Source organism: Streptomyces sp. NPDC048420, from assembly GCF_040651535.1.
GTDB lineage: Bacteria > Actinomycetota > Actinomycetes > Streptomycetales > Streptomycetaceae > Streptomyces.
The window spans coordinates 114,973-172,643 of the sequence record NZ_JBEZKG010000006.1 but is presented as its reverse complement, the minus strand read 5'-3'; the positions used below and the strand labels follow the sequence as shown (position 1 = coordinate 172,643).

Below are 57,671 nucleotides of genomic sequence, written 5' to 3'. Positions count from 1 at the left end.
TTCGGGTGGGCCTCACTCGGCCCTCGACCGGTGACGGGCGACCGTTTCGACTCCCCGCCGGTGCCCGGCAGGACACGGCCAGGCACCGGCACCGAACCCACCATCGTGAAAGGACATCGGCCATGGACTTCAAGGGACCTCTCCCGATCGAGGCACCCACCGACTATTCCGAACTGATCAAGTCGACCGCGGCGGAACGCGGACACGCCCAGCTGGCCTACGCCCTCCGCTGGGTCGGCGAGGACGGCACCAAGATCGACGGCGTGGGCAACGTCATCGCGCCGGGGTGGGCCGACGCGCCTGACGGCTGGGCGGCGTTCAACGCCTCCTCCGCCCCCGAGCTGGCCGGAGACATCTGCGCCGACCTCCTCCTTTACGTGCTGGAGGCCGCCGGAGACGAGGGGCTGCGGCGCACGCTGCGCCAGCTCCTCGACCCGCTGACCGAGGCGCTTGAGGTCACTGAGGACGAGGGCCAGCGGCAGACGCTGCAACGCCTCCTCGACTCTCTGGCCGACGCCATCGGCTGACGGCCCATCCGCAGCCCCCTCCGGTGCGCGGCAGGGCAAGCCGCGCACCGGAGTTGAACCCACGATTCGAGAGAGCACCCCATGCAGACACACGCCATGCGCACCGCCGCCCGCGAGCGGCTCACGGCCGCCCGGCATCAGCTGACGATGACCCAGGCCGTGGTGGCCCTCCACCGCAAAGTCGCGGCAGGGCACCAACGGCAGATCAGCAGGACGGACAGCCGTATCTTCCAGTTCCGCTCCGAACAGCCGCTCCTGCCGGACGGTTACAGCTCCGAGTGCATCGAAGCCGCCGACAAGAAGCGGATCCTCCGTCAGCACTTCCTCCGGGAGGAGACGGCCCTCACGGCCGCCTACGAGGTCGTCGCCGCCGCGCACCGGCTGGCCCTCGGCGCGGCGCACCGCGAAGTGCACCCCCTGCCCGAGCGCGGCACCACACTCGCTCCGGCCAATCCGGTCGCGCACGCCGTCAACTACACGGCGACGTACTCCACTTCGCACGACGGTGCTCCGATCGAGCACCCGGCTGCGCTGTCGGCCGACCGCGTCGAGTTCGTGCTGAGCATGTGGCAGAAGGTTCCGCAGGCACGAATTCTCGTCGATCCGTCCAGCACGTACACCGTCGCCATGCCGGGCAGCTACATCGAACTGCGCCCCGTCGACGAGCCCGCACCCACCGAGGGTGACGTGCTGCACGCCGCCCTCGGCGCCTACGGCCTGCCGTCATACCCCATGTGGGAGTGCGGCATCACCTACCGCGTGATCCCGCTCGACATCGCTGCCGCCGGGGAGGCCGTCCACACCGGCCCCCGCCTGTTTGTCACCTCGGACGAACACGCCGACCGGCCGATCGACGCCCACGACGAGCCGTGGACCATCACCCTGCACAACGCCAACGGCGACCTGATCAACACCCTCTACAGCGGTTCCCGCCTGCCGGGGGGCGTCGCCGAGGAGTCCGCCCACTGTGCGAAGTTCGCCGCGTCGTGGATCCGTGCCACCGCGCACGCTCACCTCCCCAGAAGCTGACCCGCCCGTTGGCTCCGGGGCGCGGTCGCCCGCGCCCCGGGTCGCAGCCCATCACCTCCTTCAGCCGGCGCACTGCCGTCCGGCCGCACTCGAAAGGCAACCGAGCATGGACACCAGGTCCCGTATCAGGACCCGCGTCAACCGCGGCGAAGCCGCCGTATTGGAGTACCTCGACACCGCATGTGTCGGCGACGCCTTCCACCAGGACCCCGCCGCCCGTGGTCTGCGCGCCGTCCTGGCCTACGGTCAGGACCAGTGGAACGCCGGGTGGGACGTGCTGCGCACCAGCCCCGTCTTCCGCAGCGAGGCGGAGACCGTCATCACCACCCTGTTCGGCGACGTCCTGCACTACTGGGCCCGCCGCAACCCCAACGCCTTCGACCTTCTACAGCGCCGCATCTGGGAACTGCGGGGCGAATTCGAGAAGTTCGACTTCGACAGGTACATCAACGAAGAGGAACTCGCGGCCTTGTCGGTCTCCGGCGTGAGCGAGGTGATCGCCCGTCTGCTGGCCGATCTGCTGCTGTGCGCCGAGCGGTTGAACCTCAGCTCTGACGACGTCTTCACGAACGGCGTGCGGTTCTTCGTGGCCGACTGGAACCAGCTGAAGTTCGAACAGCTCCCGCGCGAAGAGCAGCAGGCGCACGTCACCCTGGCCACCCTGGCCGAGCAGAAGCTCATCCTCAGCTTCCGTCCGCACGGCCACGAAGGCGACGGCATGTGGCACGTGCAGGAGAACCAGCTCGACCGCACGATGCTGCCCACCGGGGACGTCGCTGCCTATGCCGAGCGACGCCACGAGCTCCTCCGGCCCCGCCCGGAGAACCCCGGAAGCGCCCGGAGCGGCACCTCCCCGCTCTGATCGAGACCTTCTGGTCCGCCGTCCGGCAGGGCAAGCCGAGCAGCGGACTTTCGGAACCCACGGCGTTCCTGGCGGGCGGGCCGAACTCTCCCGCCCGCCAGGAACGCCCCTCCAGGGGAGTCTTTCCATGACCAATATCGCGAGCACACCAGCTCACCAGAGTGACGACTTCGAGCGAGCGGCACGCCAGGCCCTGCGTCTCGTCAGCCCGGCCCGGCTGCGGCTGATCAGCACCAGGCCGCGGCCCGCTGCCAAGTCCGTCCCCTGTGAGGACATCGATCTGGAGGTCCTCGCCGTCAGCGTCGGCATCCTCAGCCCCGTCCGCCAGGCCGCCCGGCTCCGATAGGCCTCGCACTCCGGTCACATCGGATCACTCGGCCCCCGCTCCCTGCCGCCGGTACACCGCCGGACCGCACGGCCCCCTTAACGCAGAAAGGCACAACTCCCATGACCACGTCTGCCAGCATCCCCGTCTCCGCGGTGTTGCTGCACGCCCTCGCCGTCGCAGAGATCCCGGCTTTCCTCGATCTTGGCGAGGACTTCATCGTCGCCCACCCGCCGCACCTTTCCCAGAACCAGGCCCTGGACCACGAGCACGTCATCCTCAACACCGACTGGGGGGTCGACATCACCAGCCCCGTCGACCAGTACCCCGGCGGCTTGTACGCCACCGCTTACGAGGGCTACGACGGCTCGGATTACTGCGACATCGCCCCGGTCTACGAGGCGCCACCCGGGGCGGATCTCCTGGCTGATGCCGCCGCCTGCGCGAAGGCGGTCGCCGAGTGGTTCGCCTCGCGCCAGTCCACGGCCGACCCCGAAGAAGGGGGTGGGGCCGACGACACGGACGAAGTCCGTACCAGCACCACCGAAGTGTGCTGACTTGGGCAAAGCCGCCGGCCCCTGGAACCCACAATCGGAGATCTCCATGGAGACCCGGTTGCAGTACCCGACAGTGTAGAGCCTGGCATGAGACAGGATGGGTCACGATGACCACGACCAGAGAACAGTTCGACCAGCGGCTCGCCGAGCTCCAACGCAACGCTCGGGAACTGACCCGCAGGGACTTCGCCTACCTCGCCGGCGTCGCCGAGAAGACGGTGCGGAACTGGCTGGACGCCGACTCGGACTTCGCGTCCACCGCCCGCACCGGCGCGCGACGGGCCCAGTTCTTCCCCTTGGAAGAGGGTGCCCAGTGGGTTCGCAAGCAGCTCTTCGGCCCCAACGAGAAGGCGCCGGAAGTACACAGGGGACCCCGGCTCTCCGCCGAGCCCCAGCGCATGCCCTACACGCCCGGCGAGCGGTGGCGCTGGGTGGACATGGCGCGGCTGCGCGGCGTGACGCCGACCGCCGTACGAGTCCTCGCCGCCGACTATCAGGACCATCCCGAGCGGCCGTTTCCGCCGCGCGACGAGTTCGACCACAGGTGTGACGCCAGCGAGGTCTCCGCCTGGTTCTTCTGGTACGACACCACGCGGCCGGGATACAGCGGCCCCCGGCCCGCCGAGATCACGGCCGCCTCCGGCACGAAGGACACTCGCCACAAGGAAGTGACCCGACGCCTGCTCTCGGCGCTCGACAACGGCGAGGACCTCACCACACGGGTGCTGGCCGAGGAACTCGACGTGAGCGCCGACGTCGCGGCCCGCTACCTCAGGCAGGCGGCCGAGATTGTTCTCCCCGAACGCGGTCTGGTCTCCCGCAGCCAGATCGCCGAGCGCCTGCCCACGACATCCCCCGCGCTCACGCCCGGGCAACGCCGAGAGCGTGTGAAGACCCTCCTCAAGCGGCAGAGCGCCCCCGCTCCCGTCGTCACGGTGGGGGATTCGCCGTACTACGACGAGACGGCCGTCGCCGAGCTGCTCACGCCCCCCGAGTGACCCCCGCCAACCTCGGCGTCCCCGAGCGGACAGGCCGAGGTCGGCACTCTCGCCTTCGCATCCCGGCGATCGAGTGTGGGGCCCTCGGCGGGAGGGGTGCAATGACGGGCTCCGCCGCGTCCTTGCACCCCTCCCGTTCGGGCCCCGTTTTCCTTTTGCCGGGACGGGGAGGGGGCATCCTCCGGCACCGGACCGGGGGCAGCTCGGCGCCGTGGCCGTGTGCAGTACCACGCGCCCTTGCGTCTCTCCAGCGCACTGCGGTCAGGGCGAAATCTGCAGGGATTGACCCCTGTTGGGCTGCGGTTTCACGTTGACCACCTCACTCACAAAAGGTAGATTTACCTATGTCGAAAGGGGGCAGGGCAAGTCCCCGGAACCCACGATCTACCGAGGAGACCACCTTGGACGAGAACACCGAGCAGACCGAGTTCTGGATGGTGTGCGAGACCGGCGACATCGAGACGTTCGGCAACTACGAGGACGCTTACGAAGCGATGACGTCCGCCGTCAAGCGTGACATCGAGCAGCACGGCGAGGAGACGGCCCGCGACTCGGGTGTGATCCACCCGTACGGCTACACGATCAACGTCATGCGCGAGGGCCGGGACGTCACGGAGGACTGGGAGCGGAACGAGCCCTACAAGCCGCTGAGCATGGACTAAGGACCCCGCGCAGCGCGCCGGGACCCATCGAATCGCCGAGTGTCACGACTCAATCCGCGCACGAGCTCGCGTGAGCTTCCCGCTCCGCGAGCCGGCCGGAGCGGCGCCCCGCCCTGCCGCATTCACGCGAAGAAGAGCGTCCTCCATGCCCGTCACCGGCGCACAGCTACACCAGAAATGCCCGAAGTGCGGCAGTACCCACATCACGCCCACCGTCCGCGCCTGGGCGTACTGCGAGACCTGCCGCCACGGCTCCACCTGGGACGAGTTCAAGGTCTGCCGCTGCTGGGGCTACGACTGCCCCGCCCTGCTGGCCCCGCCTCTCCCCGGGGCGTCCCCGACACGCCCCGCACATCCGGGCCGGAGTGCAACCGGCCCCACCCGAAGGGACTCGATCATGCAGCTCACCTATGCCCCGCTCACTCCTGCGGCCCGTGCCGCGCACGGCGGATACTCCGTCTTCCCCCTACGGCTGGCCCCACTGCTCGTCATGCGGCTCACCGAGATACGTGAGTACGCGGCAGCCCGCCGCCACAACGACGTCTGGGCCGACACCGCCAAGCAGGTGGACGACGCCATCGCTTCCGTCTGCTTCGCCCATCTCGCCCCTCTCGGCAGTCGCCGGAAGTACCGGAACATCGCCAGCCGTATCGTCCTGGACGCCATCGCGGCGTACGAGGATGCCTACGCCCTCTCCTCCTTGCCGTACGACGCCATGGGCCGCTACAGCCCCGAACCCGGCACCGAGTACCCGTTCAGCATCTCCGACATCGGCCGCGCCACCGTCCGGCTCCTCGGCAACTACTGGTACGCCGAGTCCACCCCGTGGGGCGTTGGTGCGTCCCTTGAGGAGACCGGCGACGAACGTATGGGCTACACCGTCGCCGTCGACAGCGAGGGCGACCTGTACGTCGAGGCCCAAGGTGGAGGCCGCACCGTGCTGGGCGACCTGTGTGCCGTCGACGGCCTTGACGAGATCGCCGCCCGCGTCGCCGACGCGGTCCGCGACTTCCGCAAGGGCGACTGACCGCCCCACGCGACCGCGCCCCGGTAACGAAACCGGTCGGGGCGCGGTCGCCGCCCGGAGAGCACCCAGCCCACCGGCCCGAAGCGAAGGACACCCCCCATGCCCCTGCTGTACTCCCGCGCCCAGATCCGCGACGCCCTCACCAACGGCCTGACCATGGCCGCCGACGAAGCACGCCTCTCCAGCTCCGCCGCCCGATTCACGTGGGCCCGGACGGCTGCCATGACTCTCCTGGAAAAGCCCGGCGCTGCGTGGGCCGAGGTGAAGAGCGAGCACGACAAGACCGCTCCAAACGAGCCGCCCACCGACGACAACACCCCACGGTTCACCCGCGACCAGGTATCCCAGGCCGTGAACAACGGCGTCGATCTCGCTGCTGAGCACAACGGTCGCGCGTACCCCGATGACTTGGACAACTTCGTCATAAACGCGGCGCTCTCTCTGCTCGACGACCCGGACGCCGACTTCGACCAGGTCGTGGCGGAGTGCTACGGCGAGCGCCCGAGCGTCGTCCGCTCCTGGCTGTAACCCCCACCCCGGGCGGGGGCGCCCATCTCAGCGCGCTCCCGCCCGCCCTGAGACCAACCGGGCCAGACCCGAACCGAAAGGCCAACACGCCATGCTGAAGCTGAAGTTCGCGCTCGCCGAGGTCATCGCCGTCGCCACGCACTCGATGCTCGCCCCGCCCCGCACGCTGCGCCCCACCTACGAGCAGAGCAAGAGCGGAGAGCCCATCGTCCCCGCCCTGTGGTGGGTCAGGGACCGCAGCGGCACCTACCTGACCGGCAACTCGACCCACAAGAACGCCCCGCGCGACGCGCACGCCGACGGGTACGGGCCGGACGGCGACGACGCCTCCGGCATTCTCGGCGGCGACGACCACGTGATCGACGCGATCCCGCTGCACAACCCGGCCACCAGCGAGTGCCTGCACTCCGACCTTCTCCGGGCGCAGAGCGACGGGCACAACACGCTGACGATCACCCTCGACGGGGACGCGTACGAGCTGCGCACCCTGCGCGCCACGGTGCCCGTCGCCCCGTACGGGCTCAGTGCGTACACGCGCGGCATCGTCGACCTCGCGCTCTCCAGGGAACTGGGCCTGACCTGGGCGACCGGTAAGACGAAGCACATGCTGCACGTGGCCGCGCGCGGTCCTCACGGCGTGAAGGGGCTCCTCGTCATCGGGGCCCGCTCGGGGAAGGTGCTGCGCGCCGTCCTCCAGTACCCGTCGGACCACGGCGTCGTCGAGAAGGCGGCTGAGGGCACCAACGACGTCCGCGCCCTCTTCACCAATCTGTCGCCGTCGCCGTGCCCGCCCGACTGCACTGCGCCCGGCGTCGACGCCTGCTTCAACCAGGCTCTTCAGAAGTAGCCCGCCCAGGCAGGAGGCGACGCAAGCCGTCTCCTGCCGCTCCACTCCCCGGCGAGATCAACGCCGGAAGACCCGCCATGCGCCACCGCTGAACCAGACAGTCGGCCGGGGGGCACGACCGCCGCGCCCCCGGCCCCTACCGAATGGAGCAACCTCCATGCGACAGCACAATCCCCGGTTCCACCCGCTCTCGGACATGCCTCTGTTCGAGTCGCAGCGCACGCTGCGCGGCCACCCCTTCTATCCGAACGCGGGCCTGCTGCGCGCCCTCGCGCCCCGCGAACCCCGCCGCACGCCCGAGGAAGCGCCGTGCGTCGTTTACCACTCCCCGTGGGGTCACATAGTCGTGACCGAGATCGACCCCGAGAGCCTGAACGGCTATGGCTGGACTTGCCGGTCGAGCTTCCCCGACGGCGCCGAATGGGGCGACCTTGGATACATGGGCGACTTCGAAAAGAAGCGCGGCAGGCCATGGGAGTTCTGGGAGCGCGACCTGCACTCCGAGGACGCGAATGCCGCCGCCGCTGTCACTCGCATCCTCCAGCGCTACGCCCCGCCCGCACCCCGCGACGAGCAGTAGGAGCACGCGCCCGCCGTCTCGGCCGCTCTTCCCGTGGCCCGTGTTCCGCGCACCCCCCGAGGGGCCATGCGCCAGCGCTGAATCAGTCAGCCGGCCCGGGGCTACGCGCCCCGGGCCGCCGTCCCCCTCTCCTGACACACCCGCGACCCATGAGGAAGGACCTCTCCATCGTGACCGCCACACCCGCCGACGTACCGAGCACCGAACCGCGCCCGACCTACCGCGCCGACGGCACCCCCTTGAGCATCCAGCTCTTCACCGTGGAGGGAACCAGCCACGGCCCGTACGTCGGTCTCCCGCTGCGCGACCTCTGGACGCCGTACTCCGCCCACCTGTTCACCCGTGAGACGGCCGAGCTGATCGTGTCGGACATGCACGACGACGAGTGCGGCATCACCGCGCAGTTCGCCGACGACGGCACGCTGACCTTCACCGTGGACGCCGACGCCATCGAGCCGGGCGGCACCGTCGTCGTCCGACCAGACGAATACGGCCGGTACGAGATCGGCGGGCTGTGGCCGTGGGACGAGTGGGGCGACCACGTCGAGCACACGGCGGGGCAAGCCGTTCTTGCCCGGGGCGCTGCTGAATACCGGCAGGCCGACGACGCTGCCTCGGTACCGATCACCTTGCGCTCGTGGTACGCCGACGGTCGTCAGGAGGCGCTCACGCTGACCCGCCCTCAGCGGGTTGTGTTCTTCGACATCGACCCCGCGCGTACGCCGCTTCGCATGCGCCCCCGTCCCACCGGCACGTACGTCCGCCGCATGCCGACCGGTGCATTCGAGTGCGCGGTCCGGCCCGTCATGGCCGGGGAGGTGCAAGCCGGTGACCTCATCGTCGGCAGCTTCAGTCCGCCGATGCCGCAGCAGGAGGCCCGCGCACGGTGGAGCCAGTGGAGCGTCGCTCCGTACGCCGCCGAACCGGCGGGTCCGTGGGACCCGGCGTGCACGTGCGACAGGTGCCGCCTCACTGGTGAACTCTTCGGCCCGGCCCCGGCAACCGGCCGCCTGATCATGGCCCGCCACGACGGAAAGTGCGAGGTGTGGGACTCGGACGACATCGCACTCATCGTCCCTGCTGCCCTGCGCTCCATCGTGCTGGTGCACGTGGCGATGACCGCACGCCCCCAAGCCGCGTTGCCGGGCTCCATCTGTCAATGGGAGGCACGAGACGCCCAGGACAACGCCCTGCTCATGTTCTACCAAAACGGCATTGGGCGGGTCGGTGCCCTGAAGGACAACGACCGCTGGGGGCAGAACGAGGACGACTGGGTCGGCGTCGCATCGTTCGACACCGGGCGCCGTGGCGACAACGACATAACCCTGGAAGAGTTCTGCCGCGGCGCCGGAATCCTGCTCTCACCATCCGCTGTCCCCATGGAGCTGAGGTAACGGTCACCGCCCGTCTCCTGGGGGCAGCTCCTTGCCCCGCACGTCCCGCAGCGAGATCAGCGCCCAGACGGCCAATCGAAAGCTCAAGCCGCGGCCCCCGTACCGACGTCCCCTTCGTCGGTACGGGGGCCGCGGCTTTGTGTGTCCGCCGCTTGTTGGGTCATCCCTATTGGTGTGGCGGCGTCACCCAGGACTGCGCGCTTCGAGTAACTGGCCCGGGGGGCGGCGCAGCCGGGTATTGGGGCACCTGCGGCGCGGGGTGGGCAGCCGGTACCGGCTGCTGCGGATAGGGAGCGGCCTGGCTCCGGGCAGGCGGCTGGGGTACCCAGCGGAGCTTGGTCCCCCCGTACACCGTGACACTCCAGGAAGGTTGGTCACTGAAGAGGCGCCACACGGGCCGACCGTCGACGGTCGACTTCTCATAGCGCCCGAGCCGGAACCCGACCGTCACCCCGTGCTCGTCCTCCACCTCCATCTTGAGGCCGATCCACTCGGGGGCGAGGTCTTCGATCGGCCGTTCGGCCATCGCATCGGGTGTCATCCGTTCCCCTCTCATGCCGCAGCCGTGTTCCCGTCGGACGGCATCGAACCGGCCTCGGTGGGCGCCACGCCGGCGGGCCTGATCGGATCGGTAACAGGCTGGCCCGATCCCGTCTCCGGTGAAGTCGACGTCGCCCCGGCGCGGCCGTGCTCCGGCCTCCCGGGCCTGTGTGTCGTGCTGGGCCCGGCGGCGGCGAGCTTGCGGACCGTCTCCACGGACTCTCCGAGCCGATCGGCGACGGAACGGACGCCGTCGAGTTCGAGCATCTGGCCGACGCTCTCGGCTTGTTGACCCCACAGGCCCCGCTTCGCCTCCTCGGCCTCCCCGCGGAGGCGGACGGCGTACGCGGCGATCTTCTCCTCGGTCGTTGTGGTGACGTCCTCGATCTCCTGCGCCGCCACTTCGTAGGCGGTGGCCAGGTCCTCCAACTGCTGCTCGCGCGCCCAGTGATCAGCCCGGCGCGCCCGTACTTTCTCGCGAGCCTCGACCTCGCGCGTCGACCTCCGCTGCTTCCGTTGGACCATCGAACTCGCCTCCCCTCAGCGATGATTTACGGCTCATTGTGGCCGATGAATCCACCTCTGAGACATGTGGAATCCGGGGCCATTCCCGAATGACCCACCCAGAGGCATTCAGAGGCATTCAGAACTACTTGATCTTTCCTGTGGATAACTGAACTGCGCGGTTTTCCCCAGTTCCGCTCAGGAGAGCGGAACTGGGGAAAACCGTGGGCGCTTCGCGGTCCGCGAAGAAGGAAGGTGCAGGTCGGATCGTTGGCTCGACTCGTTCCTCGCTCGCCAACTCCCCTTCCCTGCACCCCCCTTCTTCGCGGTCAAAGCTCTTGCATTCACAATGACACAAGGTAATCTGAGTTCATGATGACCATCCACAAGCTCTCAGCTGGGGATGGCTATCGCTATTACACGAGCGAGACCGTGACCGGCGACGTGCGCCGTTCTCCCGACCGTGACCTGGGCGATTACTACACGGCGGAAGGAAATCCACCCGGGGTGTGGGTCGGTGGCGGAATCGCGGAACTCGGCGTCTCCGGGACGGTGTCCGAGGAGCAGATGGAGGCCCTGTACGGCGAGGGGCTGCACCCGAACGCGGACGAGATCATCAAGGCGGCAGTGACCGAAGGGCTGTCACCCGCCGAGGCCACCCGCCGGGCGCGACTGGGGCGCCGCTTCTACCGGTACGACCAGAGCGCCGGCCCCCTCGCGGCGAAAATCCAGGACGAGATCGAGGCCTTCGAGAGCCGCAAGGGACGGGAGGCGACGGCCGACGAGCGCAGGAAGTTGCGCGCCAAGGTCGGCGCCGTCGCCTACCGGACGGACTTCGGCCGATCACCCAAGGATGCTGAGGAACTCGCGCGCTACATCAGCGCCCACACCGGTTCACAGCAACAGGCCGTGGCCGCCTACGACTTGGTCCTGCGGGCGCCGGAGGACTTCGGCAAGGGCCTGTTCGGCACCGGCGACGAGGACGTGTGCCGGATCGTGATGGAGTGCGACGAAGAGGCGGTCCTTCAGACCATCACCTGGATCGAGGAACACGCGCTCGCCACCCGGACCGGCGTCAACGGCGTCGCCCAGGAAGAGGTCAAGGGCGGTCTGATCGCCACCCTCTTCCGACACCACGACAACCGGCTCGGCGAACCCCTGCTCCACCATCACCTGGTCGTGGCGAACAAGGTCCGCGGGGTCGACGGCAAGTGGCGCTCGATCGACGGAAAGCTGCTGTACGCCATGGGAGTTGCCGCCTCCGAGTACTACAACCAGCTCGTGATCGAGAAGGTCTGCGCCCGGCTCGGTCTGGAAGCCGAGGAGCGTGAGGTCACCCCGGGCAAGCGCCCGGTCATGGGCATCAAGGGCTTTGACGCCGGAGTGCTCAAGCCCCATGCGAAGCGCACGAAGGACATCGGCAAGCGGCTGGAGAAGCTACTCCGCATCTACCGCCAGACGCACGGCAAGGAACCGGGAACGGCAGCCCGGATGGCCCTCATTCAGCAGGCGACGCTGGAGACCAGGCCGGTCAAGAAGAAGGGACGCTCCCTGGCCCAACTACGGTCGGGATGGCGCAAGGCATCGATCGCCGCGGTCGGGCAGAAGCGTGTCGATGCGCTGCTGAGGACGGCACAGGCCAGCGCCTCCATACCCCGTGACGGCTCCGTCGATCTCACCGAGAGCGACGTCGCACAGGCCGCGGAAGAGATCCTGGCGGTCGTGTCCGACCAGCGGGCCGTGTGGGGTGAGCGGCACGTGCTGGCCGAGGCACGACGCCACGTCGTACGCCTCACCCGGGGCCGCAGCACCGCAGCCGGCGGCCTCGCCGAGCGGATCACCGAGCGCGTGCTGTCGCAGGGTTCGCTGAGTATCAGCCCGCCCGAACTGCACCGGCCCTTCGCCCCGCTGCTGCGGTCGGACGGCAGCAGCATCTACCGGCGCCGCGAGTCGGTCCTGTACACCTCCCGCGACATCCTGGCCGCCGAGGACCGGGTCCTCAACGCAGCGCGCACCATAGTGAATCCCGCCCTCCACGGCGACCGGTTCGCCGAGGTCGCCAACCGGTTCACGGGGCGCCGGCTGGACGCTGGCCAACTTCGCCTCGCCAAGGACTTCGCCTGCGCCGACCGGCTCGTCGTCGGCGGCATCGGCCCCGCCGGCGCGGGCAAGACCACCGCACTCGAACTCGTCCGCGACGCGGTGGCCGCCGGCGGCGGACGGCTCATACCCCTCGCCCCCTCCGCACGAGCGGCGAAAGTCATGGAGGGCGATCTCGGCACCACGGCGTACACGCTCCAAGGCTGGCTCGCCCAGCGCGACCGCCTGACCGAGGGCAGCATCGTCCACCGTGTCCTCCGGCGGGGCAGCAAGAAGCGCCGCAAAGCCACTGCGCAGGAGTATGCACTGCGGCCGGGCGACGTGATCGTCGTGGACGAGGCGGGCATGGCAGGCACGAAGAACCTCGCCCGCGTCGTAGCCGAGGCCGAGTGCGCCGGCGCCCTGGTCCGGCTCATCGGTGACCCCGCGCAGCTCGGTGCCGTCGAGTCGGGAGGCGTGCTGCGCCTCCTCGCCCGCGAGGTCGGCGTGGTGGAGCTGGAGGAGATCCACCGCTTCCAGACCGACGGCGAGGCGGACGCCACCATGGCCTTGCGCGACGGTGATCCTGCGGATGCTTGGAGCTGGTACCTGGACCAGGGCCGGGTCGTGGGCGGCGCCCGTGAGGAGATGCTGGACGCCGTCTTCGCCGGCTGGCAGCACGACATCGAGTCCGGTGTGCAGGCCCTGATGATGACCGACGACGGCGAGATGGTCCGCGAACTCAACCTCCGCGCCCAGGCCTTCCAGCTGGCCTCCGGCCGACTCGACCCGAGCCGGACGGCCCGGCTGCGCGACGAGCTCCAGGCCGCGGTCGGCGACATCATCGTCACGCGCAGGAACCAGCGCAAACTCTCGCTGCTGGGCGGCCACGACTGGGTGAAGAACGGCGATCAGTGGATCGTCGAGCAGATCGACCGACGCGGCCATGTCCGCGCCCGCCACACCGGCCACGGCGGCCGGGTCGTCCTACCGCCGCACTACCTGCGCCGACACGCGGAACTGGGCTACGCCTACACCACGCACCGCGCCCAGGGCATCACCGTTCAGGCCGCCCACGGCCTGATCACCGCCCGCACCTCGCGGGAAGCCGCGTACGTCGAGGCGAGCCGCGGCCGTCAGTCCAACCACCTCTACGTCGTCACCGATGACGCCCAGAGCATGCGCGACGTGCTGGACACCGTGGCCCACAGCAGCCAGGCATCGGTCTCGGCCCGGGAGATGATCGAGGCCGAGCAGGAACGCGCCTACGGCATCGGCCAGCTCATCGCCGAGTACACCGACGTCTACGCCCGTGCCACCAGTCAGCGACTGCAGAACCTCCTGCGCCGCGTGCTCGGGCTGGCGGGGGAGATGTTCATCAGCGCGGACGCCTGGGAGGTCGCCGAGCGGTCGCTGCGCGCCGCCGAGGCCGAAGGCTGGGACCTCGTCCAGCTCGTCCAAACCGCCTTCGACGAGCGGGGCTTCGCGGATGCCGACGACCCGGCCGCGGTGCTGGCCTGGCGCATCGACTACCGCGTCGAGGCCGGACGGAAGGCGGCCGAACGTGCCGCTCGACGGGAAGCGGAGCCCGGCGGCAGCCGTCCGCTGAAGACGCTCAGCGCCAAGCAGTTGCAGCGGCTTCTGGACCTCGCCGAGCAACACCGCCGTGCCGCCCTGGACGACCTCCTCCGCGCGGACGCCGCCGTCGACAGCCAGCCCCGACCCGTCATCGTGGACGGTCTTCCCCATCCCGCCTGGCCCGACCGGGCACACGGACACCTCACCCGCGCCCAACTCGCCGCGGCTATCGCCCAGACCCGCGCCTGGATCCGCCGCGCGGAAGAAGAAGGCGACCACGACACCGAGCGCACTGCCGCCGCGCAGCACGCCCTCCTGCGGCGCGAACAACGCCTGCGCAGGTCCATGCCCGCACACGAACGCATGCGCGAGGACTGGCAGCGCGAACCCCGGCCCGGCGCCAGCCACACGGCCACGCAGCCCGTCGAAGCCACCCGCGCCGAGCGCAGCACAAACCTCCACCGCCAGGACACGGCCCGGGATCGACTCAAGCGTGCCCAGCTCATCGCCGCCAAGATCCGAACCGAACAGAGGCTGCGCGACGAGCTCCCGCACCACCCGGCACCGACCCCGAACCACGGCGGCCACCTGCCCGACTGGATCGCTCCGTCGGCCGCCGTACGGGACATGGACACCCCAGAAGGCTGGCGTCAGCACCTGGTCGAGCGCCGCTTCGTGCTCTCCGAGCGGCTGGAGCAGATGGGACTGGCCCTGGCGCAGTCCCCGCCTTTGTGGGCGCGGGCCCTCGGCCCGGTCCCCCTTGCGGGAACGGAACTACGCGAGCAGTGGGAGCGTACGGCGGCGGTGGCCGAGGTATGGCGCATCCGCCACGCTCTGGCCGACGACGTCCCCGGCATCGGTGAACCGCCGTCCGAGCCCCGTGACGCCCATGCCTGGGAGATCTTCCAGCAGCGGATCGCCGAGGTCGGCCGCCGTGCGCGTGCGTCCGCCGCTGCTCGGCACCGGCCGGACGAACCGGTCGGCGGGATGCGGATCGCAGCCCGTACGGCCGAGAACTTGCACTACCGGCTACTCGACGCCCACGTGTCCGAGCCGGGCGACCGAGAGGCGATTTCGGCCGCCCCCGCGGCCTTCGCCCAGCTCGCCCTGCGCCAGGTACTGGAAGGGCAAGAGCCTGTTGAGGAGTGGATCGAGCAGATCCCTGCGCCGGCGTCGGAGGACAGCACTCAGCAGGAGCAGTGGGAACAACTCGTCGCAGCCGTCGCCGCCTATCGAATGCTCCACCAGATCGACTCCGACGAGCCTTTGGGAGAGACTCCTGATGAGGCTGAGTTGCGGGAGCGGTGGGCCGAATTGCACGAGGCCATGACGCTCTTCCAGCGGGCCCGCATCCAGCAGCGCCTGGGAGAAGTCCGAGCCCATCGCGAAGTCGAACGAGCCAGGCGCGGCCTGGCCCCCGTCGCATCGACCGTGTCTTCGGACGATGCCGCACGCGGACGCCGGGCCGACAGCAACCAGGACGAACAGAACCATCACCGACGCCACGGCCCCAACCCGGGACCGCGCCGAGGCCCGGGAACGTGAACGAGGAGGAGACAAGATGGCCGAGCAGCACGAGAACGCCACCAGCGAAGGGCTCACCGACGAACAGCGTGAACTTCTCACGCAGTTCGCCGCCCGGCGAGCCGCACGACTGGTCGTGGCCTCGGGGCAAGCACCGGAACTGTCCGAACTGGAGGCCCGCCTCAGGGAGATGGATGAGGCCCTTGCAGCGCACCCGGACCGCGACAATCCACTGGTCCAGGAGAACCACGAACTCAAGCGGTACACGGTCATCCTCGAAGACGCCGTCCGGGCGTTCATGGCCGGAGAGCTGGTAGCCCAGCCGGGTGGATCAGCACGCAATGCCTAGACGTGGTCTGCGGCGGCCGGTCCCCGGCCGTCTTCGCAGTATTCAGTCCGCGTGTCACACGGGCGGGGCTGCCTTCCAGTCTCGCGGAATCGCGACCTGAACGCGATGCCAGAAGGGTTCAGTTCGGTGCATGTGCGAAGGGAGGCTGAGGCCAAGAGGGAATACCTGGTCGCCGTCCGTGCCCCGAGCCACGACAATGGTCGGTCATGAACTACCGCAGCCCGTTCGGCTCCATCGACTCCGACGATCACAACGGACCGGACGCCCTGTGCCTGTCCCGGACCCACTGCACAGACGCCGCGGAGGACACGATCAACGAGTTCCACCAGGCCGCGGTCGCCGCAATCGAGCGTCGTGCCCCCCAGCCCGCGTTCTTCCTCGCGCGCCAGCTCGCCGAGCTGAGTCTCAAAGCCCTGCATGGGCCTACCTTCCCGATCACCCACAGCCTCACCGCGCTGCTGGACAGCCTCGAACGTCGCGGTGACCTACTCGTCGCCGACGGAGCCGAGGAGCACACGATCGTGGCGTTCATCCGCGACCTGGACTTCTACGATGCGAACGGCGATCAGGGACGCTATCCGACCACCCGCAGCGGCACCCCGTCGCTCGCCACGGTGTGCTGCGCGGACCCGGCCCTTCTGCGCGAGCACGTTGACCAGCTCCACTCCTACGTCCAACGTCGCCTCGCTGCCCGGCGCACCGGGGCCCCTGAAGTGTCACAGCTCAGCACTGTGACCTGACACGATTCGGCCCCGGGCCGCCTTCCACGAACCCCGACCGAAGGACCACAGCACATGGCGTTCAAGCGCTCGTCCGGCACGAGCTCGGCTCCCGCCGACCCTGAGCAGCTCTACCGGCAGCTGGCTCTCGGCAACAACGGTCCCGAGGCTTTGTGGTTGCACCAGGGCGACGTTCTTCGGTCGTGGCACGGCGATCATCTCAACGATCCGGACGTCGCCATCGAGTTGCCGACCGGAGCCGGCAAGACACTGGTCGGGGGGCTCATCGGGGAGTACCAGCGTCGTTCAGCCGGTGAACGAGTCGCCTACCTGTGTCCGACCCGGCAGCTCGCGAAACAGACCGCCGAAAAGCTCACCAACTACGGCATCCCCAACGTTCTACTGACCGGCAAGGTCAAGACCTGGAACGCTGCCGAGCGCAGCCGCTACACCTCGGCGAACGCCATCGCCGTCAGCGTCTACAGCCACGTCTTCAACGCCAACCCCGCACTCGACGACGCACAACTGCTGTTGCTCGATGATGCACATGCCGCCGAGGGCTACGTCGCCGGACCCTGGAGCCTGGAGATCAGCCGGGACGAACAGAGTGCGTACCAGGACGTCCTCTCCGCACTGGCCGACGCCCTCGACCCGCTGGTGGTCGCACGACTTCGCACGGACACACTCGACAGCCAGTACCGCAACAGCGTGTACCTCGCCTCGCCGCTCGGGGTGGCCGCTCAAGCAGGACAGCTTGAGGAAGTTCTGGCTGCCGCCGCGACCGCGAAGAAGATCAGCGACGAGGCAGTGTACGCACTGCGGTTCCTCCAAGGGCACATCGATCAGTGCATGGTCTACCTGTCCTACCGGCGACTGCTGATCAGGCCTTTGATCCCGCCCACGCTGTTCCACGCTCCCTTCAACGACCCGCGACGCCGGGTCTACATGAGCGCCACACTCGGCGCCGGCGGTGAACTGGAGCGCATCTTCGGACGGCGTGCGATAAAGCGCATCCCGATCCCCAAGGGCTGGGAGAAGCAGGGCACCGGCCGCCGTCTGTTCTGTTTCCCCCAACTGACCAGCGACCTCTCCGCCGAGCCGGCGAAGGTGGGCCCGTGGGTTGCTGATGTCGTTGCCCGGCACGGACGGGCCGTCGTCCTGACCCCGGACACCCGCACCGCCCGCACGTTCACCAACACCCGGATCCCCGACGGCTACAAGGTCCTCAAAGCCGAGCACGTTGAGGACAACCTGAAGGTGTTCACCCAGGAGACCGCGGCGGCTCTGGTGCTGAACAATCGCTACGACGGCATCGACCTGCCGGACAACGACTGCCGCCTGGTCGTCCTCGCCGGGCTGCCCGCCCGGGGCGATCTACAAGAGCGCTTCCTGCACGGCTCCCTGGGTGCGGTCGAGGTGCTACAGGAACGCATCCGGGCCCGCATCATGCAGGGTGCAGGCCGCGCCACCCGGAACTCGCGCGACTTCGCCGCCGTGCTGCTGCTCGACGACGACCTCGTCTCCTACGTGACCCGCCGTGACGTCCAGGAGGCCATGCACCCGGAGATCCATGCCGAACTCGACTTCGGATACACCAACAGCATCGGCGCCACCTCCGCCGAGATGCTCGACAACCTGCGGGTCTTCATCGAGCACGCTCAGGAGTGGCGGGAGGTCGACCAGGACATCGTCGACGCCCGTGAGCGGTACGAGCGAATCGACGCCCCAGGTTCGGCCGAGCTCCAGAGTTCGGTACGCGACGAGGTGGCCGTCTGGGACGCGATCTGGCAGGGCGATTGGCAACGGGCCCTCGGCCTCATCCGCAAGGTCCTCGACGCCCTGCGCGGCGGACGGGCACCACAGCGCTACGCGGCCCTGTGGAACTATCTCGGGTCCTGTATCGCACAGCGGCTCGCCGATCAGACCGGCGATGCCCCCCTCCACTCCGCGGCCACCAAGCTCTACGAGGACGCCCGCAACGCCGGTCGCGGAACGACCTGGCTGTCCCACCTGGCCGCCCCGGTCGAATCCACCACCGCGCCGGCCTCGCCCGTGGTCGATCCGCTCGACGAGCAGGCGATGAACGGCGTCCTCGCCAACGCCACTCGCCTGGCCAGGCCAGCAGTCTTCGACCCCGAGATCCAGCGCGCTCGCACGGCTCTGGCCAACAAGCCCCGCAGGCCTTACGAAGCTGCCTTGGTACTTCTCGGGCAACTCGCCGGCGCCGTGCCGAGCGAAGGCGACGGCAACAACGACTCCGCGCCGGACGCCACCTGGGTCTTCGGCAACACCGCCTGGGTGGCGTGGGAAGCCAAGAGCGAGGCCGAACCTGACGGCGAACTCGGCGCCGTATACGTACGGCAGGCCGGGAGTCACCTGCGCTTCGCCGCCGACAAGCGCGGCGAAGCGGTACCGGGCGACTCTCCCGCCTTCCTCGTGACGCCCCAGGATCGGATCCATCCCAGCGCACACGCCGTCGCCGAGAGCCATGTGTACCTCGTGCGCCCGCCCGAGGTCCTGGAGGTCTTCGACCGCCTGGTCCGCGCCTGGCGCACCGCGCGAACGCGCGACCTCACATCCTTGTCCGCCCGGGATCTCGTGGGCATCTTCCAAACCGAAGGCGCGCTGCCCTCACAGTGGCTCCCGCACCTGCGCAGCCAGCCCATCCAGAAGCAGGAGGACGTTGTGTAATGCACCTCAGGCGAGACGCAATGTCCAGCACCACCGAGCTGCACAGCTGGCAGAGTGAGAGTGCGCTCCGCCCAGGATCCTGCCACTGATTGTCAGCGTTTGACTCGTCCGCGGATAGCCAAGACCGCGAGACCAAGTAGCACCGGCTCTGTAAGGCGTGAAGCCATTTCGATGTAGGTGCCGGTCGTGGTTAGGTCTTGACCCGAGGTGCGAAAAATCACCGAGTTGATCACTACCTGGAGAGAACCTTCGAATCGGTCGGTCGATAAACGCTCGGGCCACGGATCGGTTGGGTTAATTGGGTCGGACGTGTCCGTGGTCATTGTGATGCTGCGGCCGGTGAGATCCCCGACGCTAGTCGGCTTCGGTTCGTCCTGCGGCAGTCCCCACAGCATCATCGTGAATACTGTGGCAACCATCGTCACCAGCAGCCAGCCCAGAGCGCGCGAAGCCCGCAAACCATAGCCGGATACCGCCCAATAGATGGCGAGCAGAGCCCGCTCGGGCCAAGGGATGTCGTCGGCGTGGCGACGCATCTCCATCTCGCCGTAATAGAAGTCAGCGGCACCCGGCTCATGCTTGCTGTCTTCGAGACTCTTGCGGAGTTGTCGGTACACAGGCGCCAGCTCTGCTGGTTCCAGCACACTTTCTCCTGCTGACGCGGGCATCCAGCCGCTTGAGTCCATGCCTTGAGTGGCGCGCCAGTGATGTTCTTCAGCGAGGATCCGGCGTTGTGTCCAGCGAACTGGCCTCACGCCGTGCCAGCGCAGCCCAGAGGGGGTGGTGGCCAGGGTGTATCGACCCTCCAGACGCACCTGGTCGAGGCGGAGGGTCCCAGCGAACCGGCAATCGGAGAGGTCGACGCCGGTGAGTACCAAGTGCGCAGCGTCAACTCCTCTCAGCGACACAACCCGTACACGGGGATCCGTCAGGCCAGGTTCGGCAATGTTCTCGGAGCCCCAGACAAATGGTCGCGAGTGAGCGGCAACGCTGACCGGGTACTCCCAGACAGCGTCAGTCAGATCCACGGAGGCATATCGCAGCCGGAGTGCAGCGGTGGAGTCCCACTGCGTACGTCTGCAGAGCACAGTCGTTGCTGCAGCCTCGATCGTCACAGCGGTCCTGAACACCGCCTCCGATAGGTGTAACGTCCCTGCGCACGTGATCGGCCCCATCCTCGCATTGCGCTCGAATTCTGCCGTCGCGAACACGGCGTCTCCGGTGAACCGAACTTTGATGAACCGGGCGGAACCACTGAAGACGGATCCGGTGAATTCAGCGCGTTGCTCAAAATGAACATCTGGGAACCAGGCTCCGCCGCTAAAGGTCGCTCCGACGAAATTAGATTTCCCCTTGAACTGCGCCTCGGCGAAACGAGCCAAACCCTCAATCTTCACGCTATAGAAATCCGCATTTCCGCCGAACAGTGCTCGGCGGAACCATGCTTCGCCATGAATCTCTGAGCGCCTGAAAAGTGCGCTGCCGCTGATTTTTGCATCGGCAAACCGAGCGTCTCGCCTAAACTTCGCCTCGCGAAAATTTGCACCCCCAAGGAAGTGCACCCAATCGAACCGTGCAGGGCCGTCGAACTCTGCTCTATCGAATCCAGCTTTACCCACGAATACCGCTTGTTCGAAACGTGCACGCCCGAAGCGCGGCGCGCCCGTAGCGGGTTCCCTCAGGGCGGCGAGAAGTTCGTCGAGCAGGCCTTCGGTAAAGGGAGTCCCTCGATGGTCGATGTCCGCGCCAGGACCCAAGCCGGCAAGGTAGGCAGTCCGGTCGGTGCCAGGCAAGTGGGCCAAACAGGCTGGATGAGAGGGAACTTGGATGCCGGGACAGCCACTAGCGCCGGTTGCGGAGTTGGCGTCGTGACCGCATTGAGGCCAATCCGGCTGGGGGGACATCGAGGGTTGGGTTCTTGCGGACGTCATGTCCTCGTAGACGTTCTGTCATGGCTAGTAGTTTCCGTTCGAAGGATGGTCATCTGACCGTCACAACGTCGCCGGGTCAACGTTGCGATGTTGGCTCGGCAGTCGGGGATGTTCGCGGGCGGTTTGGGCTCAGCCTTCGACTGCACGTGCTTCAGAGAACAACATGCGGGTGGACGCGGACTCCAGTGAGGCGAGACGGGCTCCGCTGGAGGTTGCGAAGGAGCTCTCGACCTGCTGAGGCGCGGAAGATGGGGCATGCTGGTCGTCGTTCATGTATCCGAGGTCTGGTCAAGAGGGAGGTGGGAGCGATGACGCTGAACATCACCCTCGCGGCCCGGTGGCTTATGGCCCAGAGCTCCGACTTCCGTCTCACGACGCCGGCCGGAGTCGCCGTCAGCGAAAGCGCCCAGAAGCAGGTAGTTCTCCAGTACCGCAGTTGGTCAGGGTTGCTCTGCTACACAGGGGTGGCGAAGTGGAAATCGCACGACACGGCTGCATGGCTGGGGACGGCGCTCACTCACGAACCTGGTGAACGCAGCCCAAGTGACGTCATCGGAAGGATCCTTGACGAGGGCAGTTCCTGGCTGAGACGTGTCCCAATGACGCACCGGTTTCACACGTTCACGATGATCACGTACGAAGGAACAAAGCCCAACGTCTACGTGATCTCCAACTTCGAGCGTCCAAATGGGGCGTCGCTTACCATCCCCACTGATTCGCTCTTCTGCACTCGCGTGCGACCGCGTGGGCCCAGATGCATCGTGACCGGATTCAGCCCCGCGGTCTCCCAGCAGCAGAGCAACGACCTCAAGGATCTACTGGCAACTGGCCCGGAACCGGAGCAGCTCCGCGACGAAGTCGCCCTGGCCAGCCGGGAGTCGTCCAGCCGGGCCCAGGGAACGGTTGGAGAGCAGTGTGTGGTGGCCCACCTCTGCCCTGATGGATCAGGGGAAGCTCACGTTTACGGAAACCTGAGCGCAGAGTTCCTCCCCGTCATGATCAAGAGCGGTCGCAACCTCTTGCCCGATGTCCAGACTGCTCTGGGACAAGCGGGAGCAGTCGGTCCACAGCGGCTCGTCGGCGCGACATGGACCGGCAGCAAGAAGGACGTGTCAGTGATGCTCCCGGCCTTTCGCTCGCTGTCAAACCAGACTGGAAGCGGATGGCCAGGCGAGTGAGATCGACGACGCGTTTTCTCCCGGATCACGCACCAAACACCGCGGTCTCCTGGCCAGTCCGTCGGAGGCAGGTCCATGCCACCTTCTGCAGTCGCTCGCCCGGCCTGCTCCTGACTGACCACCGTCGCGCCCTAGACAAGCTATCCCGACCAGTTACCGATGCATGGCTGCTATTCCGTATTGCACGTCGGGAATCGAGTCGGCAACATCCCACTCGATCAGCCCGGCATCTTGCCTCTGGTAGTGGGCCTGTTTGACACGCTTGCGCTGGTCATACGACTCCCTGCCGTGGATTCCGTAGACCTCTACGTAGGAATGGGGGTGAGTATCGGTGAGGACGAAGTCGGGGAATACGAGATCGCTGCCGTCGTACCTCACCGGCTTGACAAAGGCTCGGCCGCCATCGGTAAGGGCGTTCGCCATTACCACTTCGTGACTGGAGTCGGCGGGTATGTAGAGCCCGGAGACCAGCATGGCAGCCATGTCTACGACCCTGACGTTGCCCTTGGGGCTGAGTTCGACCAGAAACAGGCCGATGCGGCGGGCTCCGTGTTCGGCAGCGATCTTGGAAAATGCCGGGCGGTATGAGCGGCGAAGCCGCTCGTCGAGGGCAGTGGTCGCGAACAGGGCGCCGCGGTGGTGAGCCAGTGTGTATCGAACGCCGTAGCGGGTGGGGATAACATCCCTGATCTCGCCCAGGATGAGCCCGCGGCGCTGGGTATCGGCCCGTCGCTTCAGCCGGGCGATGCGGAAGGTCTCGAAGGCGGCGGTGTTGCGGCGTGCGTACTCCTTGCGAAACGGCGGCACGACGTACAGGGCGTCGGCCAGATGCTCGTGGTTAATCGAGCATCCGGCTATCTGCTCGCTCAGCCGCGCGTGGCAGATCCACCAGCTGCGTCGGCGCCATCGCGGATGCCACGCGGTGAGCTGGGCCGACTCCCACAACCAGTGGAGAAGACCAAGGAGCCCGACGGTCCGACGTGCGCGACCCTCGCGTGGTTCGGTGGATGCCTTCGCCGGTTCCGGGTCGCTGAGCCTTCGGGCGAGGGCGGCACTGAAGCGGATCGCCACGCCCTCGTCGTCTTCACGGATGGCCTCCGTGCTGTACGCGTCGCGGCCGGTCAGCTCGGATGCGAGTTTGTGGAAACTGCAGCTGGGATCGTGGAGTTCGCCCTCACCGGGCCATCCGGCCAGGTGATAGCGGCCGGCCCGGCTGCACCGGATGACCAGCCGGAGGGCGGGTGTCTGGCAGAGGCACTGGCCGTGGCCCACCTCGGCTCTGGCCCGGGCGAAGAGCGGGGCGTAGTCGGTGGCGTGCTCGCGCAGTACGTAGAGGGGCAGCGATCTGTCCGCGAGCTGTACGCGGTCGGCTCGGTCGCTGCGGGCGGTGCCGTCACCCCGGAGGCTGTCAGGATCGGCTGACCGGGGGCGGCCGGGCTCATCTCGTGGTGTGCCGACTTCCGAGGCAGTCATGTCCGTACTCCTCCGTAACCGGGACCGGTCATCGGCCGGTGGTGCTGGAGTTCTTCCTCTGCCTCGGTGTGCCGCCGTCGCCGGCCCACCTGCAGCATGAGCTGCGCCGCCGCGTGGTGCGGGTCCGGGGTCTCGTCGGTATCGAGCTGCTCGGCCAGTGCGCGCCGTACGGCGGCCTCTTCCGCACGTTGGCGCGCGGTGAGCCGGGAGCGGCGTTGGATTTCCAACGTGATTCGCTGTACCTCGTCGATGAGTTCCTGGACATGTTGCATCGCCTCGGCGGCGTCCGGGGGAACCGGTGCGCCTTCGGGGAGTTGCTCGGCCAGCTGCCGCAGTCCGTAGGAGGCGGTCAGCGCCCTGTCCATGATCTGGCCGCGTCGGCTGCTCAGCTCGGGCGGGCTCAGCAAGGCCAGGGAATCTGCGCGTGCCAGCCGGGTCAGGGTGGCCAGCACGTCAGCCTGTCCCAGGCTCTCCAGGCCCGCGGCCACGCCGGGGTCCAGGCGGCTCTGATTGATCTCCGCTGGTGCGATCCGCTCTGCCCAGGCGAGCAGCTCGGTGCGCAGCAGCATCACGCTCTGCGGGTCCAGCCCGTACCCGGCGAAGGCCGAGTCCGGGACGTCCGCGACCTGCGCCAGCCGGACGTACAGATCTTCGCGCACCCGCGTCTCGGGGAGCTGTCGGAGCCCTGCGATACCGGTGACGTAGTCGGCCAGGTAGGAGTCGACGGCGCCTTGCCCCAGGTGTCGGCTCAGCACGGCGAGGTCCACGAAGTCCTGGGCGGCCAGGCGGTGTTCAGGGGCCTCCAGTTTGCCGTAGAGGAGGTCGCCTACGGCTGTGACCGGCATGGTCTCGACGGTGTGGGAGTCGAAGTAGCGGGTCATGCGGGCGATTTGAACGGTGACTGTGCCGTACTCGGGGTGAGTGACCAGCAGGTCGCTGTTCTGGTCGCATCGCGCGACGGGGTGGAAGGCCCAGGTCCGGACCTCCTCAACTCGGTACCCGTGGGCGGCCAGCGCTCCGGTGACAGCCGCCCGTACCGCCGGGGAGTCCTGGACCTGGTCCGTGAACACGTCGATGTCGTCTGCGGGCCGGGCCCCGGCGACGCCGAGGACATGGGGCGCCAGCGAGCCGGACAGGTGGTAGCCGTGCTGGCCGCATGCGGCCAGCACGATTCGGGCGACCGTGAGCATTCCTTCGGTGTTCACGACGCGGTCAGCTCCGGGAACCGCCGCTCCCACACCTCCAGGACGGCTTGCGGGGCGAGCCGTTGCGGCCACAGGCGGCACAGAACGTCACGGTTGATCAGCGCCGCTTGTTCCGTCGCGGTCCCGCCTACGAGGAGTCTGCGATACAGCGCGGCACACTGCGCCGTGTCACCCACGTTCACGCGCGCGGGCGCCTCGCCGTCGGCCAGATGGCGCGGAACGTCCGCGAAACCCGATGAGGGGCCCGCGAGGGCGTCGAGGTCCGCTACCACGTCGAACCCCTGGAACAGGAGAAGGTCACTGACACTGGGCGCGGTGAGCGCGTGGGCGATGTCCTCGGGTATCAGACCCTGACGGGCCGCTTCGTCGATCACTCCCTGCTCGGCGCCCCGCAGGCGTGCCACTCGCGCGAAATCGGGCCGGGGGGTGCTGACCATGTGGTCCGTTCTCCTTCGGTGATGCGTCAAGTACACGCATTGATTGACTAGTTGCGGCGATGTCGCCTGTTGTCCGCGCCGTTCACCTCTAACGTCGCCGAACGGCGGCTTCCCCATGTGGAGAAGTCATCCAACTGCCGCGCCAACCTCACCCCAAAATACCCCCAGGGGGTATGTAAAAGTGTGAGAGTGTGGCGTCGACCGGCTGTGATGCACCTTCCCGAACGGAGGACTTGATGACTGACCGCTCCATATCCGCGCCGACCGGCGCACGTAGCGCGTTCTCGGCGGCAAGATCGCGCCGTGCACCGCACCGGGTGGCCGCTGCGGGGATGGCGACACTCGTCCTTTGCGCGCTGGCCGGATGCAGCGACGCCTCGGGGGGCAAGGCCGATCCGACGACCGGGGCAACGCACAAGGCTGCGGCCCCCGTCCGCCTCCCGGTTCCGGACGGATTCGACACCGAGGCCGGCTGGAGCACGTCGGCGAGCCCCGAGGCCACCGACACCGAGCCCGGTTCCAGCGGCTTCCCCCTCGTCGCCGTCGCACCCCAGAGCGCTCTGGTGATTCAGGCAGCCGCCGACGGCTCCCGGGTGCGTGCCTTCTCCCTCGCCAGCGGCAAGACCGTGTGGACCTTCACCCCCAAGGCACTCACGAGTGCCCGTACGGGTGTCTTCGTCCAAGAGGGCAAGGCGGGCGAGACGGTGGTGCTGGCCCGTCTGGGCAAGACCAGCGGGAGCGGCCTGACCACGTCGCGCCCCACCACCACGATCGATGTCGTCTCGGCGGATTCCGACACTAAGGCAACCGCCGAACATCACCTCGACCTGGCGGCACCTGACGACACCGCCTTCTCCTTCACCGCCACCGATTCGGGTTTCCTGGTCGGCCCCGCAACCGACGGCGTACACGAGAAGGCCGTCGCGATCGACGCAGCCACCGGCGTCCAGCGCACCATGCAGACGAAGCCGGTGAAGGTGTCCGGCTGCGGCTCGGGGCCGTGCACCGTCCAAGCCTCTCCGGCCTTCGCCACCGCCGAGGGTGTCGTATCCGTCTTCCAGCAGCAGGACGGCTGTGACCAGTGGACCGAGAGCGGCACCCCGTGCACGTACGGATTCCAGGTCGGCGACGCCTGGACCAGCACCAGCGTTGCCCCCAGCGGCATGCACGTCGGCATCCCGCTCGCGGTCACCGGTCAGTACCTGGTGGCCGCCTGGCACACCAGCGACACGCAGACCGATCCGCCGGCTCTCTCCGACACCGACAAGACCACGCTGGTGGTGCACGATCTCGCCACGGGGAAGATCAAGGCGAAGGTCAACTGCACCTCCGCCGACGCTCTCACCCTTCAGCCCGGATCCGCACAGTCCTCCACCCGCCTCTCGCCGAACGGTGACTTCCTCATCTCCGGCCAGGCCGGGTTCGACCTTGATACCGGACATGGGCACTGCTTCACCAGCACCGCCAGCACCAAGGGCATCGACCTGACTGCCGTATCCGACGACGGCACGGCGTACGGCATTGTGCACGCCGTCGACCAGAAGGAAGCTACCTCCCTGTACGGGCGGCTGCCGATCGCCCAGGACGGCACGGACACACCCGAGCGTGACTCGGCCCGCGTCAGCGTACGGACCGGGACGGCCAAGGCCCTGCCCGCAGCCGCCGAGGTCCCCCTGTATCTGGCGGCGGACGGGCACGGTGTCTTCCGCACCCGCAACGTGGTCGCGGTCTACCCCGCTTCCTGAGCGCCCACCGCCCTGAGCCCCGAGCATCGTCGCGCCCTACCTGCGGCCGACGCCGCTCGGGGCGTTGTGCTGCCCGGGAAGCCGATGTTCGGCCTGCTCTCGCGCCGCCTGTCCCCGGCGCGTCGGGCGGGGCACTGCTGCGGCGGATCCTGCGGAACTCTGCGGCGCCGCGGCGACCGCCTCCTGGGCCGCCTCCATGGCGCTTGCCAGCAGATCGTCGGGGATCTGCGCCCCCCGCGCCTGGGCTGTGGTCCTGAGCGCTGCGAGGAAGGCCTCCGCGGTCAGCGCGGGTTGCGGAGAAGCCGACGGCCCCCCGGCGGGTGCCGCTCCGGCGATGCGGTCAGCGGTGGCCCGGGAGTGCGCGGCAATGGTCTGCAGGACTCCGGCTGCTCGCTCCTCGGCCGGGCTGGTCGCGGCAGCCCGTGCGAAGTCGGCGCGGTCCTGTATCCGTTGAGCCTGAACCGCGACCGCCCCCGCAGTGACCGCCGGATTCTGCCCAGCCGTCGGGGCGGGCTGCCGCCGCGGTCCCGCAGCCGCCCGCTCGATCCTCGACGGACCGTCCGTCGGCGTCGGCCGACGCCGACGCGGCAGTCCCGGCCCGGCGACAGCTTCCTGCTCTCCCGCCGCCTCCGCCTGTCCGCTCGCAGCCGCCGGCGAAGCTGTGGGGGACGCATCCTCGTGGAGAGCCCAGTCCCTGTGGAACGTGCCCCGTACGTAGGCGAAGCCCTCGCCCGCCAGGTGCTGCGGGATCTCTGCGCCCCGTCCCTGTAGGAAAAGGTCCACGCACTCGTTCGCGCGCCGACCGGCGTCCGCCCGGTTGCCCGGCCGTGTGTTCTCGTGGTTGAGCAGGCTCATCAAGTCCCGGCGGGACAGCCCGCGATCGGGCTGGACGTCGCTTCGAATGGCCGTCCTCACTTCGTCGAACCAGGCAGGGGTCAGCGGTTCGCTGACCGGCTGCCATCGCGGCGCGGGACGGTCGGACGCCGGGGTCGCGTCCAGGAGGCTCTCCGCTTCGCCGGGGGCGACCAAGACCTCCCGGACGCCGCCGTCGCCTTGAGGCCCGACGACGCCGAGTTCTTCCATGCGGGCCAGCAGTGTGTCGGCCTCGGCCGCCGAGACGCCGTAGTCGTAGCTCAGGTCCAGGGCCAGGGTGTACTCCTTCGCCGCCACCTGAAGCACGACCGCGCGGAACAGATCCGGATTCTCCACCGGGTTCTCATCACCGGGCGCCGACTCGGCCCCTTCTGCAGAGGGTCCCTCCGGCGAGGGCGCTTGCGGTGCCGTCCCCTCGGCCTCCGCGGGCGCCTGCTCGGCCGCCTCGTCGACGACGGATTCGTAGGTACCCAGCGGGGTGCTCACGTCCTCGGGCAGGTGGCCATGAAGGTGGGCGACGTGGTCTTCGGCAGCGTGGCGCAAGACCCGCAGCAGGTTCCACCGCAGACCGTTCCGGCCACCGTTCGCGGCCAGCCGGTTGATCAACGCCTGCGCCCCGGAAGAAATGATCTCCAGCGTCCGTACCCACAACGCCCGCCCGGTGCCCAGGGTTTGACGGTCCGCCAGGAAGCGGCCCACGCCGAGCCAACCGCGGTGGACGGCTTCTCGTACTGCGGTCCACACCGAGGCGATCCGCCGCCACACAGGATGCTGCGCCAGGTTCCCGAGCCGCTCCGAGACCGCACCGTAGAGGCGGCCGATCGACTCGACACTGTTCGACAGCATCGTACGGATGCGTCCCTGGTCGTCGCCGCCCGTGCTGTTGCCCGTGTCCTGGGAGCGGGCGGAGAGCCTTTCGCTGAACCATTGCCAGGCGCGGCTGAGTTGGTCGGCGAGGTCGGTTTGCTGGCTGGCGGGCAGCAGCCCGGTCAGGCGGTCCGCGCGGGTCGCGGCGGCCCGGTGAAGACCCCACACCGCCCGCCAGCCGCGTGAGTCACGCTGGCCGGACCGCTCCAGGCGACGCGCCAGGAGCATCGCCCCCTGGGCGATCGCTCGTGCCGTGCGGGCTTCGATCGTGCGGTTGATGCCGTGCGCGCGGATGTCGCCGAGCGTGGTCTCCGCGTAGGTCAGCAACGCCTCCCGGACGGATCCGCTCAGCTGCTGTCCTGCCTGGCTGATCGAGCGGATCATCGTCCATTCGGGAGTGCCCCAGTAGTAGCCCGCCTCGGCCTGGGCGTTGCCCATCGCCGCTTCGAGGGCGGCGGCGTCACCGGCCTCGACCGCGGCGTCTTCAGCCGCCGGCAGGATTGGGTCTGCGTCGATGCTGGTGAGGATCCCGGACAGCGCTTGCCGGGTGGCCGCGTACTGCTCACGGAGGTGCTGTTCGTCCTCGGCGCTGAATCGCGGCCGAGGTATGGGCGCCTGCTCCTCAGCAGGAGGTTCGGTGCCCCGGAGCAAGGCGACGATGTCCTCGAAGTGCCGGTCGAAATCGTCCTGCCCGGGTTCAGGCTGCGCAACCTCCGGCTGTCCCTGGACTGCCTCGGTCGCAGCCATGTGTTCCTCCTTGATCAGGGCCTCGTACTCCTGGTCCAGTTCCATCGCCGCCAGTTCCTGGGCGGATACAGGTTCGTCGTCCTCTTCGGTGCGGCGACGAACGCCGTCCTCCGGGTCCGGCTCCCATTCACTGCTGCTGTAAACGACCCCGTTCACGACGAGGTCGTCGCCAATGACGTCCCTCCAGAAGTCGAAGTCGTCCTCTGCGGTTGGCTCGCTCGGCGCAGGCCCGGCTACCGCCTGTTCGGCCCCAGCAGCGGGAGCGGGCTCCGGAGTGCTCTCCTCTAGCACTTCCGGCAATTCGACGATCTCGACGCCCGGTACGTCTGATTCGAGCGATTCAGGCGCCGGTTCGGCGCTCTCGTCGGCGGTGTCGGCCGGCGGGAGCGATACGGGCGCGGCCGTCTGCGGCTCGGCCACACGCGGTTCCTGCGCTGGTGCGGGCTCGGGAGTTTTGGCAGCCGAAGGATTCTCCGCTGCACGAGTTGCCTTGAAGCGGGAGAACAGCCTGGCCCCGTCGTGCTCGTTATCGAGCAGCGTCTGCACGTTCTCGGTGGCCTCCAGACGCGCCAGCTGCTCCTGCGCCTGCGAGTACACCGCGAGGAGCAGAAGCCGATCGTCCGCGGACACGAACGCCGTACGTGTGGCCAGGGAACGCCCGGCTTCGGCGACGGTCATGTGCAGGTCCCGGCAGGCGGCGAGCACTTCGTCGGCGGCGGAGTGGGCGCTGTCGGCTGACCGGATCACACCACGGAACGCCGTCTGGACACGGGCCGCCTCATTGGCGTCCGTGACCCCGGTTTCTTCCTGAAGTTCCCGGGCTTCCGACAGGAGCAACCGGCCTGTGGCCGAGTCCGCCCAGGCCGCGTAGCGGCTTTCCGTGGCATAGAGATCGTCCAGGAAGTCCTGCTGCCTCTCGTAGGGAAGGTGCCCAGGCCCGGCGACGGGGGCCGGATCGGTGGCCTCGGCCGCCTCCGGTCCCTCGGACTGCTGCTCGGGGGCGTCGGAGACTTCCTCAGGCCCAGGTGCGGCGTCCGGCTCGGTGGTTGCCGGACGAGTGGCGGAGGGCGCAGCCTCCGGCGCGGTGTCCAGTGCTGTGGGAACGGCGGCCGGGGCGGCAACGGCCGGCGTGGGAACGGCGGCCGGGTCGGGTGCGTCGGCGGGTAGGTCGACGAGCCCGGCCAGCGACTGGGGCAGGAGAAGAGGCTCGACGTAGTCGTCCGGGTAGCCGCCGCTCTCCCACGTGTAGGGGCGCAGGTCGCCCGGTCCGGCCACGAGGTCGCCGATGAGAGAGACCTCGGTATCCGCGCTCACCACGGGTCGCTCTCGCACGATGAACGGCAGCCGTTCCTCGGACACGTCGGTTATGCAGTCGCCCGGCTTGACCTCGCTGAGGTGGCAGATGCTGCTGTGCCGGTCGGGCAGGACCGCCCTGAGCGCGGTCACCCGCTCGAACGCGGCAACGTCGACGGAGGCTTCCTCCATCTCGCCCAAGTCGATCAGCTGCAGCTGCTGTTCTTCCTGGGCCCAGTTCTCAGCAGCGCGGACCTGGGCGAGCCGTTCATCTGCTGTCCCGGTGAGATGGGCTTCCAGGGCTTCCGTCATCAGCCGGGCGTGGGCGTCTTTGAGGATGTTCCGTACCTCGTCGTTGGCTGCCTGCCAGCGGCGGGACTCACCGATGACCTTGAAACCCTCCTCGGAGCGGGACATTGCGTTCCCGGTACGCCAGGCCGCTGCCACCAGTTGACGCCGTGTCGGCGGGAGGGCCGGACGGAGCCACGAGATGACCTTGGCCAGGGTGAGCCGGCCGGCGCGGACCGGCGTCATGACGTCGTCGGAGGTCCTCACCTCGATCTCGATAGCGCCGCTTCGTGCGCGGGCGGTGGCGAACTCCTTGTCCTCCTCGTTGTAGCCGGGCTCCGAGGGCAGGCGGATGCCCTCCAGAGGTTGCGGAGTCTTCCTCTTCTTCTGGTCCATTTCGAAGATCAGCTGTCCGAGGTCCCACGGGGTGATCGTCGCCAGTGCCGCGCCGATGTCCCGGTCGGTCAGCGGGTCGGGGGTGTGTTCCTCCTGCTCGGCTGGTGCCGGAGGCTCGCTGGTGTTCTCGCGGGCCTCGGGGGCTGGCGCCGGGGTGTCCAGGGCCGGGGGCTCCACAGTGGGCTGGGCCTCGTGGGCGGCGATGAGCGCGCGGAGCCGGGCGTACTGCTCGGTGACCGTCGAGTTGGACAGCCCGGCGATGCGTTCGCGGGCCCGGTCCACTTCCACCTTGACCGGAGCCAAGGCCGCGTCGACGTTCGGCCATATCTGCTGGCCGTCGGGGCTGTAGGACGTGCCGGCCAGACCCATGACCTGTTCCAGGGCGTCCCGCGCGGCGGCGGGCCTGAGCCTGCGGCTGCGCGCCGTGCGCTCGATTGCGTCCACGGCTTCCAGGCACAGGGCCAGGGCTTGGCGGACACGCGGGTCGGTGAGTTCCGGCAAGCGGTGCTCGCCGCCGAGCTGGGCGTCGAGTTCGGCCAGCTGATCGGGATCGTCAGCGCGATCCTGGATCAGGGTGTCGAACGCATGGGCGGCCTCGGCCGCGAGCTGGGCGATCTGCGTGCGCAGTTCCTCGGCGGCCTCCGTCACCAGGGCGAGAAGGGTGGAGTCGGATTCCGGGAGAAGGTTCTGGGCGTGGCGGAGGTTCTCCTCGAACTGGGCCCAGGGATTGTCCTGTTCCCAGACATCGCGTACCTGGTTGTCACCGAGGGCCTCGCGCATCTCGCGAGCGAGGTTCGGGATCTCGGTCTTCTGTCCCCGGCGGATTCCCGCGGTACCACGCTTTTTGATCTTCTGGTCGTCCCAGGGCAGGGGCGCGATGCCTGCGTCGGCCTCCTGTGACGCGGCGGGAGCCGTTGCCTGCTCGTCGGCGGGCGTGTTGTCCGCCGTGCCGGTGAAGAGTGAAGGCTGGTCGGCTCCGTTGAGTGGTTGGCCCGAATCGTGCAGGGTCGGGGCGCTCGTCGCAGGCTGCTCCTGCGGGCGAGGCTCCGTTTGGGCGGCCGGGGCGGTGTCTGGCTCCGTCGTGTTCTCGGTGCCGTCGTCCGGTGCGGGGGCGGACGGCTCCGCGGAGGCGGGTGCCGACTGGGGAACCGGGGCTTCGGTCTCCTCGGCCGCCGTCTCCGCGACCGTAGGCTGCGGCTCGTCGACGGTGCTCGGCGGCGCGGTTTCTGTGGCCGCAGGGGGCGTTGCGTGCAGGACTGGCTCGGGGACGGCTGGTGCCACGGCGGCGGGGGTTGGCGCTGCCTGCTCGGGCGTCGGGGCGGCCGTGATCTCGGCTTGCGGGGTGTCCGCGATCAGGCCGATGGACTGGATCCAGCCGAGGGAGCCGATGTCGAGGCGTTTCCTGGCCCGGGTCACAGTCACGTAGGCCAGGCGCAGCTTGTCCTGCGCGGGCAGCACGAGTTCGCCGGTCTTGGTGTCCTCCTTGGGCTGGGGGAAGTCGCCCCAGATCTGGACCTCGTCCCATTCGCGGCCCTTGGACTTGTGGGCGGTGGAGACGACCAACTCGGGGTGGGTCTCCTCGTCGCGCGCTTCCTCCGGGACCAAGTCCCTGATCATGTTGATCAGGCCCTGGGGCGTGTAGCGGTCGACGAGCCGTACGAACATCTGCAGGGTATTCGCGTCCTCGTCGGACTCGGCGTACTCCTTGACCTCGCTCCAGTTCTCGAAGGCCGACAGCTCAGGGTGCTTGGTGCGCCGGCCCTGTTGGAGATCCCGGGCGGCCCAGGCGATGTCTTCGATGTCCCGGCCGCCGCCGACGAGCGCAACACGCTTGCTGGCCTCGAATCCCGCGAAGACGGCGGAGATGGCACCGACGTTGGTGTGGGTCAGGATCGCATCGGGCTCTTCGACGGTGCCCAGGACGGTGTCGAGCGTGGGTGCGCCTTCCAACCGGAGGTCGGATTCGAGGAGGGCGAGGTATGCGTTGCCGACCTCGGCGACGGCGGGGCCGAACCTCCAGCTCTGTGTCAAGGGCAAGACCACGTCGGCCGGCCAGTCCTTGAGAGCGTCGATGGCACCGCGGAATTCGTAGATGGCCTGATTGCTGTCGCCGACGACGATGATCTGGGCCTCCTGGTCCTGGATCACCTTCTTCAGGACGGGATTGATGTCCTGGGCTTCGTCGAAGAAGATCGTGTCGAAGTTCAGGCGCGGGTCTGACAGGGCCCAGATCTTGAGATAGTCGTCATGGTCGAAGAAGATCTTGTTGCTGTTCGGATCCGCGATGTCCGCCCAGGCCCGGCGGGCGTATTCGAGCAGCGTGCGCGCGGCGGGTACGTGCGCCCACTTCTCCCCGAGGTGCTGGCGTCCGAGTTCGGCATCGGCGCTCTGCCGGTAGCGGCGGATCGCCCCCATCACGATCTTGGCGATCTCCTCGGGCCCGACGTGCTGGAGGTTGCCGTCGCGGTCGCTGACCCGTATCTCAGCAGTGATGCCGAGCGCAGCCGCGACGTCCTTGGGACGCCGGGCGCCGCTGTTGCGCGACCCGGCGATGGACACTTTCTGCCGGTAGGGGGTGTTGCGCAGATCCTGCAGTGCGAAGGAGTGGCTGGTCCTTGCCGTGACGTTGCGCCCGAACTTCTGGCCCGCTTCGTCTGCGATGGCGCGGTTGAAGGCGATGTAGCCGATGCGCCGCTCCAGCATCTGGGCAGCGATCATCACCAGCGTGGAGGTTTTGCCAGTGCCCGCGAGGGCCTGCACGGCAACGTCCTTGCCCTCGACGGCTGCGGTGATGATCGCCTGTTGCTGGGCTGTCGGCGGGTACTTCCCGCTGGCCACCTCCGTGACCGCGCCCTCCTGAGCATCCCGGGCCGCGAGAAAGGCCCGGACGTCTTCCAGGACCTGCTCTTTCTGCCCGCGCATGCCGTTGTAGCGCCAACGGCCCTTCTCGTACTTGAAGTTCTTGTCCCTCTTCAACAACTCGCGAAGGCCGTCTTCCTGCGGGGCGCCGGTCGTGCCCGTGACGTAGGTGCCGGTCGCATCGCTGACGATCTTGATCCGGCTCGTCCAGGGTCCGGGGGCCGTCGTCTCCGGCTCGGTCGCCGTCACGGTGTCCTCCTGTTGCTCCTCGTCAGCTGCGGCCGAAGACGGCGACGCGGGTGCAGAGTCCTGCGCCGAAGCCGAAGGAGTTTCCTCTTCTTGCCGACGGTTGTTCTGGCCGATGTGACCGATGGCGACGCGGTCGCCGAGGGCACCGATCAGGTCCTTCAGCGGCTCGGATGGGCCGGTTGGCTCATGTGTGTCCCGAGCGGTTGAGCCTGCGGGGGGCTCGGTCGGGGCGGCCAGCGGCAGCCGGCCCAGGGCCTGGACGTAGGGCAGCCGGACGAGTTCCTCGACCTGGCCCCAGGTCAGTCCCTCCTCAAGTGGCAGAAGGCGGGCGTCCGTTCGATGAAGCAGGTCGCGCGGGAAGATCGTGTACCCGGTCTTGGACGAGAGGTCGAGTTCGCTGTCGGGCGCGATCAGAACGCCGTGCAGGAGGTCGCCGTACCGCGGGTCCTCTTCCGCGGCTTGCAGCAAGAGAACGGCGTCGGGCATCTCGCCGGTGGCGAATGAGAGCGTGAGCACGACTCCGAACTGGATCTCCGCGTCGATCGGGGGGCGGGTCGAATAGCGCGGCAGGTCCCGAAGGTGTTCACGGGTCAGTGGCTCGGTTTGCGCGCTCAACAGGTGCTGTGTGTCGCCCATTTCGGGCTGGGCCGATGCGGCCCCTTCAGGCACCGTGGTGGCACTCGGATTCTGGGTGGGCTGTTGCCCCCACGACACGGTGCGGTACAGCTCCGCGGCGTCCTCCGGGGCCATAGCGCCCGGCTCCAGCACTGTCAGGTACTGCGGGTAGGCGGTGGTGGACCAGCCCTGCGGCCAGCCCTCTCGGTCGGCCACGATGGCCGCGTATTGGATTCCCAAACTGGTGACGTAGCCGCAGACAATGCCCACGCTGCCGGTGGAGGTATTCAGGACACGGTCACCAACAGCGGTCAGTGGACGGTCCGCCAGCCTCACGTTCTTCAGCCGTCGACGCCCCGCCGCCGTGGGAACGACGGCCATCCCCGGGTCGAACTTCAGAACGCCTTCGTCGATCAGCCGATGCACGGTGGAGGTGTCCGCGAGGACACCGCCTTGTTCGTTGGTCTGGCCGAGGTGGATGACAGAGGGGTCCCGTTGCCCGTCGGAGGTCTCCCGAGTCCGCAACAAATCCCTGTCAGCGGCAAAGAGAATCGAGAACTCGTCCTCCACGACCGGCAGCGAGAGGCCGGGCTCGCCGTGCTCCCCTTCGGCATCCGCACCGGGGGCTACCTCAGCCCGGGAAGAGGCTTCCGGCCGCTGTGCTGGGCGAGCGCCCTTCTCGATCCTCTGGACCGGGAGCAGCTGTTGCATCGAACGCAGTTGCTCCAGGGCCTCCTCATGCGGCAACGCCGCCAGAGCCTCGACCGCTGGCCAGGTGATCGGAAAGTCGAGCGGCAGTACCCGGGAGTCCGGCAGGGACAGCAACTGTTCGGGGGTCCAGCGGCCATCCACGCTGCTGGCTATCTGATCGTTGGCGGGTACGATCTGCGCGCCGTGGACGAGAGGGTCGTCGCCGAACTCCTCGTCCACCTCGACGCGTTGTAGCAACAGAAGAGCGTCGTGAACCTGGCCGTCGCGGAACGGCATCGTCACCAGAACGGCAAGGCGGGCGTCGCCAACCGGTCGCTCCTGAGTTCCGCGCGGCAGAGCGTTCAGGTGTTCTTCGGCCAGATACGGCCCGGTGAGCATGTCACTCGGATTGCCGCCCGCCGTCTGCCTGGGAGACTCCGCCGAGCCGGCCTTGGTGCGTGGGGATGCAGGAGGCCGTGGTGAACCGTCTTCCGCGTCGTCGCCCGGGGCGGACGGTGTCACGGATCCGGGCGGAGCGAGGCCGACTTGGCGAGCGGAGCCTTCTGGAACAGACTCGGCCGCCGGCGCTGCGGACACGGCCTCGTACACCTGATTGAAGGTGACTTTCGCGTACTGTTCTTCGACACCCTGGCGGGTGTGGCCGAACCAGTCCCGGAACCGGTCACCTCCTGTGCCCGTGGCCGAAAGATCAGCGTGACTGAGCCAGTCCATGAACAACTCACGGGCTTCCTCGCGCGATCGCCCGTCCGTAAGCAGTGCCCGCAGCTGATCGTCCGCGAGGGCCACTCGTACCGCTCGTTCCCGGGCGTCGTCGCGCATCTCGGTGGCCCAGCGGGAACTCTCCGCCTGGAACTCGGCGCGCTTCCGCTCGCGTTCGCTTTCTTTGGCAGCGGGCGAAGCCGTCGGCTGCTCATCGGGGACGGAGGGGCCGGGCGCCGACGGCGTAGGTTCCACGGTCTGCTGACGAAGCTCCCGGTGGGCACGGGGGCCTGCCAGGTTGAGGACCTCACGGCGTCCGTCTTCCTTGAGGTAGGTCCACAGCAGGTGTTCCGAGCCACCGTCCGTGATCAGTTCGTCGGCGGCGGTCGCGAAGACCGCCAGGAAGTCGGCCTGTTCGTGGGCGTGGGCGGCCTGGATCAGCCCCGGGTTCTCGCGCGCGGTGTTCACCAGCCAGTCCGCGACGTCCTCGGCGGCGGGGGCCATGGAGTCGCGCAGCACGTCGCGGACCGTCCGCTGGATCACCACTCGTACGGCGGGAGAGTTCCATGCCGGTGCTACCGGGCTGTCGGGCAAATGCTCGTCGAGCCAGGCCTCGACTTCCTCGTCGGACACGAGTGAGTCGGAGAGCTTCGCCGGTCGGACCAGGAGGGGCAGCGCGGTGTGGGCGGGCAGGGCCAGCCCGGGTATGTCGGCGCTGCGCAGGTCGGGAACCTCCTGGGCAGCTCCGGTGCGGTCTGCGGGGAGGGCGACGTTGACCAGCAGGTGTCCCGCGGCGCTCCTGGCCGCCACGGTGATCTCGAATCGCCGCTGTGGCACCTCCTCCGGCCGCTGCGCGACCGCGTCTCCGGAGCTCGTGTCGGCGCCTTCCTCGCCGGTCGACGGGATGTTCTGCCCGTCCTCAAGCGCGTCGCGATGGCGGGGGCCGTCGGCTTCCGGGGCAGGCTCCGGTCCTACCGGTTCCGGGAGTTCGTCTGCGGTCTGTGCCGCCGTGAGGGCGGGAGTCCCGAAGATCTCCTGCCAGTCGACCCCCTGATGGGCGGTTGCGGTGATACGCGAGGCCAACTGCACGGCGTACTGCGTCATCTTGCGGAAGTGGGCCATCACCACGGGCGCCCGGTAACGCTCCTCCTTCAGGTTCTGGGCGAGGAGTAGGACGGCGTGGGCGAGGGTGGTGCAGCGCTCGACCACAGTGGCGGCAGGGTGGGTGAACGGATCGCGCACCCGGCCAACTGGTCCGTCGCACAGTTCCTCCATGGCCAGCCAGACCGCCTGGCCGTCCGGCCGGGTCGGCACGCCCTGGTCGGTGAGTCCCCGTCCGATCAGGCGTCGGCCCGCCGGGGTGTCCTTCAGCCCCGACAGTGCGCCGTACATCTCCCAGAAGTCCTGCTGGGCTTCCGCCTTCGACGCGTACGGTTCGCCGACGGGAATCAGGATCTCCGCAGCCGTCTCCTGCCGGGGCTCCTCGACCATCCGGTAGGGGCGGCCCATGCGGGTCAGCTCGGCGGTCAGATTCCGTACGTGGAGGTCCCGGGTGGGCCGGCTCATGTTCCGCCGCAGGTACCAAAACTTCTTGTTGGGGCTCCACCTGAACTTGTGGCGGTCCAGAGCAGCACGTACGGGCGCGTCGGCGTCCACGTTGGTGGTGCCGCGGACCACGGTGCCCCGGTAGTGGTGCTCGATGTCCAGGGCGGCGCCGGTGGATGGAGGGGTCTCGCGCGGTTCGGGGGCGGGGCCGCGTTCGGCGTCGAGCCGCTGGCGGCGCTGGGCCACGCCGGCCTGCACGGCAGTGACGGTCTCCGGGCGGGCGGTGGAGGCACGGCAGGCGACCGCGTGTTCGTACGAGTAGCGGACGACGTCGTCCAGCCGTTTGGCGTCGTCGGGATGGCGGTAGTCACTGGTGTCCAGGCTCAGCACCAGGTCGTACGCGGCGTGCGCCATCGCCGTCACGTGCCGGTTGACGTCGTCCAGCGTCTCGTCGTCGGCCGTGGCGAAGTCGGCGGCATACCGTGTGTCTTGGGCCGCGTTCAGGGCCTCGCGCGCGGCGGAGAGTTGCGTCTCGCGCAGTTCGGCCGTCGTGCTGTCGAGGAGCGTCTTGGCGGTATCGCTCGCCATCCACCAGTTCCACGCGGCTTCCGCCTTGTTGGCGCCGCCGACGAAGTCGTCGGCGCCTTCGTACGGGGTCTCCTCCATGCCCAACTCGTGGGCTGCGAGGCGCTGGTGGTGCTGGAACGTCCGGCGGGCCAGGTCACGCAACGCGTACCGGCTGACCCCGTCCCCGGCGGCCTCGGCCTCCTGCGCGGCGCCCAGAGCGTAGGAGGTGACCTGCATCCAGTCGGTCAGGGCTGAGGCGACCGTGTCGTGTCCACGGTGCAGCATGAGCATGGCGCCGCGCAGCTGGTCCGAGTGCTCGCCGCCCTGGTCGTCGTAGGCGTGCGGCCACTTCGGGAAGTCGTCGAAGATGAAGGTCAGTGCGTGGCTGACCTGGGCGCGGTCCTGGTACCAGGGAGCTGTCAGCCGGAGTGGGTCATCGTGGTCGAGGACGGCGGTGTGGTCGTCGTCGAGGTCGGCTGCGTCCATGAGCAGGTCGGCGAGGTCGGCTCGACGTGCCTGCATGCGGGCCAGGTGGCGTTCCGCGTACTGGTTGGCCTTCTGGGCGGCCGTGCGCACATCGTGGTGGGTGTCGTCGGCGAGCTGTACCGCGGTCTCGGCAAGGTGGTCGTAGAGGCTGAACACGTCGGCGGGCGTGTGCGGTTCGCCCTCGATGACCGCCGAGGCCGCCGCGGCGGCCTCCTGATGTGCTGGTGTCGGGTCCGTGCTGTCGTGCCGTGCGAGGACCTGCCGGAGCTGCTCGGTGGCCAAGGCCACGTAGTGGCGTCCAGACACCAGTTCCGCCGCGTCCGCATAGCCTCCGAGGACGATCGCGAGGTTCGCCACCTGAGGCAGTGCCGAGCCGAAGCCATCGCCCGTCGCGCCCGCCGAGGTCACCAGCGGGGTGGAGACTGTGGACCCGGTCACCTCCACCTCGGGATCAGTGGCCGGACCCGGCTCCGGAGAGGGGGCCGCACCCGCCGCTGAGTGCGGTTCCGGTGTGGTTGTAGCGGTGGACGGCGGCACGGGAGTGCTCGGCTGTGCCCCGGCCAGCCGAACGGAGAACTGGACTCCGTCGGGGCCGGAGACCGCGAGTCCGCCCTGGGTCTCTTCAACCCCGTTGCCGTCGGCGGTGAGTTGAGCCAGGCCAGCCGCGAGGTCACGTCCGCTGACCGGACCGGCGCGCAGGCCTTGGGGCCCGGTGACGGTGTACTGGTCCCACGGCAGGATGCCTGGGATGAATTCCACGGCGTCTTCGTCGAGCGTGAGGGGTTCCGGAGAGCCCGCCCATCGTCGGTAGGCGTCCCCGCTGGGGTCCTCCACGGTGCTGCGATACCGCGATGCGTGATCGCGCAGGCCGGTGAAGACCTCCCAGTTCCCCTCCGTGCTCCGACCGTCTTCGCGCTCCCACTGTTCGACCACGGCACGGCATTGGTCGGCGAGGTGCTGGAGGTGCGTCCACTCGGGTGCGGAGTCCATACCGAGCAGGCGGGCCATCCGGCCCGTCCGGCTGGCGGCGATCGCGGTTTCGGCCGCCGTGGTCAGGGCGTCCTCCCGCTCTCCCGTGGCCAGGCGCCGGGCATGGTCCGCCGCCCAGCGGCGGTAGGTGGCCAGTGCCGCTTGCTCGGCGTGCCAGTACTCGGACCGGTCGGTGTAGGGCGTGTTCGGAATGCGCCAGGGTCGCTCGGCGGTGGCATGAGGTGTCGTCGCCGGGGCCGGCTCGGTCGCGGGGGCGGATATTGCGCCACCGGAGGTCTGTTCCGGTGCGTGCTCGGGCGACCGCTGGGGAGCATCGGCCTCGTCGGCCGCGGCTTCCTGCCGTGATTGGGCGCCAGGCTGGGGACGGTCGGCCGTGTCCGGGTGAGCCCATGGGGAGGTCTCATAGAAGCGCACCCGCATCGCCTGCCGGAAGGCAGTTTCTTCCTCGTCTGTCAGGGAGGCCCTCAAGTTGTGGGCGGGGCCGTCAAGTTGGGTGCTCAGCCAGTCGTCGAACAGGTCACCGGCCTGGTGACCGCCGGGGCGGAGAGCGTGCTGGGCCTCCTGGAGAAGCTGCTCGATGGCGTCCTTGTACGCATGGGCGACGCTGGCAGGGAGCTCCTCGGTGAGCGGTGTGACCGTCACTGACCCGATGGGGCCAGTGATCACCACCGTGCCCGTGGGGTCCGGTTCGATGGTGACGTCCGACCCGTCGTGGCCGAGCTGCTGCACGATGTCGTTGAGGAACGTGCCGCGTGAGTCGCTGAGCGTCCCGCCGAGCATCGTGTGCTGGTACCAGCGGTCCGGGTCGAACGGTCCGCTCGCACCGTGCGCTGACGCAGTGGGCACCGAGGGGCGTGCGGGAGAAGGATCTGCCGGTGTCCGCCGTGCGGGGTGTCGCCGATCTGCTAGTGGCGCGCCCCGACGGGTGTGTTCGATGGCGGTCCTCGCCACCTGCTCGGCGTGGTCCCGCATCGCGCACCCGGCTTCGTTGGGCTTGAAGCTGGGCGAGTCAAGGAAGGAGAGGAACTCCTCACTGGTGCGCGCTAGCTCACGGCACAGGCTCAGAGCCCACGGGTCGCCTCCCGTTGCAGATTCTTCAGGGGCGCTCGCGCGCTCCTGCTCCAGGGCCTCGGCCAGGGCGATCCCGGCTTCATTCATCTGGCGGGCCAGCTGGTGGCCACGGCCGCTCATCCCGTCGACGACGTTGATGTCCTGCCAGGCGGCGAAGGCCGCCAGGACAGCCTCCTCGCCTGTCACGGCAGCGACTTCGTCGGCGTACGGCGCCCCCGAGGCAACGAGGTCAGGTCCTCGGACTTTCCTGGAGGAGATGTCGTCGGGCGTTCCGGTACCGGAGCTGGCGGGCACGGCAGCGGGACCGTTCCCGGTGCCCGCTCCATCGGCCAGTGCGTCCAGAAGTCCGCGGGTGGTATCGCTCAGGTCGGCGGTCGTGATGGTGGCCGGATCGACCTCCACCCAGCCGTCGGACGTGCCACCCGCCAGGACCATGGCGTCGTGGACCGCTGCGTCGACGAGTTCGGCGCCGGGCTCGGTGACCTCGGTGTCGTGGGCTTCTGGTTCGCTCGCCTCCACAGCCCCATGCACGCCGAGCGCCTTGGTCAGCTTGCGGTGCTCGGCCGTGACCTTGTCGAGTTCGGCCTGCTGCGGGAAGGGCTTGCCGACCAGTTCTTTGGCCCGCTCGATGTTCGTCTCGATGCGGGCGATGTGCTCCTGTGCCTTGGTGTGGACGGATTCCAGGCTGTCCAGCGTGTTCTCCAGGCGGCGGATCAGCCCGACGCGGTCCTGGTTGGCGAGCCCGCTCGCGGTCAGCCGGACATCGTCGACGGGGGCTTCGCGGAAGTACAGCTGCACGTACATGCCGTCGAAGGCGCGCTGGGTGACGGCGACGACCGGGAACCCGCCCAGCTCGCCGACGACAGCGTCCTTCTGCATGCCGGTGGCGACCGAGGCGCGGGCGAGGCGTTCCAGCCGCTGGGCCAGGGCCTCGCCGGCCTCGCGGCGCTCGTCGAAGGTGCGGCCCTCGACCGTCATGGTGAAGGCATCGCCGCGGGTGTCGGTGCGCCGCTCCATGGCGGCGGCGGCCTCCTGCACGCGGGCCTTCAGGTCCTGGACGCGTCGGCGCCCCTGCTCGCCGGTGACCTGGTAGGCGAACTGCTCGTCGTGCCACATCTGCTGGTCCAGGCGCAGCTTGGCCAGGCGGCCCTCGACGCGCTCCAGCTGTTCGAGTTCGGGCTTGTCCGCGGCGACGGCGAACATGACGCCGGCGGGGATACGGCCGTCGTCGCCGTCCTCGGAGGCCTCCAGGATGCGCGAAGTGTCGTTGACGTCGAGGATGGCCTCGGCGAAAGCCTGTTTCGTGGCGACCTTCTGCCACAGGAAGGGGTCGTAGGACTTCTTGGTGACGATCGCGGTGTGGTGGATCGCCGTGTTCTGGTTGCCCTGGCGCTTGCCTCGCCCCAGGCTCTGGATGATCGGGGTGGCCTTCCACGTGGGGTCGATCTGCATCACGTGGATGACGCGCTTTTGCAGGTTACGGCCCGTGCCCAGGCCGGACCGGCTGCCGACCAGCACCGCGACCCGCCCTTCGCGGGCGTCCTTATCGAGTCGGGCCTTCTGCTGCGGGTTCTTTGCCTCCTGGTCGAAGCGGATGAGGCTGCCCGGCATGCCGCGGGCGGTCAGCGCCTCCCGCAGCGCCTCGTAGAAGACGAATTCCTTGTCGGGGCCGGGTACGCCGAGGTCACAGAAGGCGAGTTGCAGGCTGCCGCGGTTGGGTTCCTCGTTGCCGTCTTCGTCGTAGAAGACGTCGTCCTTGTGCAGTTGCCACAGCCGGAACAGCTCGTCGGCGGCGACGTCGACCTTCTGGGCTTCGGTGGTGCTCCTGTTGACCAGGCGCACGTCGAGCGAGGCCAGCCGCCCGTCGGTGGAGATCCACAGGGTGTTGTCCTCGACCAGCTTGCCCTTGCGGTTGAACTTCATGTCGGGCTGGCCGAGGCGGATGCCCATCATGCGGGTGCCGAGCGACTGCATCACCGTGCGCAGTTCCGGGGAGGCCTCGGCTTCCAGGATCCGCATCTCCCCGCCGATGATGGCCGGTTCGCCGAGCTGGAGATCTTTCTTGAGTTTGACGTCGGCGATGCTGAACAGCACGCGCTTGAGTTCGGTCTGGTTGACGTACCGGGCGTAGCGGGCGCGGGTGGAGAAGGAATTGCCGTCCGGGCTCATCTCGACCCGGTTGACAGGCTGGATGAACGTGGAGACGAACTGGTCGTCCTCCTCGATGCCCCACTCGTCGCGCAGGAGGTCGGGGGCGAGGTACTTGATGGCGGTCAGGATCTCCATCGGGGAGTTGTCCACCGGCGTGGCGGTGGCCTGGGTCACGACCCGGCCGCCGTAGTTCTTGCGCAGGTAGGACAGCTTCATGTCCATGTCCGCGGTGATCTGGTTGCCTTCGAGGGCCAGTTCGCGGATGGAGGAGATCACCCGGAGGTTCTTCAGGGTGTGGGCTTCGTCGTAGAAGATGTAGGTGGAGCCGGTCCGCTCGAACTCCACCCCGGAGTCGCCCGGCGTCTTGATCTCGTCCTCGATGCGCCCTTTCAAGGTGGCGATCTGGTTCTCGATGTCCTTGACGGTGAACTTGTCGCCGCCGTCCGCGTTGTCGAGGTGCGCCTCCAGGCGCTTGACCTCCTGGCTGATGTAGTCCAGGCGGGCCACTTTGGACATCGGGATCTTCTTAAACGCAGTGTGGCTGATGATGACCGCGTCCCAGTTGCCGGTCGACCAACGGGCGACGAACTGGTGACGGCGCTCCCCGGTCAGGTCGGAGGAGTCCGCGACCAGGATCCGGGCCCGGGGGTAGGCCTGGAGGAACTCGCGCTGGAACTGGCCCAGGACACCCTTGGGGACGGCGTAGACCGGCTTCTTGGCCAGGCCGAGGCGGGTCAGCTCCATCCCGCCGACGATCATTTCGAGGGTCTTGCCCGCGCCGGTGCCGTGGTAGAGCCCGACGCCGGTCTTGGTGGCGCGGATCCGGGCGACCGCGGCCTTCTGATGGGGATGCAGGGTGTAGGCCTTGGACAGGCCGGGGGCGGTGATCTGCACGCCGGTGTAGTTCGGGGGGACGATCGCGTTGTAGCGGTGGTTGTAGTAGCGCAGCAGGGTTTCGGCCCGGTCCGGGTCCTCCCAGAGCCACATCCGGAAGCGGTCGTCCAGCTGCCTGGACTTGGCCAGAGCGAACGCCGTCGCCTTCGTATCGGTCACCGTCGGCCCGTCTGGGGGCAGCTTCTTGGTGACCAGGATTTCCTGGTTGTTGAGCAGGTTGCTGGCCAGGGCCTGCGCCGAGCGAGCCTGGGTGCCCCAGACGGTGCGGGCCAGCAGACTGGCGGTGTCGCCGCCCTTGACGCTCCAGCGGGCGCCTAGATTGCTGACCTTGACGTCGTCGTCTTCGAGGATCTCGCGCAAGAACTGCTGCACGTACTTGGCGGAGACCCAGGCGGCGCCGAGCCGGCTTTCGATCTCGGCGGGCTGCAGGTCCCTGGGGATGACCTCGCTCAACGCTTCGACGTTGACGGCGTACTTGGGGTCCTTGGCTGCGGCCTGCTCGGCTGCCGCGAGCTTGCGGCGGACGTTGCCCGACAGGTACTCCATGCGGCGGACCAGCCCGCCGTCCGGATCGTCGTACACGAGGGTGCCCAGCGCCTCGCGTGCCGCCTGTTCGCTGTCCAGGCCGAGCAGGGCGGCCACCGTGTCGAGGCGGATCTCGTTGTGCTGGTCCCAGCAGATCAGCGCGGCGTCCTCGGGGCTGTCCGCGCGCTTGAGCGGCTCGGGCGGGGCGACGACCCGCTTGGCGAACAGGTCGGCCTTCTTCGCCGTCTGCGTGTCCTCGTCGAAGTTCTCCAGTGCGAAGACGTACGGGGCGAAGGGATCGTTGCGGAACCCACCCATGCGCGGGTAGGTCCGGCGCTCGCTCGCTTCCTCGGCGGGTGTCCCGTCGGCGGAGGGGCGGTTGTTGACCTTGAAGCGGTTGATCGGACCGAACCGGGTCACGTACGCGTCGTAGCGGCGGTTGAGTTCGGCCCTCAGCTGCGTCATGCGGGGGGTGGTGAGGTGGTTCTCCGACTCCTCATCCAGCAGGGCCACCGCGATGTCGCGCAGGCCGATCAGCTCGCGCAGTTCCCGGACCTGTGTCTTGGCGGGTACGTGCGGGACGGGGCGGCCGTTGCGGATCTCGGTGAAGGTGCCTTCGGGACCGAGCTCCAGCAGCCCGTCGTATTTCTCCAGCGTCCCGTGGAAGACCATGCGCTCGGTGAACGTACGGCCCGCGTCTTGGGCCTGCTGTGCGACTTGGTCCAGGGCTGTGCGGAGTGCGGCTTCGGCTTGCGGATTACCCTCAACAACAAGCTTGGGGCCGTATCGGACGATGTCGGCCTTCGGTGTGCCGAGCACCATCTCTGGGTGCTGGACGAAGTAGTTGTTGATCTCGATGGGCTGCGGGGCGACGCCTGTTCGTGCTCCTGGCAGGACCGTCGGCTCTACCGTCAGCCAGTCGGCTCCGGCGGGGGTCTCGCCTTCTCCGCGGCGCCGGAAGATGAGGAGATCCATCACCACGTTTGTGCCGGCAGCATCCTGGTGGGAGTTGCTGGGTAGCCGGACGGCGCCGAGGAGGTCAGCGACTGCGGCCATCTGTTCGCGGGCTTCGCGCGCCTCGTCGGTGCCGTCGAGGGTGTAGCGGGAGGTGATCAGGACGACGATGCCGCCGGGCCGGGTGTACTCAAGGCTCTTGAGGATGAAGTGGTTGTGGATCGAGTGGCGCCGGCCGGGGTTGTACTTGGGGTCGCGGAGCTTGTACTTGCCGAACGGCACGTTGCCGACTGCGACATCGAAGTCCTCTTCCGGTGGCCGGGTGTCGGCGAAGGACTCGGTGAGGATCTGCGCGTTCGGATAGAGGGCCTGTGCGACGGCCGCGGTGATGGGGTCGACCTCGACGCCGACGATCTCGGCGTCGGCAGGGGCATCGGCAAGGAAGCGCCCGGCGCCCACGCCGGGTTCCAGCACCCGCAGTTGCCCTCCGGCCGGTACGCCGAACTGCTGCAGGGCCTGCCAGACGACGCGGGCGTAGGCCGGATCGGTGTAGTGGGCGTTCAGGGTCGAGGAGCGGGCCTTGGCGTATTCGTCCTCCGACAGGATGTCCCGCAGATGGGCGCGTTCGGCTGCGAAGGTGGCGGCGAACTTCTTCCGTTCGTCGAACAGGTACGGTGTGGCGCCCCAGCCCGTCCACTGCTGGAGCACCTGCCGCTCGGCCTCGGTGGCCGGCCGGTTCTCCGCCCGCAGGCGGAGAACGACGTGCACGGCCGCGATGTTCGCCGCGACCCGCTCCCGCTCCGTACGCGGCCCAGGCTGCGCTACTCCTGATCCGGCTCCATGTCCAGGAGCACCCTCTCCCGCAGCACTTCGCCCTCCGCCGTCAAACGGGAGGTGTTCAGGCGCTGCAGGCGCTGCAGGTATCCCTCCCCGTCCGGCTCCTGACCCGCCAGTTCCCGGGCTCGCGTCTCGATCTCCGTCGAGATCTCCTCCCCGAGTGCTGTGAAGAACTCCTCCGGGTTTTCCAGCTCCCCGAACGCCTGGGGCTTGTGCTCCTTCCAGTGCGTCATCGCCTGCTCGCCGTACCGGTTCATGGTCGAACTCTCCTGCCTGCTCAGCACTGTTGGACCTGGTGGACGGGGCCGGGTGCCCTGTCTCATCCTCTCCCGCCAACGGATCATCCGGGCGTGCTGGGGATCGGCCCGGCCCTCGAAGCGCCTGGGCGTCGAAGTCCAGGCCGGGCAGGAAGCCGTCGGCGTTGTTGGTCGGATGGTCGTCGGCGGGCGGCTGCGGTGTACTCAACGCCTGCTCCCAGGGTGCGAAAGGCAGATGCGTGGACGGGGGCCCAGAGCCGCGGGGTGCGTGCGGCTGGCGGGCCGGTGGCTAGGAGGGGGACGTCGGCACGGCGATGCCGCGGACGGGGTTGGTGCCGTCCGGGAACGCGGCGGCGGGTGGGCGTGTCAACTCGTGGAGAACGACCCGGTCGGCTTCGTAACCGACAGAGACGATCCGGTGGGACCGTTGTTCCTCGGTCTCGCCGTCGGCGGGCGTTCCGGCGAGGACCATCGCGTCGCGCAGTTCCCCGGCCTGCCGCTCGGCCGCGATCCCGAGTTGGGTGAAGTAGGCCAGGGGATCCGGCAGCGTCCCGTACCGGTGTGACAGGTGCTCTCGCCAGTGGGTGAAGGCGGCGCGCCCGTACCTGTTCATGATCATGATGGGCTCCTGTGTGGTGTCGTCATGTCCTGCCGTCCTCGTCGTCTTCCGGCGGCTCCGCGTGGCTCGGTCCGGGGGGATTGCCGTCGGTCTCGCGGTTTCCGGCGGCCAGGAGGAGGGCCAGGTATTCGGCATCGCCGCTCCAGACGGCATCGCGGTGGCGGGCCTTGTGCTGGCCGTTGCGGCAGGAGCCGAGCCAGAACCGGCCCAGGCGCTCCAGGGCGCGGGCCAGGGCGTCCTGCCACAGGTAGGGCGCCGAGCCGCCGTCCTCCCCGCTCGCGTACGCCGACTCGTGCGAGGTCCACAGGGCAGTGAGTTCCTCGACGACTGCGCCGTGTTTCCACCAGCACTGGCGCGGCAATTGATCGGTGGTCATCTCGTAGCGGTCGGCCGCCCAGATCACCCAGGACACGAACTGCGGCCAGAGCACGGCGTGTTGCTCGGCGGCGAGTTCGTGCCACCGCACCGGCTCGCCGGCCGGGCGCTCCCGCTCGCCGTCCGTGTCCCCACCGCCGGAGGTACCGGTGGCCGACAGCTGCTCCTCCAGCAACTTCACGCGCTCGCTGAGCAGGACCTGCTCTGCGTTGATGTTGGTGAGTTCGGCGAAGATGTCCTCGAAGCCGCTAGCCATGGCCGCCCGCCTTCCCCAGGCGGACGCGGTCCTCGACCATCTCGTGCGCCCGGCGGGTGGCGTCCTTGATCTCCGCCGCCCGCGGCCCCTCGTGGGCCCGGACGAACGTCACGAGGGTGGCGGGGGTGCGGCGGTGGAACACCATCCCGCCGCGTTCCGGGATCATCCGGATCGTGGCCGGCTCGACGACCGCTCGGCGACGGACCGATGTGGACACCGAGACCCGGTCCCCGTCGTCGGAGACGGTCTCCACGTCCTCGTCGAATTCACCCGCGAGAGAGCTGTAGGACTTCAGCTCCTCGGGATCCGAGATACCGCCCAGGAAAACCTTCACAGTGCCGCTGGCGAACATTTTCCGGACCCCCAGGGCGCCCCAGCGCTCCTCGGCCTGGGCATAGCCCTGCAGCACGGCCATGATGAAAATGTTCTGCGACCCGCTGACGCTCATCAGGCTCGGTATTTCCGGCAGCGGCGCGACGTTGGCCAGCTCGTCCAGGAAACAGCCGAGCGGAATCGGAAGACGGCCGTTGGGACTGCGGGCGGCAACCCTCTTGGCAGTGTCGAACATCGCTTTGGCGAAAGCCGCGTTCAGCGGGGCCAAGGCGCTTCCTTCCTCGTCCTCACCGATCAGGAACAGGGTTCCGGACCGCCGGAGGTAGGTCTCGATGTCGAAGACCTCCACGTCCCCCTGGGGAGCGAAGATCTCGGCGACCTTCTCGTCATAGAGCGCGATGAAACTCTGCTCCGCGGTCCTCCAGGTGGCGGAACGTTCCTCCTCGGCCGCCGCGTGCTGACCGGCCAGCGCGGCGGCGAGGAGGTGCTTGCCCTTCGCCGCCAGCAGGTCGACCGCCTCGCGGTTGTCCGGGTCCGTCGCCCAGGCCAGCACGTCGAGAACCGGACGCTTGTGCAGGGCTGCGGCATGCAGCCAGCAGGTAATAAGGGTTTTCGCGTTGAGCGCGAAATAACCGCCATTCTTTGTCCCTTCTTCACTTTTGGTGGTTGCCGCGAGGGTCTCGGCCCGCTTTCGCGCGACCTGGTACTCCTCGCATCCTGCGGTCAAGGGCCAGCGCAGCTGATTCGGCCAGCCGGACAGTCCCGTGGGGTCCAGAACCCAGACGGGACCGTGTTCTTGCCGCAGAAGTGCCGTGTTGTAGAGGACGTCGGTCTTGCTGCTGGTGGCGAGGACCGTTCCACGGAATTCGAGGATCTCCGGGAGGATGATCTGGGAGGTCTTTCCCTCACGCGGCGGGGCGACCAGGATCATCGATTCCTCGATCGTGATCCACAGAGGGATGTCCGTGGGGTCGGCGCTTCCGATGTAGACGGCGACATCGCGGATGTTGATGGCCTTCGGGTTCTGTTCGGCGAGCGTGGGACGCAGGGACCCGGCGCGGGACAGGGCCTGCGGCTCGCCCATGGCCTTCTCCAACTGGGCCCGGGTGGCCATCCCGTCGGCGCCGTCGGCACCCCGGCGCTTCCACCACCAGTACGTCTTCCACGTGCCCCACCCGGCCGCGGCGAGCAGCACGAGGAAGGTGGGCCAGAACACGAAGGGACCGGCCACACCCGCATTCCGCGGCCAGGCCGCCGCGGGGTCCCCGGGGTGCCGGACGACCGCGGTGACCGCCTTGCCCGCCGAGTCCCAGGTGATGGACGCGGGCCGTCCGTGAGCCAGGGCTCCGGACACCAGCGCGGTCAGCCACAGCAGTGCGGTGAGCACGAACGCCGCGATCAGCGGGATGATCCACACTGTGTCGCGCCCGAGGCGCAGGCGTGCCGCGGTCTTCGGGGTGGCGGCTTTCGGCATCATGCCGCAGCCCCCTTGTGGAGGGGGATAATCGGGGCCGAGGCGTGGCCGTGGCGGTCTGCGGACTCGCGCGGGCCCTCGGACATCCTGCGGTTGGTATCCGTGAGACGAATCTCCAACTTTGTCCGTATATGTTCCACGAGGTTGATTCGCGAGCCTACCTGCCAGATAGCCCGTCCGGGCGCGCACACGTTGGACCCGTCCGCCAGCGCCTTACGCGCCCAGTCAGGAAGCCCCAGGTAGTCGGCGGTGGTCTCGGCCTCGTCCCGGTCCATGTGGTACAGAACCCGGGTTGCCGTCAATTTCAGGATGGCCGCCGCTTCCGGCGCCTGCTCCAGCAGCAGGTCCCCGAGGTGGTGCAGTACCGCCCAGAAGGACAGTCCCAGGCGTCGGCCGTAGCGGACCAGCTCCTCGAAGAGCCGCGCGACCGGCCGGTGGGAGAGGATGTGCCAGGCCTCCTCGACGATCAGAGTCCTTTTGATCCGGTCGTCCGGCTTGATCCATCCGAACCTCAGCCAGGGCCCGATGACCGCCATCAGCAGGGGCATGGCCTCGCCCTCGCGGGGCAGCTTCGTCAGATCGAAGATGATCAACCGGGCGTCGAGGTCGATCCCTTCGGTCGTCGGCCCGTCGAACATGCCCGCCAGGTCCCGGCTGGGGTTGCACAACGAGTCCAGGGCCAGGGCTGCCGGCTGGCCCCACTCCGTCAACTCCTCAGGTGTGACCGGCTGTTGCCCGAGGAGGGTCGACTGCGGGGCGGTGAGCGCGTCCAGGACATCGGAGAGGATCGCCACGCGCTGCTGCGCGCGGGCGGCGGCAGTCGCCGTTTTGTGGGCCTCGGCCAGGGCGAACTTGGTCTGCGAGGTGAGCGTGCCGGTGAGGATCTCCATCATGGACACGAGCACCTTGAACTGGTGCTCGGCAGGGATGCGGCCGTCGAGCGGGTTGATCCGCACCCCTTCGCCGCCGTCCCCCGCGCCGTAGACGAGCCGGATGGGCGTGATGCCCAACTGCCGGGCGATGCCGTCCCATTCGCCCGCGCCGTCCTCGCCCTGCGCGTCCAGGATCGCGAAATTCCGGTCCTTGAAGCGCAGTTGGCGCAGGACGTAGGTCTTCTCCAGCGCGGACTTGCCGTATCCGCTCTTTCCCAGGATCAGTGCGTGCCCGCTGGCGAGCCGGACACGGGCCTGCGGGTTATACAGGACGAAGGGGTCGTAGATGTAGGCCTTGCCGCTGTAGGCCTCCCGGCCGATGATCACGCCGCGGGGGTCAATGCTGGCCGCGCCGACCGCCGGGTAGAGACCGCAGGCGTGGCTGGTGGTCGAGCGGACGGCCCGTCGCCGGGTCTGCGTCTGGCGCCGCAGCATCTCCAGCATCGCTACCGCCCTTCCTTCAGCAGTCCGGCGGTGAAGGGCAGGGTGTTGGCGAAGGCCCGGTGGTGCTCGGCATCGCACCACTCCATGCGCAGTCCGGCGCGGGTGGCGCCGGCGCGGACCATGTCGGCATCCCGGCGCAGGGCGTCGAGCGTGGGCGAGGTGACGGTGATCCAGGCCGTGAGCCGCGCGCCCGCCGCGCCGTCGGCGATATCCCGCATGGTGCGTATCGAGGCGCTCTGGGCCTTCTGCTCCCGCGGGTCCTCGATGCGCCCGGCCTTCTTGTCCGCCTGGCCCAGCTCGTTCGTGGCGTCCGCCATCGCCTCGGTGATCGCCTGGTCCGTGCTGACGAGGTCCATGACCACGGACACCGACAGGATGATGTCCTGGACGTAGAGCAGAACGGGCGCAAGGAAGTTGATGCCGACCGGGAGGACGGGAAGTTCCTTCACCCAGGCGGTCATCGAGTACCAGTTGTCCTCGGCGGTCTCCCAACTGCGGGAGGCCATGTACTTCTTGTTGCGGGCATCGAGTACGGCGGGCCAGCACGTGACCCGGTCCATCCCGGCGGTGTCGTCGATCCAGTGACTGGGGTCGTAGGAGTGGTGCAGGTAGGAGGCCAGGCCGGCTTCGTCGAGGTTGCGGACGTGGCGCAGCTGTCCGCGGCCCAGCGTCCGGATGAAGCTCTCGATCTCCTGCCCGAGCGTGATCGCGTAGCCCTCGTGGAGGGTGGTGTAGCGGCGGGCCTCGGCGACCAGGTCGGGGGTGTAGGGGATGCCCACCACAAGCAGCAGTCGGCGGTCCTCCGCGGTGACGGCGACGCGCTGGATCAGCTCGTCGTAGGACTGCTGCAGCGCCGGCGGGCTGTTCTTGTCCCGGCGCTCGGCGGCGTCCCGGGCGTGGGCGTTGGGGTCGGTGGGGATGACCCTGCTGATCCACTGAAGGCGGCGGATCCGCCCGCCGCTGTCGGCCGTGGTCTTCAGCAGGTGCTCATAAGCCCGGATCAGGGACTCTTTGTCGGCGGTGTCGAGGCTGCCGAAGTCGCGCTGGCCCTCGACCTCGACGGCGGCCGTGAACATCAGCTCGTCCGGCTGCAGCACGATCGCGATCTCGCCGAACGCGGTGCGGGCCGTGATCCACTGCATGTTCCGGGGAATGCCGGCCGGTACGTCGATGGGGACGCGGCGGCCGTCGGCGTACCGGCCGGCGTACGGCGCCCTGGACTTGTACAGCAGCGAGCCGTCGCGCAGCAGCTTCTTGTAAGTCCGGTTGATCTCGAACCACCGGACGTAGGTGCGCCCCTTGTACGGCGCCAGAGTGGCCCAGGCACAGGTTCCCGCGATCAGCACGAAGCCGACGATCTTCAGCAGGATGCCGCCGAGGATCCCGGCAGCGAGGAGTCCGCCGACGAAGCCCGCTCCCAAGACGAGCTGCTCATCGGCTTCGAGCTTGCGGCCGAGCAGGCCTCGCGGCCTCGGCCGCGGATAGGTGAAGGTACGAGCCACAACTACTCCTGGGCGTGCGACGGGACGGGCATCAGCGCATCTCCTCGTACGGCGGGGGCGGTTCCGGCTCGTCCGGGGGCTCCGTCGGCCAGGACTGCGGGCCTTCCTCATCCACCGACCCCCCACCGGCCGTCACGCTGTCCAGGGCTGCGGCATCGGGAGCGCTTCCGGGAGCCCCGCCGGAGGTGTGACCGCCCCCGCTGTCGGAGTCGGCGCCCGCCGACGAAGCACCCGAGGAACCATCGGAGTCGAGACCGGCGGTTGCCCCGTCGACACCGCGCTCCACTGCGGCTTCGGCCTCGTCCTTGGTCTCGTCGACCCCCTCCTTCGCGGCCACGGCCGCCGCACCCACACCGGTCGCAGCAGCTGTGCCCTCGGCCGCCCCCGCCTCGGCGGCCTCCTCGCCGCCTCCACCGCTCAGGGCATCGCCGGCCGCAGCCTCGGCCTCCCCGCCGTCGCCGTCGCCGCCGGATCCGCCGCCGTCACCACCGCCGCCGCCCATGCGCGACTTGAGTTCTCCGTAGGAGTCGCCCACCTGGCTGCCAACGTTCTTGGCCCGGCCCTTGAGGTCGTCGCGGGCCGCGTACATGTCGCGCACCTCGTCCCCGAAAGCAGGCAAGAACTTCGAGAGCTGGAAGGGCATGTAGAGGGCGAGGAACAGCAGCGCGAGCGCGGTGAAGACCGTGGCGAAGGACTGCGCCAGGCTGGGATTCGGGGAGTCGGAGGCGAGCGTGCCCGTGGCGAGCGCGAGGACGGTGAAGGTGACGTACTTCGAGGCGATGATCGCGGCCATCACGCCGCACCAGCGTTTGGTGTGCCCCCACAGGTCACGGTCGACCAGTCCGCTGAACACGGTCGGTCCGAAGACCAATCCCGACAGGATCAGCGCGTTGCGGACGATGAGCTCCAGCCACACGCCGGCCACGGCCGACAGCAGCGCCAGGGAGAAGAAGATCACGATGATCGCGCCGCCGGGGATCTGCATCAGCGCGAGCATCGCCGTCGTGACGGTGACGACCATGTCGGCGGCGTCTCCCGCCACCGGCTTGAGCATCGCCTCCGCGGCCTCGTCGAAGACTCGCACGGTGTAGGCGACCGCCAGCGGCGCGAAGGCGGAGACCAGTACCGACATGAGGAGGAAACCGATCGACTCCCCGAGCGCCTGGAGCGGCGGAACTCCCTGAATCGCCCTCTTGGCCACGGCGACCAGCCACAGGATCACGGTGAGCACCGTGGAGGCGGCGAAGGCCATGGTGTAGGTGCGGAGGAATCCGGGGTCTTGCCAGTCGATCCGCGTGGTCGAGCCCAAGGCCTTCATCATCTGGGTGAAGATGCTGGTCACGGCGTTGTTGAAGAATTGGGCGATGTACCCCATGGGGTCGCTCGCGAAGTCGATCGCCTGGTTCGTCTTCTCGACGACGTTGCAGACCTTGTCCGCGAATGGGATGTTCTTGCAGGACCAGTCGGAGAAGTCGTTCGCCTGGGCCTGGCCCGGGGCGAGCATGATGCTGAGGGTGGCGGTCAGGCCGGTGATCCAGACGAGCCGGGTCCGCACCCGCTGCTGGGCTTCAGCCGACATACGGGGGTGCATTGAACTCCCGATCTGCCGTGCGGAACTCGTCGACGCTGGTGGGGCTGTCGCTTCCGGCGTCCAAGGGGGTCGGACCGTTGACGGACGTGATCGCGGACAGCTTCCAGTCACCGGACTGCCACTGCAGCGTCAGCGTGTACGTGGTCCACGACGCGGAGACGGGCATCGGAGCGTTGTTGTCCGTGACGCCGACGAGGCCGGTCATCCACACCTCGACGGTGGCCACCTGATCGGTGTACGTGGTGACCCGGGTGCCCATCGCCGCACCGCGTGCGACTAGTTCGTCCTCGCTGCCGCTGGTGAGGCCCAGGGATGTGAGGACCTGCTGCATCCCGGTGTCGTCGTTGCGGATCTGCCGGTCCAGCGCCTGGCTGGTCATCATCGCGGTGAGGGTCTGGTGGCGGACCTTCTCATCGGTGAAATACGCGGCGGACGACCGGGCCAACTGGTAGTTCACCGCGGCCTGCACGGCACCGGCCTGGTTGTGGGAATAGCCCACCGGGACACCGCTGACCAGCTTCTTGGCTGTGCTCTTGGTGTCTCCTCCAGTGCCGTTCTGCTTCGCCGGGGCGGTCTGACTCTGGCCGTCCGACGAGCTGTCGGAATCGGATCCGCTGCTGCCGCCGGACAGACTTATGAACACGGCGAGGACAAGCACCGCGAGGAAGATCACTCCGGTGACGGCCATCCCCCGCCACCAGGGCTTCCCTCCGGTCGCATCCGTCGGCGTCTCGTCGACCAGAACTCGGGTGCCCTTCCGCGGGGCGCTCTGGCGGGCCATCTCAGATGCCCATCCCGTACACGATGGTGAAGATCGTCCCTATCGAGGCGACGACGAAGGCTCCGACCAGGCTCCCGGCGATCTCTTTCTTGCCCTTGCTGACCTGGGCTACGTCGTGCTGGCCCTCGCCGACCTTGAGGTGTACTGCGCCGAGGATCGCGCGCCCCAGCAGGACGAGAACGACGCCGGCCATCAGGGCTTGGATCACGGTTCGCCCCGTGGTGCCCAGCTGCCCGAACGGGCCCCAGTCCGGGGACAGCCCGTTTACGAGGGTGCCGATGTCACCGCTCGCTGCGAGATCCACCAGATGTTGTGAAACGGGCATCCCCCGACTCCCTTCCACCCTCGTCGCGGAGGTCGACCCGGAACCGGGCCGTGACGGTGAAAGGTACATACATGCAAACTTGACAACAAGCGTTTACAGTTTGAGAGACCCGATCGCGAGGCGCCCGGAATGACAGGGAGCGCGCATCCCCTTCCTGTCGTTCGACCCGAATCGACGGCCTCCACCCTGACCTGAACGGGTCCGGAGCGAGCTCGCGTAGTTGCAGCTCAAATACGCTTTTCTGCTATCCATCGGACGCGCTTTGAGGTGCAGGGGCGCCGCCTCTGTCATCTCGGCAGCCGTGCGACGATCGGCGGCCCATCGATGCCCTTCACTGGACGGACCACCCTCGGATGCCCATGTGGAGCCAGCGGAATGGGTGGTCGTTCCGTCACCCTTGCTGTTCAGTGACCTTCTGTCATCTACATATGTTTATTGACTGAGGTGGGGATGAACGGGCTCGGCAAGGCCGCCATAGGCGTCACCGCGGCAGGTGTCTCGGTGCTCTCTCTCTGCGTGCTCGCGGTCAGCGGTGCCACGACCCAGGCCAACGCCAACACCTGCCAGAGCGGCCTTCAGTCAGTCGGCGACGGGGAAAGCGGAGCCGGCGCGGGAGGCGAGGAACCGGAGTTCGACGGCGAACAGGACGCAGGCGCCGCCCAGGTGACGGTTCCGCTGCATCCCGAAGGCGCACAGAACAGTGCCAAGTGGACTCCTCGGCAGGTGCGCAACGCCGGCACCATCACCAACGTGGCCCGTACCCGGCACCTTTCGCCTCGTGCCGCGGTCATCGCCGTGGCTGTTGCCATGCAGGAAAGCACCCTCAACAACCTGCATCACGGCCACTCGGACAGCGTGGGGCTCTTCCAGCAACGGCCCTCCCAAGGCTGGGGCTCCATCAGTGAACTCACCGACCCGGTCTACGCATCCGGGCAGTTCTACGACCACCTCGTCGAGATCGACAACTGGCAGCAGAAGGCCCTCACCAAGGTCGCCGCGAGTATCCAGCGACCCGCCGATAAGTACCGCAACGAGTACGCCAAGTGGGAGTCCGCAGCCGGCTCGCTCGTCGCCAAAACCTGGGGGGATCATGCCGTCACCTCGATCAGCACGGGCTGTGACGACCCAGCCGCCACCGGCGGCAAGGACCCCAAGGCAACGTTCAAGGTCAAGAACCCCCGGACCGCCGCACAGGCGATCGCGAGCGCCCGGAACGAAGCGGGCAAGACCGGCTGGTACCGGATGTGCGACAACTTCGTAGCCCAGGCCTACGGTTGGGGCTCGTCCGGGTCCGCAACAGCCAACATGCACTGGTACCGGCTCGTCGACGCCGGACTCGCGCACCCGGGCGACATGTCACCGCCCCCCGGAGCGCTGCTGTTCTACGACACCGGCAGCGCGGCGGGACACGTCGCCCTCTACCTGGGCAACGACCAGGTGGCCAGCAACGACGTAGGGGACGACTACCCACTCCAAGGCAAGATCGCCATCGTCTCGCGGAAAGAGCTCACAGACGGCGCATGGCGTCTGCGGTATCGCGGATGGGCCGAACCGAGCTTCCCGAGCGCCGGCGGAATCAGCACCATTCCCCTCCTCCCGGACAAGCAGGTGGACCAGCAGTGAGCGACGCCTCTCCAGACGCGGTGCAGATTCGGATTACACCCGACGGGATCTGCTTCATTGACGAGGAGTACTTCACGCCGCCGCCAGGCGTCCCGCTCAACGACGCTGTCCTGGCACACCTCCAACTGGAGGCTGCGGCACTGGAAATGCCGGTCCGCGCAGTGATCCAGGACGAGCAAGCGCAGTACACGACCGCGATCCAGATCAACACCGACGGCACCAGCCACCCCTTGGACCGCAACGCTCCGGTCAC

At 68.4% G+C, this 57,671-nt stretch carries 35 protein-coding genes (1 of these 35 running past the window's edge); 20 read left to right on the top strand and 15 right to left on the bottom strand.

Annotated features, from left to right (window positions below; all coding sequences use genetic code 11):
* Positions 1 to 122: 122 nt before the first annotated feature.
* The 12 genes from AB0D34_RS12410 to AB0D34_RS12355 all read left to right on the top strand — a co-directional run bounded on the left by AB0D34_RS12410 (position 123) and on the right by AB0D34_RS12355 (position 9,336).
* Entirely contained in the window at positions 123 to 527 is a 405-nt protein-coding gene (locus tag AB0D34_RS12410; protein WP_362660494.1) for a hypothetical protein, read from the top strand.
* A gap of 81 nt (positions 528 to 608) precedes the next feature.
* A complete protein-coding gene (locus AB0D34_RS12405) occupies positions 609 to 1,556 on the top strand; it encodes a hypothetical protein (RefSeq protein WP_362660493.1) in 948 nt (315 codons plus the stop codon).
* Between the two features lie 106 nt (positions 1,557 to 1,662).
* Entirely contained in the window at positions 1,663 to 2,418 is a 756-nt protein-coding gene (locus AB0D34_RS12400) for a hypothetical protein (RefSeq protein ID WP_362660490.1), read from the top strand.
* Between the two features lie 127 nt (positions 2,419 to 2,545).
* Entirely contained in the window at positions 2,546 to 2,764 is a 219-nt protein-coding gene (locus AB0D34_RS12395; RefSeq protein ID WP_362660487.1) for a hypothetical protein, read from the top strand.
* Positions 2,765 to 2,865: 101 nt separating this feature from the next.
* Positions 2,866 to 3,300, top strand: coding sequence for a hypothetical protein (locus tag AB0D34_RS12390; RefSeq protein WP_362660484.1), 435 nt, complete (start codon positions 2,866 to 2,868; stop codon positions 3,298 to 3,300).
* A gap of 107 nt (positions 3,301 to 3,407) precedes the next feature.
* Complete coding sequence (locus tag AB0D34_RS12385) at positions 3,408 to 4,298, top strand: hypothetical protein (RefSeq protein WP_362660481.1); 891 nt, start codon at positions 3,408 to 3,410, stop codon at positions 4,296 to 4,298.
* Positions 4,299 to 4,699: 401 nt separating this feature from the next.
* A complete protein-coding gene (locus AB0D34_RS12380; RefSeq protein ID WP_362660478.1) occupies positions 4,700 to 4,960 on the top strand; it encodes a hypothetical protein in 261 nt (86 codons plus the stop codon).
* Between the two features lie 145 nt (positions 4,961 to 5,105).
* The gene (locus AB0D34_RS12375) at positions 5,106 to 5,987 is read left to right on the top strand and encodes a hypothetical protein (RefSeq protein ID WP_362660475.1); all 882 of its coding nucleotides are present in this window, start codon (positions 5,106 to 5,108) and stop codon (positions 5,985 to 5,987) included.
* A gap of 99 nt (positions 5,988 to 6,086) precedes the next feature.
* Complete coding sequence (locus AB0D34_RS12370; RefSeq protein ID WP_362660472.1) at positions 6,087 to 6,515, top strand: hypothetical protein; 429 nt, start codon at positions 6,087 to 6,089, stop codon at positions 6,513 to 6,515.
* 91 nt (positions 6,516 to 6,606) lie between these two features.
* On the top strand, positions 6,607 to 7,362 hold the full coding sequence (locus tag AB0D34_RS12365) for a hypothetical protein (protein ID WP_362660469.1): 756 nt from the start codon (positions 6,607 to 6,609) through the stop codon (positions 7,360 to 7,362).
* A 157-nt stretch (positions 7,363 to 7,519) separates the two neighbouring features.
* Positions 7,520 to 7,942: a hypothetical protein gene (locus tag AB0D34_RS12360; protein WP_362660466.1), complete on the top strand. Its 423-nt coding sequence runs from the start codon at positions 7,520 to 7,522 to the stop codon at positions 7,940 to 7,942.
* 170 nt (positions 7,943 to 8,112) lie between these two features.
* Positions 8,113 to 9,336 (top strand): hypothetical protein, encoded by a 1,224-nt coding sequence (locus AB0D34_RS12355; protein WP_362660463.1) that lies wholly within the window; start codon positions 8,113 to 8,115, stop codon positions 9,334 to 9,336.
* Positions 9,337 to 9,888: 552 nt separating this feature from the next.
* Here the strand turns inward: AB0D34_RS12355 and AB0D34_RS12350 are convergent.
* Positions 9,889 to 10,401, bottom strand: a complete 513-nt coding sequence (locus AB0D34_RS12350; RefSeq protein WP_362660460.1) for a hypothetical protein — start codon at positions 10,399 to 10,401, stop codon at positions 9,889 to 9,891.
* Positions 10,402 to 10,752: 351 nt separating this feature from the next.
* On the opposite strand from AB0D34_RS12350, the gene mobF reads away from it, so the two are divergent.
* From mobF to AB0D34_RS12330, 4 genes are all read left to right on the top strand, one after another.
* On the top strand, positions 10,753 to 15,582 hold the full coding sequence (mobF, locus tag AB0D34_RS12345) for a MobF family relaxase (RefSeq protein ID WP_362660457.1): 4,830 nt from the start codon (positions 10,753 to 10,755) through the stop codon (positions 15,580 to 15,582).
* Positions 15,583 to 15,598: 16 nt separating this feature from the next.
* Positions 15,599 to 15,910, top strand: coding sequence for a hypothetical protein (locus AB0D34_RS12340; protein WP_362660454.1), 312 nt, complete (start codon positions 15,599 to 15,601; stop codon positions 15,908 to 15,910).
* Positions 15,911 to 16,116: 206 nt separating this feature from the next.
* Positions 16,117 to 16,650 (top strand): HEPN domain-containing protein, encoded by a 534-nt coding sequence (locus AB0D34_RS12335; protein ID WP_362660452.1) that lies wholly within the window; start codon positions 16,117 to 16,119, stop codon positions 16,648 to 16,650.
* Positions 16,651 to 16,704: 54 nt separating this feature from the next.
* Complete coding sequence (locus AB0D34_RS12330) at positions 16,705 to 19,320, top strand: DEAD/DEAH box helicase (protein WP_362660449.1); 2,616 nt, start codon at positions 16,705 to 16,707, stop codon at positions 19,318 to 19,320.
* Between the two features lie 92 nt (positions 19,321 to 19,412).
* Here the strand turns inward: AB0D34_RS12330 and AB0D34_RS12325 are convergent, their stop codons facing one another.
* On the bottom strand, positions 19,413 to 21,077 hold the full coding sequence (locus tag AB0D34_RS12325; protein WP_362660446.1) for a pentapeptide repeat-containing protein: 1,665 nt from the start codon (positions 21,075 to 21,077) through the stop codon (positions 19,413 to 19,415).
* Positions 21,078 to 21,559: 482 nt separating this feature from the next.
* Here AB0D34_RS12325 and AB0D34_RS12320 point away from each other — a divergent pair, with 482 nt between their 5' ends.
* On the top strand, positions 21,560 to 22,429 hold the full coding sequence (locus tag AB0D34_RS12320; protein WP_362660443.1) for a hypothetical protein: 870 nt from the start codon (positions 21,560 to 21,562) through the stop codon (positions 22,427 to 22,429).
* A 153-nt stretch (positions 22,430 to 22,582) separates the two neighbouring features.
* Here AB0D34_RS12320 and AB0D34_RS12315 read toward each other — a convergent pair whose 3' ends face one another.
* From AB0D34_RS12315 to AB0D34_RS12305, 3 genes are read right to left on the bottom strand one after another with little or no spacing between them, the layout of a single operon-like run.
* On the bottom strand, positions 22,583 to 23,902 hold the full coding sequence (locus AB0D34_RS12315) for a DUF1173 family protein (RefSeq protein WP_362660440.1): 1,320 nt from the start codon (positions 23,900 to 23,902) through the stop codon (positions 22,583 to 22,585).
* Entirely contained in the window at positions 23,899 to 25,107 is a 1,209-nt protein-coding gene (locus AB0D34_RS12310) for a hypothetical protein (RefSeq protein WP_362660437.1), read from the bottom strand. Before AB0D34_RS12310 ends, AB0D34_RS12315 begins: the two co-directional genes overlap by 4 nt.
* Entirely contained in the window at positions 25,104 to 25,544 is a 441-nt protein-coding gene (locus AB0D34_RS12305; RefSeq protein ID WP_362660435.1) for a hypothetical protein, read from the bottom strand. Before AB0D34_RS12305 ends, AB0D34_RS12310 begins: the two co-directional genes overlap by 4 nt.
* A gap of 332 nt (positions 25,545 to 25,876) precedes the next feature.
* Between AB0D34_RS12305 and AB0D34_RS12300 the strand changes: the two genes are divergently transcribed.
* Positions 25,877 to 27,289, top strand: a complete 1,413-nt coding sequence (locus AB0D34_RS12300) for a hypothetical protein (RefSeq protein ID WP_362660433.1) — start codon at positions 25,877 to 25,879, stop codon at positions 27,287 to 27,289.
* A 36-nt stretch (positions 27,290 to 27,325) separates the two neighbouring features.
* On the opposite strand, the gene AB0D34_RS12295 is transcribed toward AB0D34_RS12300, so the two are convergent.
* The 10 genes from AB0D34_RS12295 to AB0D34_RS12250 all read right to left on the bottom strand — a co-directional run bounded on the left by AB0D34_RS12295 (position 27,326) and on the right by AB0D34_RS12250 (position 55,795).
* Positions 27,326 to 46,837, bottom strand: coding sequence for a UvrD-helicase domain-containing protein (locus AB0D34_RS12295; RefSeq protein ID WP_362660430.1), 19,512 nt, complete (start codon positions 46,835 to 46,837; stop codon positions 27,326 to 27,328).
* 53 nt (positions 46,838 to 46,890) lie between these two features.
* Positions 46,891 to 47,163: a hypothetical protein gene (locus AB0D34_RS12290; protein ID WP_362660427.1), complete on the bottom strand. Its 273-nt coding sequence runs from the start codon at positions 47,161 to 47,163 to the stop codon at positions 46,891 to 46,893.
* 289 nt (positions 47,164 to 47,452) lie between these two features.
* A complete protein-coding gene (locus AB0D34_RS12285) occupies positions 47,453 to 47,782 on the bottom strand; it encodes a hypothetical protein (RefSeq protein WP_362660424.1) in 330 nt (109 codons plus the stop codon).
* 22 nt (positions 47,783 to 47,804) lie between these two features.
* The gene (locus tag AB0D34_RS12280; protein WP_362660421.1) at positions 47,805 to 48,413 is read right to left on the bottom strand and encodes a hypothetical protein; all 609 of its coding nucleotides are present in this window, start codon (positions 48,411 to 48,413) and stop codon (positions 47,805 to 47,807) included.
* Entirely contained in the window at positions 48,406 to 50,223 is a 1,818-nt protein-coding gene (locus AB0D34_RS12275) for a TraM recognition domain-containing protein (protein WP_362660418.1), read from the bottom strand. The genes AB0D34_RS12280 and AB0D34_RS12275 overlap by 8 nt, the downstream gene beginning before the upstream one ends.
* On the bottom strand, positions 50,220 to 51,596 hold the full coding sequence (locus AB0D34_RS12270) for an ATP/GTP-binding protein (RefSeq protein ID WP_362660416.1): 1,377 nt from the start codon (positions 51,594 to 51,596) through the stop codon (positions 50,220 to 50,222). The genes AB0D34_RS12275 and AB0D34_RS12270 overlap by 4 nt, the downstream gene beginning before the upstream one ends.
* Before the next feature lie 2 nt (positions 51,597 to 51,598).
* Positions 51,599 to 53,098: an SCO6880 family protein gene (locus AB0D34_RS12265; RefSeq protein WP_362660413.1), complete on the bottom strand. Its 1,500-nt coding sequence runs from the start codon at positions 53,096 to 53,098 to the stop codon at positions 51,599 to 51,601.
* A 31-nt stretch (positions 53,099 to 53,129) separates the two neighbouring features.
* Positions 53,130 to 54,677, bottom strand: coding sequence for a hypothetical protein (locus AB0D34_RS12260; protein ID WP_362660411.1), 1,548 nt, complete (start codon positions 54,675 to 54,677; stop codon positions 53,130 to 53,132).
* Positions 54,667 to 55,470, bottom strand: a complete 804-nt coding sequence (locus AB0D34_RS12255; RefSeq protein WP_362660408.1) for a hypothetical protein — start codon at positions 55,468 to 55,470, stop codon at positions 54,667 to 54,669. The genes AB0D34_RS12260 and AB0D34_RS12255 overlap by 11 nt, the downstream gene beginning before the upstream one ends.
* A gap of 1 nt (position 55,471) precedes the next feature.
* Positions 55,472 to 55,795: a hypothetical protein gene (locus AB0D34_RS12250; protein WP_262505522.1), complete on the bottom strand. Its 324-nt coding sequence runs from the start codon at positions 55,793 to 55,795 to the stop codon at positions 55,472 to 55,474.
* 444 nt (positions 55,796 to 56,239) lie between these two features.
* Between AB0D34_RS12250 and AB0D34_RS12245 the strand changes: the two genes are divergently transcribed.
* Positions 56,240 to 57,418, top strand: a complete 1,179-nt coding sequence (locus tag AB0D34_RS12245) for a hypothetical protein (RefSeq protein WP_362661007.1) — start codon at positions 56,240 to 56,242, stop codon at positions 57,416 to 57,418.
* A gap of 20 nt (positions 57,419 to 57,438) precedes the next feature.
* Positions 57,439 to 57,671 carry the beginning of a hypothetical protein gene (locus tag AB0D34_RS12240; protein WP_362660405.1) on the top strand. Its footprint extends 538 nt past the window's final position, so 233 of the gene's 771 nt are visible here — the first part of the coding sequence; it begins with the start codon at positions 57,439 to 57,441; its stop codon lies off the right edge, out of view.

Coding starts and splice junctions, on each gene's coding strand:
- AB0D34_RS12410 (WP_362660494.1), top strand. CDS start 123: ATGGACTTCAAGGGACCTCTCCCGATCGAGGCACCCACCGACTATTCC.
- AB0D34_RS12405 (WP_362660493.1), top strand. CDS start 609: ATGCAGACACACGCCATGCGCACCGCCGCCCGCGAGCGGCTCACGGCC.
- AB0D34_RS12400 (WP_362660490.1), top strand. CDS start 1,663: ATGGACACCAGGTCCCGTATCAGGACCCGCGTCAACCGCGGCGAAGCC.
- AB0D34_RS12395 (WP_362660487.1), top strand. CDS start 2,546: ATGACCAATATCGCGAGCACACCAGCTCACCAGAGTGACGACTTCGAG.
- AB0D34_RS12390 (WP_362660484.1), top strand. CDS start 2,866: ATGACCACGTCTGCCAGCATCCCCGTCTCCGCGGTGTTGCTGCACGCC.
- AB0D34_RS12385 (WP_362660481.1), top strand. CDS start 3,408: ATGACCACGACCAGAGAACAGTTCGACCAGCGGCTCGCCGAGCTCCAA.
- AB0D34_RS12375 (WP_362660475.1), top strand. CDS start 5,106: ATGCCCGTCACCGGCGCACAGCTACACCAGAAATGCCCGAAGTGCGGC.
- AB0D34_RS12370 (WP_362660472.1), top strand. CDS start 6,087: ATGCCCCTGCTGTACTCCCGCGCCCAGATCCGCGACGCCCTCACCAAC.
- AB0D34_RS12365 (WP_362660469.1), top strand. CDS start 6,607: ATGCTGAAGCTGAAGTTCGCGCTCGCCGAGGTCATCGCCGTCGCCACG.
- AB0D34_RS12360 (WP_362660466.1), top strand. CDS start 7,520: ATGCGACAGCACAATCCCCGGTTCCACCCGCTCTCGGACATGCCTCTG.
- AB0D34_RS12350 (WP_362660460.1), bottom strand. CDS start 10,401: ATGGTCCAACGGAAGCAGCGGAGGTCGACGCGCGAGGTCGAGGCTCGC.
- mobF (WP_362660457.1), top strand. CDS start 10,753: ATGATGACCATCCACAAGCTCTCAGCTGGGGATGGCTATCGCTATTAC.
- AB0D34_RS12340 (WP_362660454.1), top strand. CDS start 15,599: ATGGCCGAGCAGCACGAGAACGCCACCAGCGAAGGGCTCACCGACGAA.
- AB0D34_RS12335 (WP_362660452.1), top strand. CDS start 16,117: ATGAACTACCGCAGCCCGTTCGGCTCCATCGACTCCGACGATCACAAC.
- AB0D34_RS12330 (WP_362660449.1), top strand. CDS start 16,705: ATGGCGTTCAAGCGCTCGTCCGGCACGAGCTCGGCTCCCGCCGACCCT.
- AB0D34_RS12320 (WP_362660443.1), top strand. CDS start 21,560: ATGACGCTGAACATCACCCTCGCGGCCCGGTGGCTTATGGCCCAGAGC.
- AB0D34_RS12315 (WP_362660440.1), bottom strand. CDS start 23,902: ATGACTGCCTCGGAAGTCGGCACACCACGAGATGAGCCCGGCCGCCCC.
- AB0D34_RS12305 (WP_362660435.1), bottom strand. CDS start 25,544: ATGGTCAGCACCCCCCGGCCCGATTTCGCGCGAGTGGCACGCCTGCGG.
- AB0D34_RS12300 (WP_362660433.1), top strand. CDS start 25,877: ATGGCGACACTCGTCCTTTGCGCGCTGGCCGGATGCAGCGACGCCTCG.
- AB0D34_RS12290 (WP_362660427.1), bottom strand. CDS start 47,163: ATGAACCGGTACGGCGAGCAGGCGATGACGCACTGGAAGGAGCACAAG.
- AB0D34_RS12285 (WP_362660424.1), bottom strand. CDS start 47,782: ATGATCATGAACAGGTACGGGCGCGCCGCCTTCACCCACTGGCGAGAG.
- AB0D34_RS12280 (WP_362660421.1), bottom strand. CDS start 48,413: ATGGCTAGCGGCTTCGAGGACATCTTCGCCGAACTCACCAACATCAAC.
- AB0D34_RS12275 (WP_362660418.1), bottom strand. CDS start 50,223: ATGATGCCGAAAGCCGCCACCCCGAAGACCGCGGCACGCCTGCGCCTC.
- AB0D34_RS12270 (WP_362660416.1), bottom strand. CDS start 51,596: ATGCTGGAGATGCTGCGGCGCCAGACGCAGACCCGGCGACGGGCCGTC.
- AB0D34_RS12260 (WP_362660411.1), bottom strand. CDS start 54,677: ATGTCGGCTGAAGCCCAGCAGCGGGTGCGGACCCGGCTCGTCTGGATC.
- AB0D34_RS12255 (WP_362660408.1), bottom strand. CDS start 55,470: ATGGCCCGCCAGAGCGCCCCGCGGAAGGGCACCCGAGTTCTGGTCGAC.
- AB0D34_RS12250 (WP_262505522.1), bottom strand. CDS start 55,795: ATGCCCGTTTCACAACATCTGGTGGATCTCGCAGCGAGCGGTGACATC.